Below are 47,384 nucleotides of genomic sequence, written 5' to 3' on the forward strand. Positions count from 1 at the left end.
GCCGAGTTTATTTTGTCCATTCGACATTCTAGACGCGGAATAGTCCGATAGGCATTGAGGATTAAAAGAAAACCCCGGACCGCTTCGGGGTTTTTTTATTATTAGAGGTTGTAAAAAATGCAAGTAACGTCTGCAGCGCGTTATGTGTTGGTTGCTGGTGAGGCTTCGGGAGATATTCTTGGGGCAAATTTAATTGCGCATTTAAAATTGTTACAGCCAGATGCGATTTTTGAAGGCATTGGCGGTCCATTGATGGAAGCACAGGGCTTCAAGAGTATTGTGCCGATGGACCGTTTGTCTGTGATGGGCTTGGTTGAGGTGCTGGGACGCCTAAAAGAGCTTTTGGGAATTCGTAAACGGTTATTTAAGGCTTGTATCAATAACCCACCTACGGCATTCATCGGTATTGATTCGCCCGACTTTAATATGCCTCTGGCCCGAAAACTGAAGCAGGCTGGCATTCCAACCGTACACTATGTCAGTCCGTCTGTTTGGGCGTGGCGACAAAAACGCATTTTTAACATTAAAAAATCCGTTGACCTTATGTTAGCGCTTTTTCCGTTTGAACTGCCTATTTATCATGAGCACAATATTCCAGTTGTGTGTGTTGGTCATACATTGGCCGATGATATTCCGTTAGAAAGTAAGGTGACGGAAGCTCGTGAAGATTTAGGACTTATGGACATTTCTGGTCCAGTATTTGGCATTTTACCTGGCTCTCGTGAGGGCGAGGTGTCTCGTTTAGCGCCGCTTTTTATAGAAACGATGAAACGCATTAAACAGCATCAACCAAACGCGACATTTTTGATCCCCGCGGCAAATAAAGAGCGACGGGTTCAAATTGAAACGATATTGCATGAGGTGAATGCAGAAGCTGTTTTGATTGATGGTCGGTCCCGAACGGTTATGGCAGCCTCCGACGCGATTTTGTTGGCCTCCGGAACAGCGGCATTAGAAGCCATGCTGGTAAAGCGACCAATGGTGGTGTCTTACCGAGTGAATAAGCTGACCTATGCCATCATGTCGAGAATGATTAAGGTGCCATATGTGTCTTTGCCTAATTTGCTGGCAAACGAGACATTGGTGCCAGAGTTATTGCAAGACGAAGCCACTCCTGACAATTTGGCTGTTCGTTTGGTGCAAACATGGCAGTCTTTTACGAACGACAAGTCCATTCAGGACAAATACCTCAATTTGCACAAAATGTTACGAAAAAATGCCGGAGAGAAAGCCGCAAAGGCAATTGTTTCTATGCTAGAAGGGAAAAAGACGTAATGGAGCCTTTTGTTAGTCAGGTATATTTCGGCGATTTACTCGCAGGTACTGATGAAGCGGGAAGAGGTCCTTTGGCGGGCGAGGTGGTGGCCGCCGCGGTTATTTTGGACCCTAAGCGACCGATTCTAGGGTTGGCAGACTCTAAAAAATTGACCGAAAAAAAGCGCGAAGCGTTATTTCTAGAAATTCAAGAAAAGGCATTATCGTTCGGCATTGCCAGTGCCACGATAGAAGAAATTGATGACATCAATATTCTTCATGCCAGTATGTTAGCCATGTCGCGAGCAGTTGCATTACTTGCCATTCAACCTGAGCATGTATTAGTGGACGGGAACCGTATCCCGCCTAATTTGCCCTGTGGTGCTGAAGCGGTGGTTAAAGGGGATGCCAGACAGGCCGCCATTTCTGCTGCTTCTATCTTGGCCAAAGTAACCCGAGATAGAGACATTGTTAAAGCTGCGCAACAGTACCCAGAATATGGTTTTGAAAAACACAAAGGTTACCCAACCGCACAGCATCTTGAGGCCATTCGTTTACATGGTGTTACGCCAATACATCGGCGTAGTTTTGGACCTGTTAAAAAGATTTTAGAGGGATAAGCATTGTCCACGTCATTTATACATCTACGAGTACATACTGAGTTTTCATTGGTAGATGGCCTAGTCAAAATCAAAGGCCTGCTCGGTACAACCGAATTTATGTCCATGCCAGCGGTAGCGATCACCGATGAGAATAACTTGTGTGGCTTTGTACGCTTTTACAAAGGGGCGATGGAAAAAGGCATTAAGCCCATTTGCGGTGCTGATGTTGTGGTAGATGAAGATGAGAATGTGGACTCTCGTTATCGATTTACCTTATTGGCTACGTCGAATAAGGGCTATAAAAACATCATCGCCATTATTTCAAAAGGTTACCAGTTAGGTCAGGTGGAAGGGCGTCCTATTGTCCAACGCAAATGGATAGAAGAATACAGCGAAGATGTTATCGCGTTGTCGGGAGCGGGCTTTGGCGATATCGGTTATTTGCTGCAAAAAGGTCGAAATGAAGACGCTAGAAAACGCATGGCTCATTGGATGTCTGTGTTTCCTGACCGTTTTTATGTGGAGTTGCAGCGAACGAGCCGTTCTGGCGAAGAAAGTTATATTCATGCGGTTGTGCCGTTAGCGGCGGAGCTGGATTGCCCCGTGGTTGCAACCAATGACGTACGCTTTTTAAAGCGTGAAAATTTTGAAGCCCATGAAGCGCGCGTTTGTATACACGATGGTGTTACCTTGGATGATCCGCGCCGTAAGCGTCGTTACTCTGAAGAGCAGTATTTTAAAACGCCTGAAGAAATGGCTGAGCTGTTCCAAGACATTCCAGAAGCGCTCGAAAATACCGTAGAAATAGCTAAGCGTTGCAGTGTTGATGTGTTGCTGGGGGAATATTTCTTGCCGGATTATCCAGTGCCAGAAGGCATGACGATGGAAGAGTTCTTTAGCAAGCTCTCCTATGATGGCTTGATTGAGCGCTTTAATTTTCTGACCAAAAAATACGGCGAGCGTATTGAAAAACGTCGCCAAGAATATTGGGATCGTTTGGATTTTGAATTAACCATTATCAATCAAATGGGGTTCCCTGGGTATTTCTTGATCGTAATGGACTTTATTCAGTGGGCCAAAGACAACGATATTCCCGTAGGGCCGGGGCGTGGTTCTGGTGCGGGCTCCTTGGTGGCTTATGCCCTAAAAATCACCGATCTTGATCCACTGGAATACGATCTACTTTTCGAACGATTCTTGAACCCAGAGCGGGTATCCATGCCTGACTTCGATATCGATTTCTGTATGGATAACCGAGATCGAGTTATCGATTATGTGTCACGTACCTATGGTCGTGATGCGGTGTCTCAGATCATTACCTTTGGGGCGATGGCGGCAAAAGCCGTGGTTCGAGATGTCGCGAGGGTACAAGGCAAACCCTACAGTTTGGGTGATAAGCTCTCGAAGCTGATTCCTTTTGAAATCGGCATGACGCTTAAAAAAGCCTTGGAAGAAGAGCCTGCTTTGCCAGAATTTTTGGCGGGGGATGAAGACGCCGCCGAAGTCATGGAGATGGCGATTTCCCTAGAAGGGGTGGTTCGTAACTTTGGTAAGCACGCCGGTGGTGTGGTTATCGCTCCGACTAAGTTGATTGATTTTGCCCCGCTTTATTGTGAGGAAGACGGTTCTGGTCTGGTTACCCAATACGACAAAAATGACGTAGAAGAAGCGGGCTTAGTAAAGTTCGACTTCTTGGGTCTGAAAACACTGACGGTTGTCGATTGGGCGGTAAAAAACATCGATGCTATTAACGAGCTGGAAGGTAAGCCACCGCTCGATATTTCCTTGATCGACCTTGAGGACAAATCCACTTACGATCTACTAAAGCGAGCAGAAACCACCGCGGTATTCCAGCTGGAATCCCGTGGTATGAAAGAGTTGATTAAAAAGCTTTTGCCGTCGCGCTTTGAAGATATTATCGCCTTGGTGGCTTTGTATCGTCCGGGGCCTTTGGGGTCTGGCATGGTGGACGACTTTATCAACCGTAAGCACGGTCGTGCCGAGCTGGCTTTCCCTCATCCAGATTATCAACATCAAGACTTGATTCCCGTTTTGGAACCGACTTACGGCATTATCTTGTATCAAGAGCAGGTAATGCAGATTGCTCAGGTACTGGCTAAGTTCTCGCTTGGTGGTGCCGATTTGCTGCGTCGTGCTATGGGTAAGAAAAAAGCCGAAGTTATGGCCGAGCAGCGCTTAATCTTTATGGAAGGCGCGCTTAAAAACAACGTAGATAAAGACTTGTCGGGTAACATCTTTGACCTGATGGAAAAATTCGCTGGGTATGGTTTTAACAAATCTCACTCAGCAGCCTACGCTTTGGTTTCTTATCAAACTGCTTGGTTGAAAAATCATTATCCAGCACCATTTATGGCGGCAGTGTTGTCTGCGGATATGCAGAACACTGATAAGATCGTAATCTTCATTGAAGAATGCCGTTCAATGGCGCTGGCCCTAGAGCTGCCAAATGTGAATGAGTCGGTCTATAAGTTTACCGTCAATCCGAAAGGCGCCATTGTATATGGTCTTGGTGCGATTAAAGGGGTGGGTGAAGGCCCAATCGAAGCGATTGTTGAGGCCAGAAAAGAAGGACCTTTTGAGCATATATTCGATTTTTGCCAACGCGTTGGTAAAAAGGTTAATAAGCGAGTCATGGAAGCCTTAGTCCGCTCCGGCGCGTTTGACACTATAGGTCCGAATCGGGCAACCTTGTTCGCTTGTATTGATGAAGCGCTCAAACGCGCGGTACAAGATGCTAAGAACCAAGACGCTGGGATGATGGATTTATTTGGTATCGCGGTCGATGAGAGTACTGAAGATGCCTATAAAGAAATTGGTATTCAGCATGAATGGCCGCCTCGTCAGCGTCTGGATGGGGAAAAAGACACTCTTGGTTTGTATGTGACAGGTCACCCAATCGATGAATATGAGAAAGAGATTCGTCGCTTTGTTCGTTCAAAGATTGTTGATCTGCAGCCTAAGCGTGGTGACACCCAAATCATGGCTGGTTTGATTGTAGACTTGCGCATTACCAAGAGTAAAAAAGGTGGTAACATCGCCTTCGTCACGCTGGATGATCGCTCCGCTCGTATTGAAGTGACGGTATTTCCAGATAACTACGACACTTTTAAGGACGTTATTGTCAAAGATGAAGTGGTGGTTGTGGAAGGTGAAATCAGTGTTGATGAATTCAGGGGAGGGCAAAAAGTCATTGCCCGCAATATCCTTGATATTGCTCAGGCGCGAGTTCGTTATGTTGAGGCATTGCGCATTACTTGGACGTCTGAGACAGTCACACCAACAGAAATACAAGCATTAGCAAACTATATGGAATCTTATCGCGGTGACGGTTGTGATGTCGTTATTGGTTTTGATACACCGCAAGCGTGTGGTGATATTCGTTTAGGATCTGGGTGGAAAGTTCGTCCTGATGATGAATTAATTCACCAACTTCAGAAACAATACGGTAAACAAAATGTTCAGTTAGTGTATACTTAGAATCATTTAATAGTTTTGTAATGGAACGAAGCGTCGCGACACGCTAATAGAGCTATAGGACAAAGGATTTTTCCTTTTTGTCTTTGAATTTGATGGCAACCAAACAGTAGTGTAATTAAACATGAATTTAAATTATCTCCCTTTTGAGCAGCCGATTGCTGAGCTCGAACAAAAAATTGAAGAGTTGCGTTTAGTCGGAAACGATAATGAACTCAACATCAGCGATGAAATCAGTCGCTTAGAAGACAAAAAAGTAGCGTTAACCAAGAGCCTATTTAGTAATTTAGGGGCATGGGAAGTATCTCAATTAGCGCGTCACCCAAAGCGCCCATATACTCTTGATTATATTAAGCACGCTTTTACCGATTTTGAAGAAATGCACGGTGATCGTCACTATGCCGATGATCGTGCCATTGTTGGTGGTATTGCTCGTTTAGACGGTCGTCCAGTGATGGTTATTGGCCATCAGAAAGGCCGTGAAGTAAAAGAAAAAGTACTTCGCAACTTTGGCATGCCTCGTCCAGAAGGTTATCGTAAAGCGTTGCGTTTAATGGAGACGGCTGAACGTTTTCAAATGCCGATCGTCACTCTTATTGACACACCTGGGGCATACCCTGGTATCGGCGCGGAAGAGCGTGGTCAAAGTGAAGCGATTGCTTTTAACTTGGCTGTCATGTCTCGCCTTAAAACGCCTATCATTTCTACCGTGATTGGTGAAGGTGGTTCGGGTGGTGCGCTGGCGATTGGTGTGTGTGACGAGTTAATGATGCTGCAATACGGCACATACTCTGTTATCTCTCCTGAAGGTTGTGCGTCTATTCTTTGGAAAAGCGCTGACCGTGCGTCAGATGCCGCTAAAGCAATGGGAATCACAGCTCAACGTTTACAGGAGTTGGGTTTCGTTGACACGATTATTCAAGAACCGCTTGGTGGTGCGCATATCTCTCATGAGCAAATTGCACACAGTTTGAAGCAAAACGTGCTAGCGGCCTTGGATCGAATGGAAGCATTGACGACTGAAGAGCTTTTGGCGCGTCGTTACAATCGATTGATGTCTTACGGTCTATAAGTTTTCGTTTCTAAAAAGAGCCTCCTTATTTAGGGGGCTTTTTTGTTTGTTTGGTTTGAGATTTTTTCGTTGCAGACTTTATGGTGAAGCTTTCCGTGTCTACATGCCCTACTTTTCTCTCGCCACTGAGATTTAATCCTGAGTGGCTTGATGCTGTATTTTCTGCCGCAAGCAAGGTGTGGGTTGGTTTTAGTGGTGGTGTGGACTCGCATGTGTTGCTCCATGCTCTGGTAGATCAAGCTTCAGACCAGCAGAAGCTGAAATTGGCGGCGCTTCATGTTCATCACGGCCTAAGCGCTAATGCGGATGATTGGTTGCTTCATTGTGAGTCTGTTTGCATGGCATTAGAGGTTACTTATGTTGCAAAACGTGTGACATTAGAAGCTCAAGCATCTATAGAAGATGCGGCTCGTAATGCGCGTTATCAGGCTTTTCAAAACGTGGTTGGTGAGGACGATGTGGTGTTGTTGGCACATCACGCCGGTGACCAGATGGAAACCGTGTTGTTTCGTTTGTTACGTGGAACAGGTGGAAAAGGCTTGTCTGGTATTCCTATTGAAAGACGGCTTGGTGTTAGCAACACTCGTATAATTCGACCATTATTGTCCGTACCAAAAAACGCGATTGAAGACTACGCTCAACGTCATCAGTTGGTGTGGATTCAGGACGAATCGAATTTGGATGAGCGCTTTACTCGAAACTTTCTTCGCCAACGGGTTATTCCCATTCTGCAAGAACGTTTTCCCAAAATGGAACAAAGTATTGTTTCTAGTTCACAGCGAATTGCTACCGACTATGCCATGCTTTCCCAATTTGCTGAGCAGCAATTAGTGGCATGGTGTAATGCGTTCGGCGGTTTAGATTTATCGTATCTCATAAGCAAATCAACGGATGAGCGCCTATTTTGGTGGCGATATTTTCTACTTGGCAAAGGCGTTTCGTTGCCACAAGCACAATTAGACAATGTGGATGCGATGTTTTTTAGTCATGAGGACAAGCAGCCAGCGTTCATTTTTCCATTTGGTCGTCTTATGCGTCATCAAAATGTCGTGTATTTGTTGCCAGAAGAAGAAGAGGTGACAGTGTCACCGCTACTCTCAGGTGTGCCACTATTGCGACCATTTGATGAAGTTTGCGTGATTGGAAGTGATGATTGTGTTTTGAAAGCGCGTCCTAATGGCGAGAGTTTAAGGATGCCAAGTGGCAACACACGTAAGCTGAAAAAATGGCTTAACGATCATTCTATTCCAAGCTGGTGGCGAGATCACCTTCCGTACTTATACCATGGTGACAGGCTTGTGGCTGTTGGGGATCTGTGGCGTCATCCTGATTATGTGCATTTGACTGTTCGCTGGAAAAGAAACCCTCGCTTACCATTTCCTATGGTTGAGCATGATTAACTCTTGTCGTCATATTGTGTTTTTATTTGGCTGTTAGCTGCATATTTTTTGGGTTTTCTCTCGATATAATTCTACGCTTAATCCTGTCAGTTCTTTTGAGCTGCTCTAATTGGGGGCTCGAAGCCTTTCATTCTTTTCAATCGGATGTTCATGATGCTGCAAACCGTGGTTTTTAGTGGGCTGGAATTTAGCCCTTTGGTTGTTTATTTTCCGATAGCTTTCGCTTTGTCTGCTTTGACTCGTTATGTGCTTCATCGTTTGGATTGGCATGATCGAATTTGGAAAGTGGCCTGGTTTGAAGTGTCTTTGTTTGTTTGTTATCTGGCATTAACTGTTTTTTTACTGAGTGGACGATAAATCAATGGCGAAATCTCTACGTATAACGGTGACCGTATTGGTTGTCTTGGCAGCGATATGGGCTGGAAGGTGGGTATGGAATGATTACATGCATTCACCTTGGACAAGAGACGGCCGAATCCGTGCAGACATTGTAACGGTTGCACCGGATGTGTCTGGTTGGGTTACGACATTAAACATAGCTAATGATCAGCCTGTTAAAAAAGGCGATCTACTGTTTAGTGTCGACCAACAACGTTACCAGGCGGCGCTCAATCAAAGTAAGGCGAACACAGAGAATGCCTTGTATTCGTGGCAGTTGGCAAAACATAAGTATGAACGACGTACGGCTTTGCTCAGTCAAAAAGCCATCAGCGCTGAAGACTTAGAAGAATCGCGAATCAGCACCGAAATAGCGAAAGCCAATTACGATTTAGCGGTCGCGCAGCAAGCGGCCGCGCAGCTTAATTTGGATCGTACACACGTTTTTGCGCCGGTATCGGGTCATATTATTAATCTAAATCTGCGTCAGGGAAATTATGTAGGGCAAGGCGCTTCTGTTTTTGCCATTGTTCAATCGGGTTCGTTTTATGTGACGGGGTACTTTGAGGAAACCAAAATTCCGCTTGTGCGCCTCGGTCAGCAAGCGAAGGTGACATTGCTCAGTGGTGGTAAACCGTTATCTGGACGAGTCGTGAGCGTTGGTAAAGCCATTGCAAACACCAATACTCAAAGTGATGGTCAGCTCTTACCACAAATTCAGCAAACATTTAATTGGGTGCGTTTATCGCAACGTATTCCGGTCGATATCAAGTTAGACCCAATACGCGATGATGTGCAACTGAGTGCTGGCATGACCGCCACGATTCATCTTACTCAATAATAGGGAGACGGTTGTGGGGATTGTGCTCCGTAATCTGTTTTTACCAGAAAAACAGGCGATTATTTTTGCCTTAAAAGGCGTGATTGCGATGGCAATGGCGTTAACGATTGCGCTTTCCTTAAATCTTGATCGACCATATTGGGCATTGGTGTCGGCGGTTTTTTTGCAAATGCGACCGGAAAGCGGATTGGTAGTCGAAAAAGCCCTTTGCCAAATTATTGGCACCGTTGTTGGTGGCATATTTGGGATTGTTCTATTGACCCAGTTCGTTGCATACCCTTATGTGGCTTTGGGTATTTTAGCGCTCTGGCTGGGCTTGAATGCAGCGTTGTCGGCGATGGTGCGTCAGGCGAATTTTATTTATGCGTTCGCCATGGCAGCGGTCACTTCTGAGATCGTGGTGTTAATGGTGATGGCCAGTCCATCAACCGCAGACAGTCAGGCGGTATTCAGTATTGCGCAAGCCCGTGTCAGTGAAATCGTTATTGGTTCGATTTGCGCCGCTGTGGTAAGTCATGCCTTCTGGTCAGTCAAAGTGAAAGACAGTTTGCAGCGACAAGCGCGTTCCGTTATCAATCAAACTCTTCAGTATTTAGCGACCGAATTGGACAAATCAGGTACGCATGAAGCTCGTCATAAGCAAATTGATCAGATCATGGCGACATTGGGGATGGTTAGTGAAGATTCCAGCGCAGTAAGTTACGAAGGACCAAAAGGTCCAGGCCGAACCAGAGCAGCCAATCAATTGGCGCAGAAAGTGCTGTCTTTACTGGCGTTGGTACAAATATTTGGACGTTTACAGCGTCGGCATGCAGAGCTAATGACGCCAGCTTTAACTGAGCTTCTCGATCGATTAAGGCTGGCATTTGATGGTATCGCAGAGTCCAATGATTTGGCTTATTGCCAAGAGCAAGTGAAGGTGTTGCGCAGTGACCTGGCTGAGTATAAGGCAGCGCAGGCTGCTGATATGCCTTTTGAATCGCATATGGTGAACGTGGCTGCTGAAATCGCTTCAGAATTGACGGTGTTGTTGCGGGCTTATCGGGCATTGGAGGAACGTGATAGCACGTTGCTCAATGCGCCAAGTATATTGAGCTACCGTGATCCGTTGGCAGGCATGATTATTGGCGTTCGTACGGCGGCAGTATTTCTGATCGGAGCATGTATTTGGGTCAGTACGGGTTCTACGGCTGCGTTGATGATCATGATATTGCCGGTCATCTTCTCCATCATGTTGGCCCGATTGCCCTTAATGATTCTTAGGGTGGTTTTAAAAAGATTATTAATTGGCGTGGTCTTTGCCGTACTTGTGGCGGTGTTTTATGCGCTTAATTTGCTGTCGCAAAGTTCTGGGCAATTGGAGATTTTATTGTTGGTTTTGGCCGCGCCTTACTTTATCGGTTTGCTGCTTTTGGCGGATCGGCAAACGTTGCCATATGGTTTGGGTTTTTGTATTCCTTTTTCCATTTTGGTGAGTCCTGGTAGGGACATGAGTCGCGCATTTTCGATTGATTATACGTTAAGTTCTGCTTTGGCTATCGTTGCTGGTGTGAGTATTTTATTTTGGGTTTTTCATCTTATTACTGGTCCAAGTGTTCAACTGCTGGTACATCGAATTTTTAAAACTACGCATCAAGATTTACTGGAAATTAGTCAGCATTCCAGCCCAGAGGCTTGGTATAACCGACGTATGGCGGACAGGTTGTTGCGTTTAACAAACTACGATCAAGCTTCTAAGACGCGAGTGGTCACGGATTTAGCGCTGACCGCTTTAAATTTAGGGCATGTGTCTATCCGACTGCGTTCGATTTGTGAGAATCTGGCTGGTAAATCGTTGCCCTCTTTACAGCATTGGCAGACGGCGTTGGCGAATGCTTTTTTATTGGCAAGCAAAGGGCAAGTTGATGCAGGTTTTGAGTCAGCAAGCCGTGCTTTGTATGATGAGCTTGTGGGGTTGGTTGGTGAGTCGAATCAAGTGGAAACGATTCAAGGGATGTTTATGCGTATTAATTTAACGTTTGAACGAAGTGCGCAAGCCATTGCTGAACAGAAAAAATAACAGAGCCTAGAACCTAGACTCTTAATAACCAATTTGCTTGATTTTTGTAGCTGGCGACCAACTCAGCATTCAATCCATCACTTTGCTGGATCCTTTCCATCGCTTGTTCATGGCTGAAGCCCCATGCTTGCATATGACGTTTTGCTAAACGTTCGATCGCATCGTCAACAGGAACATCTAAAAACCAATGCTCATCAAATAGGGCTTTTGACGCTTGCCAGCCATCTTGCTGATGAAGTAAGTACAAGCCTTCAATTAAGACCACTTTGGTGTCTTGTTTGATGATTAGGTCGTCTTCGATGGGGTCGCCAACAGTATGATCAAAGCTCGGCCATAAAATATCGCTGTGTTGATAGCTTTGCTGTATCTGTTTGACACGCTTTACAAAGGCTTCGCTATCAAATGTCCAGGGCGCTCCGCGTCTTGCAAAGGCGTCTGCAGCGTTTGGTAGAGCATTAAGTTGAGCTTTAGAAAGGTGGAAACCGTCCATAGAAAGGCAAATCAAGGACGCGCATTCTTGCTGCGAAAAATGCTCGGCTAAATAATTTGCCAGTGTGCTTTTACCAGAGCCTGGGCCGCCGGTTAGACCGATTAAGGTGCGGTGTGAAGCGTTCATTCGTGTTTGAATGTTATCGATGGCGGCTTTGACATCCGCCGATTCTCTGTAGCTGCTGAGCATAGTAAAGGCCTTAGTTGTTCCTATTGTTTTTAGGTGTTTTTGCACTTTAGCACGAACGGTCGAGGGGGATTTGCTATTTTATGTGAACTGAGTGGGGAACGGCTGCGTATCTAAAGAAACACTCATAAGGATCGCATCATGCTAGTCAGCGAGCTTAAAAAAATCACACATTTTGATAAAGTGAATTTGCACTCTTTGGAGTCTAATTTGTACCAGCTGTCTGTGATTATCGATGGAAAAGAAGATTACATCGAAACGGACAATGGGCGCTTTTTGACAAGCCATAATAAGTTGGCACTGCAGGCCTTGTTTAAGGGTAAAACAGTTGGTGTTATGGTGCTTTGTCATCAAAGTGCGTATGACGAAATGGTTGGACAGCCGATTGGCACAAGCAATGTTTTAGAGGTGCCACTTGGCAATACCGATCTGTCTTAAGTGCTGGCACTGACATTGTTTAAAATGTGTATTTTTTCGCCGCTTTCTTCCATTTGAGAAAATGTTTTAGCGTAGCCGTGGGTGGCATTGGCGTGTTCTCGCATGATGGCTTCTGCTCGGCTGCCTTGCCCATTTTGAATGGCGTCAAACACCGCATGATGTTGCATGTGTGCAAAATTAAAGCGTCGATATTCTTTGGCTAGGTTGTTTTGGTCGAACGCTAAGGCATTCACCGAAGCAAAGGGCAGATGTTCGTTGCGACTTAGCGCCTCCGCAATCGCTGAGTTTAAACTGGCTTCTATAATAATCTGATGAAATCGCTGATTCATGTCGTGGTAAATTGCGAGATCTTGCTCATTAATGTGGCCTTTTTCAAACAGGCTGTCGCCTTGTTTTAGCAGCCGTAGTAACTCATCGGTTTGTTCTGCCGATAATGTATTTTCAGCGGCTTGTCTTGCCGCTAATCCTTCCAGAACACCGCGCACCTCAATGGAGCCACTTATTTCTGCCTGTGTTACTTGGCGGACAATGTAGCCTCGACCTGTCAATTTGGTCAGCAGTCCTTCTTGTTCCAATGTGCGAAAAGCAATTCGTACCGGAGTGCGTGAAACACCTAATTGTTCGGCCGTGGGGATTTCTGCGAGTCGCTGTCCAGAAGCCAATTCCCCCGACAAAATCATTTGCCTTAGCCGGCTGATTACTTGTTGTCCCGGTTTACTCATTGGATCGTGTCCATTGGAAGGTGATCATGGTTTTGCCTCTACTTTGTGCGTGAAAAAGATCATAACGTAAACCCCGCTGAAAAAGTATGCATTGGATCCAATGGGGAATATTTTATTTTTCAAACAGTTAGCGTTTTTGTGGTTATTCATTCTGTCTTTATTGGATCCAATTAATGCATAAATATATTGTTTTAGGAATTATTTTGTCTATATTGGATCCAATAAATAAAAATAAAAGCAGGAGAATTCCAATGAGTCAACCAACCTTTCCAAAAAATTCGTGGTATGTCGCTGCAATGTCTGACGAGGTTGCGGGCAGCAAACCTCTCGGTCGTAAAATCTGTGGTGAGAGCATTGCCTTTTACCGTTCCCATCAAAATGAGATCGCCGCGGTATTGGATTTTTGTCCACATCGAGGGGCTGCTTTGTCTTTGGGTTATGTGGAAGACGGGTTGCTTGTGTGCGGATACCATGGTTTAAAAATGGGGGTAGACGGCAAAACCAAAGAAATGCCATTGCAACGTGTGAAGGGGTTTCCTTGCATGAAATCCTATGCGGTAGAAGAACGTTATGGCTTTATTTGGGTATGGCCCGGCGATCAAGCGCAAGCCGATAAGAGTCTGATTCCACATTTAGAGTGGGCAGTGAATCCAGAGTGGGCTTATGGCGGCGGTTTGTATCACATCAATTGCGATTATCGTTTGATGGTTGATAATCTGATGGATTTGACTCATGAAACTTATGTGCATGCCAGCAGCATAGGCCAAAAAGAAATTGATGAATCCCCTGTGTCTACTCAGGTAGAAGGCGATAAAGTCATTACCAGTCGTTTTATGGAAAACATCATGGCGCCGCCATTTTGGCAAGCGGCTTTGCGCGGTAATGGCTTAGCCGATGATGTGCTGGTGGATCGTTGGCAGATTTGCCGATTCTCTCCGCCTTCTCATGTGATGATCGACGTGGGTGTGGCCCATGCTGGGCATGGAGGATTTGACGCTCCAGCAGACAAAAAAGCCAGCAGTACGGTAGTGGACTTTATTACACCGGAAACGGAAACGTCGATTTGGTATTTTTGGGGAATGGCGCGTAATTTCAAACCAGAAGATCAAGCATTAACCGATACGATTCGTGAAGGTCAAGGTAAGATCTTTGCTGAAGATTTAGAGGTGCTGGAACGGCAGCAGGAAAATTTATTGGCGTTTCCTGACTATAATTTATTGAAATTAGACATTGATGCGGGTGGTGTGCAATCCCGACGAGTGATCGACAGGATCATTGCGAAAGAGCAGGTCAAGTCATCGACTATTCAGACCGACGCACCGCTGCAAACGGTTTCATTTTAAATAAATAATACGTTAGGAGTGCCTGATGATTCCTGTAGTGGTTAGAAATGTTGTCACCGAAGTGCTGGGTGTGGTTCGAATTGTATTGGGTTCTGAAGATGGCTCCGCGTTACCTGATTTTGACGCAGGTGCGCATATTGACCTTCATTTACCCAGTGGCTTGATTCGCCAATATTCATTGTGTCGTTTGCAAGCAGAGCCGCAATATTATGAAATTGCCGTTTTGAAAGATCCGCAATCAAGAGGCGGATCTGCCGAGGTACACCGATTGTCTGTCGGAGATTCGTTGACAATAAGCGAGCCTAAAAACCATTTTCCTTTGATGCGGGGAGATCGTCATAGTGTCTTGATTGCTGGCGGCATCGGCGTTACGCCTTTACTGCCCATGGCGCAAACGTTGCAAAAGACAGAAAGGTCTTTTGAATTTCACTATTGCGCTAAATCCCCAGAAACGGCCGCTTTCTCGTCCGCATTAGAGAAGTCATCTTTTGCCGATAAAATGCATTTTCACTTTAGCCAAGTGGCAGGGTCTGGGCGAATGGATGTGGTTCATGTGTTGTCCTGCCATTCGAATGATTCTGAATTGTACGTGTGTGGACCAGCAAATTTCATTAATGATATTTTGATGCAAGCTAAGATGTTGGGTTGGCCTGAAGAGCGAGTGCACAGGGAGTTTTTTGCGGCGCCAGATTTGGCGGTTGCTGCCATTGAAAACTCTGCTTTTAAAGTGAAAATCCACAGTACCGGTGAGGTTTTTGAGGTTGGCTCTGATCAAAGTATATTCGAAGTCTTAGAGGACAATGGTGTGTTTCTTGCCGTGTCTTGTGAGTCGGGTGTGTGCGGTACCTGTCAAACAGGCGTCATATCAGGGGTTCCTGATCATCGTGACGTCTTTTTGACAGACAAAGAGCACGCCCAAGGCAAGTTTGTGATGCCGTGTTGTTCTCGCTCCAAATCGGCGATTTTGGAGTTGGATTTGTAGTTTCGTCTTTTTCGGTGGATCTTGCTCTTTTCCGAATCTTTCACTCATTGCAAAACAACTGTGTTTTACATTGAGTGAAAGTCCTTGCGATGCTATTATTTCCCCCCGTCCTGAAGGTACATTGTCATGTGCTTTCAAATCTCATTTTTTCATATTTGTAAGGCGGGTTAAACACTCATGGCGACACGATATATTTTCGTTACAGGCGGTGTAGTTTCATCTCTTGGTAAAGGTTTGGCAGCAGCATCCTTGGCCGCTATCCTTGAATCTCGTGGTCTAAAAGTCACCATGCTAAAGCTAGATCCATACATCAACGTGGATCCGGGCACCATGAGTCCTTTCCAGCACGGTGAAGTGTACGTTACAGAAGACGGCGCTGAAACCGATCTAGATCTTGGTCATTACGAGCGTTTTATTTCCACTAAAATGGGCAAACGCAACAACTTCACCAGTGGTCGTGTTTATCAACATGTTCTTAAAAAAGAGCGTCGTGGTGAATACCTTGGTGGAACGGTTCAGGTTATCCCTCACATCACAGACGAAATCAAACGCCGTGTTATTTCTGGTGCTGAAGGCGCGGATGTTGCCTTGGTAGAAATCGGTGGTACGGTTGGTGATATCGAATCTCAACCTTTCTTAGAAGCCGTTCGTCAGCTGAAAGTCGAACTGGGCTCTCGTCGTGCCTTGTTTATGCATTTGACTCTGGTTCCTTACATTCGCACGGCGGGTGAAACCAAAACTAAGCCTACTCAGCATTCTGTGAAAGAGCTTCGTTCTATTGGTATTCAGCCAGACATTCTAGTATGCCGTTCTGAAGTGACGATTGAAGCGCCAGAGCGTAAGAAAATTGCGTTGTTCACCAGTGTTGAAGAACGTGCGGTTATTTCTCTTCCAGATGCCGATACCATTTATCGCATCCCTCAGATGTTGAACGATCAAGGCTTGGACAGCTTAATTGTCGAGCACTTCAATTTAGATTGTAATATGCCAGATCTTGAGATTTGGAATAAAGTGACTCAGGCGAAGTTGAACCCTGAGAAACAAATCAATATCGCCATGGTTGGTAAATACATGGAGCTATTGGATGCTTACAAGTCTTTGATCGAAGCAATGGATCACGCAGGCATTCATGCGCGCACAAAAGTAAAACTTCATTATATCGATTCTGAAAGTATTGAAGAAAAAGGCACTGAAGTGCTGAAAGGAATGGACGCGATTCTTGTTCCTGGTGGCTTTGGTGAGCGTGGTGTGGAAGGTAAAATTTTAACGGCTCAGTATGCTCGTGAAAACAAAGTGCCTTACTTAGGTATTTGTTTGGGCATGCAAGTAGCGGTAATCGAATTTGCTCGTAATGTGGCAAATTTAGCCGGTGCGCACAGTACCGAGTTTAATTTAAAAGCAGAGAACCCAGTTGTTGGTCTGATTACTGAATGGACTAATGCAGAGGGTTCCAAAGAAATCCGGTCAGAGGAATCCGATCTTGGTGGCACAATGCGTCTTGGCGCGCAGAACTGTAATCTTACGGAAGGCACTAAAGCTTTCGAAGCCTACGGCGAAGCGGTAATCAAAGAGCGTCATCGTCATCGTTATGAAGTGAACAACTTTTATGTTGAAGCGTTGGAGAAAGCAGGTCTGACGATATCGGGTCGTTCAGAAGACAACTCCTTGGTTGAGATGGTAGAAATTGCCGATCACCCTTGGTTTGTTGCTTGTCAGTTCCACCCAGAATTCACTTCTACTCCAAGATATGGACACGGCCTGTTCAGTGCCTTTGTACATGCGGCATTGAAATATGCAGGAAAAGAAAAATAAGTAGAGCAAACAGGCAGTTTGTGATTTTTCATTTATTTTAAGAGGTTTGTTATGAGTCAAATCGTTGATATCAAAGCCAGAGAAGTTCTAGATTCTCGTGGTAACCCTACCGTTGAAGCCGATGTTATTTTGGCGGATGGTTCTGTAGGTTCAGCGTGCGCACCTTCTGGTGCCTCTACCGGTTCTCGTGAAGCTTTGGAATTGCGCGATGGCGACAAAAGTCGCTATTTAGGCAAAGGTGTTTTGAAAGCCGTTGCGGCGGTTAACGGTCCTATCCGTGATGCACTGATCGGCAAAGATGCCCTTGCGCAAGCTGAATTAGATCACATTATGATCGATCTTGATGGCACTGAAAACAAATCTACTTTTGGTGCGAACGCTATTTTGGCGGTTTCTTTGGCGGCAGCGAAAGCGGCAGCGATTTCTAAGAAAGTACCACTATACGCTCACATTGCGGATGTAAACGGTACGCCAGGTGTTTATTCAATGCCAGTGCCTATGATGAACATCATCAATGGTGGTGAGCACGCTGACAACAACGTTGATATCCAAGAGTTTATGATTCAGCCTGTTGGCGCGCCTAACTTCCGCGAAGCGTTGCGTTACGGTGCAGAAATTTTTCATGCGTTGAAGAAGGTTCTGAGCGATCGTGGACTGAACACTGCGGTGGGTGATGAAGGTGGTTTCGCGCCAAACCTTGCTTCTAACGCTGAAGCGCTCGCGGTTATTAAAGAAGCGGTTGCGGCGGCTGGCTATGAGCTAGGCAAAGACATTACTTTGGCAATGGACTGTGCAGCGTCTGAATTCTACGAAGAGGGTAACTACAACCTGAAAGGAGAAGGCAAAGTCTTCACTTCAGAAGGTTTCTCTGATTACCTTGCTGAACTTTGCGATCAGTACCCAATCGTTTCGATTGAAGATGGCCTGAATGAGTCTGACTGGGAAGGTTTTGCTTACCAAACTAAGATTCTTGGCGACAAAATTCAGTTAGTGGGTGACGATCTTTTCGTGACCAATACGAAAATTTTGAAACGCGGCATCGACGAAGGCATTGCTAACTCTATCTTAATCAAATTTAACCAAATTGGTTCTTTGACAGAGACACTAGAAGCCATCAAAATGGCAAAAGCGGCCGGTTACACAGCGGTTATTTCTCATCGTTCTGGTGAAACGGAAGATGCGACGATTGCTGATCTTGCTGTGGGTACAGCGGCTGGTCAGATCAAAACTGGCTCTCTATGTCGTTCTGACCGTGTTGCTAAGTACAACCAATTGCTACGTATTGAAGAGCAATTAGGTGGTAAAGCACCTTACAAAGGTCGTTCTGAGATCAAAGGTCAGGCGTAATATTGTTTTGATTTAAAAAGTGCCTTGATCTAAAAAGGGAGAACCAAGTTCTCCCTTTTTTTATTTTTTGCTTTAATTCCTTTGCCTTTAATTTTATGGTGGTGGGAATATTTTTTTAGCGTTCTGAGGGTGTTATGGCTCGTCTGTTTATTGTCTTTTTTGTTTGCGCCATTGGCTATCAATCTTACCATTTGTATTTTGGTGAACAGGGTGTGAAAAGACAGGAGGAGTTAGCAAAACAGATTGCTTATCAAGAGCGTATCAATTTGCGTTTAAAACATCGTAATCAAGCACTGAGGGGGCAAGTCCATGACTTACGCCTTGGTGAAGAAGCGGTGGAAGAACATGTCCGCAGTGAACTTCAGTACATAAAAGACGGTGAAGTGTTTTATCGTATGGTGAATAAAAAATGACATCCTCATTGTGGGTTATCATTCCCGCGGCTGGCGTAGGTCAGCGCATGCAATCTCATTGTCCAAAGCAGTATTTATCACTTGCTGGACAAACTATTTTAGACCGTACCATCGACATTTTTATTTCACATGTTTCCGTTGCGGGTGTATTAGTGGGCGTGGGTGAACACGATGCGTATTGGCCAGATTCTAAGTGGTATCAGCATGATAGAGTCCATCGTTTTACTGGTGGAAAAGAACGCTGTGATACCGTTCAGAAGGGGCTAGAGTATTTATTAAGTGGTTTCGGTGTCACTCAGCAAGATGTGTTGGTGCACGATGCGGCTCGGCCGTTGTTAAGTCCAACGGCGTTAAAGCGAATAATAGATCACCGTTCTGATCAGGGAGCCATTTTAGCCATGCCTGTAAAAGAGACCGTGAAGCGTCAAGTGGCAGAGCAAAATGCCGTGGATATCACACTTGATCGGAGCACGATTTGGCTGGCTCAGACGCCACAAAAGTTCCCTGCACAGGCTCTACTGACGGCGTTGCAAACAGCACAAACGCAAGGCATTACAGTGACGGATGAATGTTCCGCTATGGAGTTTGTGGGTTGGCATCCGGATCTTGTTATCGGTGAGAGCAGTAATATTAAGATTACGTTGCCCGAAGATTTGCTGATCGCCGAAGCGCTTTTTTCTTTTCTTTCCTCATCGGGCGTCCTGAGTCCATCGTCGTTTAATTTAAATAATGAGTGCGTTTCATAGCACAGGAGTATTTATCATGATGCCGTTTCGTATTGGCTATGGTTTTGATGTTCATAAGTTTGGTGAAGGTAATCATGTGGTTTTAGGCGGAGTCTCTATCCCGTATTCACATGGTTTGGTTGCACATTCCGATGGTGATGTGGCTTTGCATGCCTTGACTGATGCTTTGTTGGGTGCGGCTGCGCTTGGGGATATAGGGAAACACTTTCCGGATACGGATGCCGCGTTCGAGGGTGCGGATAGCCGCACTTTGTTGAAGCGAGCGTATCAAGAAATTCAGGCGCTTGGTTTTAGTGTGGGAAATGTGGATGTCACCATTATTGCCGAAGCGCCAAAAATGCGTCCTTACATTGATACGATGCGAGCCAATATTGCTGAAGATTTAACGATCGATATTAGCGCGGTCAATGTAAAAGCGACGACCACGGAGAAGCTTGGTTTCACTGGGCGCAAAGAAGGTATCGCAGTCGAAGCGGTTGCCCTTATTTTTAAACAGGCCCAATTACAGCAAGCTTCACTTGATAAAGGTAATGTATGAATACCGAATGGCGATACGCTTGGTCTAAGCCAGCAGTGACAGGAAACCTGAAAACTTACGCTCAGGATTTTTATGTGGAAGAGCAGTTGGGTTTTGAACCTGATGGTAAGGGCGAGTTTTGCTTTGTCTTTGTTGAGAAGGAAGGGGTAAACACGGATTTTTTGGCGAAGCGCTTGGCCCAGATTGCTGGTATTGCTCCGAATAAAGTGACTTACAGTGGTGTTAAAGACCGCCATGCTTGTACGCGCCAGTGGTTTTGTTTGCATGTTTTGAATCAAGAACCGGATTTATCTACGATTCAGGAGGCATTCCGAGAGCCAGAAAGTGTGCGAGTGATTGCGCAGCTACGTCATTCCAAAAAGCTTCGAACTGGGACGCATTCAGCCAATCGTTTTGTGATTCGTCTTCGCGATATTCAAGGGGATCTTGATGATTTAGAAGGTCGTTTAAACCTCATAAAACAAGCCGGTGTGCCTAATTATTATGGACCACAGCGTTTCGGTATAAACGGTAATAATTTGCATCATGGCAAAGACTTTGTTTTAAAAGGGCGGCAAAGTCGCCGCAAATTGACTAAAACGGAATCTTTTTGGTTGTCGGCCATTCGTTCTTGGTGTTTCAACGAAGCGTTAAGTGATCAAGTGGAAAATGGTATGTGGATGCGCTTATGCGATGGTGATATCGCGCAGTTTCAGCATAAAGATGAGCAGTTTCGGGTGAAGGAAGTGAGCGCTTTAATGCACTTGAGCGTCCTGCGTGGTGGTATTAGCCCCGTTTTACCTATGATCAGCGAAGGCTGGGAAGCGGGGACGGGGGCTCAGCGCGAGCAGGTGATGAAAGCGTCCTTGTCTGACAGTACCGATTTGGTGGATGCTTTGATTGCATTTGACCTTTCGAGAGACAGTCGTTTAGCGCGACTTGTTCCTATGAATATGGCGTGGGAATTGCTTAATGATAGCGAAGGGAATACACAGCTGATTGTTGAATTTTCTTTAACAAAAGGGTGTTTTGCGACCAGTATATTGCGCGAAATGATTGATTTTACGGATAAGTCGGCTGAGAAGTTCCATGAGAATATTGATCGCGAATGATGACGGTATTGATGCGGTTGGAATTCAAACACTGGCGCAGCAGTTAGAGCAATATTATGACGTATTGGTTGTCGCCCCTGACCGTAATCGCAGTGGTGCGAGCAACTCGTTGACCTTGTCACGACCTTTGCAGCCTATCAAGGTGAAGGAAAGCCAGTATCGTGTCGATGGCACGCCGACGGATTGCGTCAATCTTGCATTGTCTGGTGTGATTGATGGTGACGTTGATGTGGTGGTGTCTGGAATTAATCACGGTGCCAATTTGGGCGATGATGTGATTTATTCTGGTACTGTTGCCGCCGCGATGGAGGCGCGACATTTAGGGCGTCCAGCCTTAGCGGTTTCGCTAGTTGGTAGTGTGCATTTTGAGACCGCGGCCAATGTCATCATGCAACTTTTAAAAGACGCACACACGCTGACTTTGCCCATTGGAATATTGTTAAATATCAATGTGCCTGATATTCCTTATTCTGAGCTAAAGGGAATCAAAGTAACGCGCTTAGGATACCGTCACAAAGCTCAAGCACCGGTTTCAGCTCAACACCCAAGAGGTTTACCAAGTTTTTGGATTGGCGCCTTGTCAGAGCCGCATGACATGTCAGAGGGAACCGACTTTCATGCTGTTGAACATGGTTATGTTTCTATCACTCCCATTCATACAGATATGACCTGTTATGAAGCAAAGTCTCCCCTTGAAACATGGACTGATACTATTACGTTATGAGCCTGAGAGATCTCAATTGGTTGGTGTCACACACTGAGCCCAAAGCCTCTAAAATGATTGATCAACTTAGAGGTCATGGCATTGCGCACGAAGAATTATTGGCTTTAATGGGCACCATACCCCGTCATGAGTTTGTGGAACCTGCGTTTTCTCATTTGGCTTATTCTGCTACGCCACTTCCTATCGGTCGTAATCAAACCATTAGTCAGCCTTTGACTGTTGCAAGAATGACGGAGTGGCTGCTGAGCTATTCTCGGCTTGGTCGAGTGTTAGAAATCGGGACGGGATCAGGGTATCAGACTCGAATTTTGGCGCATTTTTACAACAAGGTTCACACGGTTGAGCGTCAGGAGCCCCTTTATCATCAAGCTAAGCGTCGTTTGTCATCAATGGGGGTGAATAATGTGGAGTATCTGTTTGGTGACGGTCAGGCCGGTTGGCCTAACCAAGTTGAAATGGATGCGGTGATTATTACCGCAATGGCGAGTAAAGTCCCGCTGGCGCTGACTCATTGTTTGAAGCAGCAAGGTATTTTAATTATGCCAATTGATCATCCTAACCCGCAAATTGGATGCTGGAGAAAAGAAGGGGATCGTTGGAAATGTTTAGAAACAGAGTCCGCGTACTTTGTGCCTTTATTGGAAGGAATGGAATATGCCTAAATGGCTGAAACTGTATTTGAGTGGTGTACTAATGGGGGCGGCGGATGTCGTTCCTGGTGTTTCTGGCGGGACTATTGCCTTTATATTGGGGGTTTATGATCGACTGATAAATGCCTTGAGTGGTGTCAATATAAGCAGTTTAACCATGCTGTTAAAAGGCGATATTAAAGCGCTTTGGGGGCATTTTGATGGTGCATTTTTGTTGCCGTTAGGGGCCGGGATTTTAACCAGTATTTTTCTGATCGCCGGAGTGATTACGCATCTTTTGGCTGTCTACCCGAGCTATTTATGGAGTTTTTTCTTTGGGCTCATTTTGGCGTCTGCTTATTTTTTGATTAGACAAATACGTCGTTTTTCCTGGCGGCATTTTAGTATTCTTAGTCTGGGGATTTTGCTGGGTGCCAGTTTGTCTTTGTTAGTTCCAACGCAATTAGATACTTCGCTTATTATGGTTTTTGTGTCTGGTATGGTGGCCATTTGTGCCATGATTTTGCCTGGCATATCAGGCAGCTTTTTGCTGCTGATGATGGGGATGTATGGCTTTATACTGTCCGCGGTGAAGGGCCTAGATGTTGTCATTATTATAGTATTTGCGGCCGGTGCATTAATTGGCTTGCTGAGTTTTTCTAAAATTCTGCGTTATTTGCTTAATCATGTGAGAGCCATGACTCTGTCATTTCTGACGGGTGTTATGCTAGGCGCTTTAGTAAAAGTTTGGCCTTGGAAAGTAACGGATCAATGGAGTGTGATCGGTGATAAGAAGTATCCAGTACAAGAACACTTGGTTTTACCATGGAAATTACTCGATTTTAGTTTGACGGCGGATCTATTGATCCCTGTTATGTTTATTTTTATGGGGTTTTTGAGTGTAATTCTCATTTCTTACATATTTTTACAAAAAAATGCAGTTGATAATAATTAATCTAAATCGTTCATTAAGGTGACGCGTTATTTTTGGCAGTGCAGTGATTAGACAGACAATTTTTTTATCGACTCGGTGGTTGGCTTGGTCGGCTTTTTGCTGTCTTTTTTTGTCAGGATGTTCTTATGAATTGTTGCATTATTCGGCCAAAAGTAATCGCACTTATGCGTCTAATAATGCCAGTGTTTCGTCTATACCGGCCTCTGGAATTCATCGTGTTCAAAGTGGTGAAACCTTGTTTTCTATTGCTTTTCGCTACGGTTTAGATTACCGCGAACTGGCCAAGTCAAATCGCATTGATGCGCCTTATATTATTTATCCGAAGCAAAAGATTCGTCTGAATAATGTGGTAAAAGCGACGTCTAATGTGGCTGAAAATAGTTCGCCTTCTACGCCTTTAATTGTGAAAAATACCAAAGCGACCACGACAAAAACAGTTGCCCCGACAGTGAAAAAAACCACGTCAGTGTTACCTAAGAGTGACGTAAAGGACGAAAAAATGTCGAGTGAATGGCATTGGCCTGTTGATGGAGAAGTCAAAAGGGGGTTTTCAAATGCTGGCGTTAGTAGTAAAGGTATAGATATTAAAGCTGGACAAGGAGCATTGGTAAAAGCGGCCGCTGATGGAACGGTCGTGTATGCAGGCAGCGGTCTCATTGGATACGGAAATCTTGTAATTGTTAAACACAACGATGTGTATCTTAGTGCCTACGCCTACAACGAAAGGATTCTAGTAAAAGAGAAGCAAAATGTTCGTGCTGGTGACTCTCTTGCTGTCATTGGAGGTAAGGGAGACGACAGACCGCTTCTTCACTTTGAAGTGCGTCGAGATGGTCAGCCGATCGATCCGCTAGATGTTTTACCCAAATAAATTAAGCGAATTACCGTTTTAAGGAGGGGGCATGAAGTTGGCAAATATGGATAAAGACGCAGTTAAGGTATCGGATACAGGGGATTTTGATTTTGAGGCAGTGGATGACTTCGCTGAAAATGAAGACCTTGTTGATGAAGAATTTGAATCGGCAGTTAATGCTCGATATGCGGACGCTGATTCGAGTCGTAACCTAGATGTTACGCAGTTGTATTTGAGTGAGATCGGTTTTTCTCCCCTGCTGACAGCAGAGGAAGAAGTGTACTTCGCTCGCCTATCTCTTAAAGGTGACGAAAAAGCCCGCAAGCGCATGATAGAAAGCAATTTACGTTTAGTGGTGAAAATTTCGCGGCGTTATCTAAATCGAGGTTTGTCTTTATTGGATTTGATTGAAGAAGGCAATCTTGGATTAATCCGCGCGGTTGAAAAATTTGACCCTGAGCGCGGCTTTCGCTTTTCTACCTACGCCACTTGGTGGATAAGACAAACTATTGAACGTGCGATAATGAACCAAACGAGAACCATACGTTTGCCAATCCACGTTGTGAAAGAGCTGAATGTATACCTACGAGCGGCTCGTGAGTTAACGCAAAAGTTGGATCATGAGCCCAGCGCAGAAGAAATTGCTGACATGTTGGACTGTCCCGTTGAAGACGTGCAGAAAATGCTCGGTTTAAATGAAAAGGTCAGCTCCATTGATGCCACGTTTGGTGGCGATAATAACGATAAGAGTTTGGTTGAGATACTGGCGGATACGCTGCATCAAGGTCCAGAGGCTGATCGTCAAGATGGCGACGTACTTCACAGTATTGAGCTGTGGCTTAATGAGTTAAGCGAGAAGCAATGTGAAGTGATTACTCGTCGTTTTGGTCTACGTGGCCATGAGGCAAGTACATTAGAGCACGTTGGTGCTGAAATCGGTTTAACGCGTGAGCGTGTTCGTCAAATTCAAGTGGAAGCATTGCGCAAATTGCGCATGATTATGGATAAAGAAGGGCTTGCCTTGGACGATGTTATTCGTATGGAGGATTAGGCCGATTATCTGTAAAGAGCAGATTGTCTGCACACTTGTACTTGTTTGCATCGGTAAGAAGGCCCGCTTTGTGCGGGTTTTCTTGTCTCTAGATACGGTATTTTCTCGTTTAGGGTATGTCTTTTTGTTGTTCTGGATCCGCGATGTGCTTAATGTACTGCTGGATCTGTTGTTTGTATTTACCAGACAGCCCTTTTACTTCGTACGCTAAAATTTCGTTTCCATCATCCTCGATAATCTCAGGAAGACCTGTGAATACTCGGTTTTGAATCTGCGATAGGGTGAAAATATCGTCGCTGATGACCAGTTTGTTTCTACTTTCAGATTGACTCAATTGAAGGATGTGGTGCAGTAGGTCTGGTATTTTTTCTGGTTCAAAGAGGTTCTCGTTCACCATATTGGTGATGTGTTGATTGCCTTGATGTAGCCCCAAGTGGACATTGAGTTTAGGGATATTGGCATAAAGTTCATTCTCAAAGAGCTTATCAATTAAGCCCAGAAAGAGTTGTGCTGTGCTGGCAGCATTAATATAGAGATTATCTTCACAATGTTGAGCGCTAAATAAAACAATGGCTGAGTCATTTTTGTATTGGTGAACTTGCCCAAGATACACTTCGCTGGCTTGAAACATCGCTCTGTATATGGGAGTAAGTAAGTTAGCGACTTGCAGCGGTGTCATTTCTTCGCGCCATTCTTCTAAGTTCAAAATATCAAAATACAGCACGCAGCTGCGCTGTCTTGATTCTTCAAAGATGGCGTCGAAATTGATCTCAAATTGAGGTTTGGCAACGACTTCTGGGTGATCGTCTTTGGTGTCTACCTCAGTCTCGGTTAAGGTTTGTGGTGGTTCTATCGTTTGAATGGTCTCGACCGCGTTGATGAGATCTCTTGCTTCTTTGTAAAAAGGAGACGAAAGAGGCATATGCTTTTTTCTTTTGCTGTAAGCAATTAAGGCGGATTTTGCTTCATTGATTGGCGCATAAAGCCATTTTGTGACCAATAAGATAAGCAGCAAAGAAATGGTGCAAGTGAAAATGGCGACGCCAATTAAAAGATTGTTTAAATGTTGGAGTGTTGCTTGTGCTGGTGTTTTGTCCAGAGTGATTAGAACATGTCCAACAATCTCATCCCGAAATTTGATACTGGAGCTATACACTCTGCGTTTTTCACTTGGACGAAAGTCTTGTTCGGAAGACGCCCCTGAATTTCCACTGTCGGCTTCGGCAAGCAGTTCATCTTTTTTGTTATAAACTCGCGCGCTCAGTATGTTGTCATCAACCACTAAACGATTTAATAAAACATTTAGACTGAGTAGATCGTTAGTTAAAATAGACTGCGTCGCATTAAACGCCGCCTGTGTTGCCAAGCTGCTGCCTAATACTTCGGTTTGTTGCGATAAATAGTTACCCAGCGCATGGGTCATCGTATACCAAAAAATACAGACGGTAAGAACCATTAATGAAATAAAGGTGGCAATGGTGACGACAGATGCGCTGAGTTTTTTGCGTATAAAAGCACGAATCGCATTGGTTTTTGGTTGGGTGTCCATTCACTTCCTTTGGGTAACTCGTAGAACAATGGGTAAAGTATACACATCATAACGGCCGTTTTCTGAATTCTTTAAAGTAGAACAGGTGCTTAGCGAAAAGAAAACGATTTGCTATAGTAGGCGTCTTATTGAATTAGGAGCGTTTATGTCTGCCAGTATCACTCTCATCGGTTCTTTTAGTTCGGAATATCTAGATCAATTCACCGCCTGGTTAGAAAAACGTGGCCTAGAAGGGTCGCTTCGTATGCTAACAAACGACGGAGAAAAAACGTCCGTTGTAGAGTTTCTGTTAACTGAGCACCAGGTAGATAGTACTGAGTTGCGTGCTGAACTGTTAATTTTAGCCAATCAAACGGGCATCGATCATATTTATCAGTCAAGTAGGATTGATATTCGCGCACCTGGGGTGGCGGTGTTTGATATGGACTCCACCTTGATCAAAGCGGAAGTCATGGATGAGTTGGCGGTTGAAGCTGGCATAGGCGAGCAAATCTCTGCGGTGACGGCAAGCGCAATGCGTGGCGAGATAGATTTTGTTGAAAGCTTTGTTCAGCGTTTGGCCTTGTTGAAGGGCTTGAGTAGCGACGTTATGGACAGTGTCTACCAGCGTATTCAGCCTATGGACGGTATTTCAACTTTGATGACCGTTTTGCATCATTATGGTTGGCATACTGCAATACTGTCCGGCGGTTTTACGTATTTCGCTGACCGTGTAAAAGCCGATTACGGTATGTCTGAAGTTCATGCCAATGTTCTAGAAATCCAAGACAACGCCCTTACCGGTAAACACCTTGGTGAGATTGTGGATGGCGAGCGTAAAAAACACTTATTGACGAATATCGTTAACACTCAAAGCGTGCCTTGGGAACAAACCATTGCCTGTGGTGATGGCGCCAATGATTTATTGATGCTAAATCATGCTGCGCTTGGTGTCGCCTTACATGCTAAGCCATTAGTAAGAGAAAAAGCGCCGTGTCCGATGAATAATCATGGTCTGGATGGCATATTGTATTTGCTGGGCATGACCTCGTCTGAAATTAGACAGTTAGTTGCTTAGTTAATACCGTTGTTTGGCTTGCGATGTGGTTTATGGGTCAATGGCTTTTTGCTGATTTGTTGGGCATTTCGTAAAGAAGGCTATTGACCTGTTTAAAAGCTTGTTATGATTCTGAGTTATAATGATAACGAGCTTAATGAGGTGTGGTTTTGTCAGAAGTAAAATTGTCTGATGTGGATTTGAATTTGCTTTACGTGTTGCAAGTTTTGATCGAAGAACTAAATGTCACAAAAGCCGCTACACGATTAAATGTTTCTCAGCCCGCTGTGAGTCGTTCATTGTCCCGTTTACGAGACATGTTTGATGACCCTTTGTTTATTCGTACTTCCCATGGGCTTTCCGCCACGTCAAAAACAGAAAATTTAGCACCGTTGTTAGCTGACATGTTGAAAGGGCTTGAGCATCTGATTCAGCCCAGTGAATTTGATCCCATAACCAGTAAACGTCGTTTTGTTTTGTCCACTACCGATTTTGGTACCCTTACTGTGCTGCCTAAAATTCTGGACTTGTTTCGTCAACAAGCCCCGAACGCAATATTAGACGTCAAGTCTTGGAACGAAGATAGTGTGTCAGAGCTTGACCAAACGAACATCGATATTGCCGTGGCAGTTTTGTCGAAAGAACCGCCTTCAAGTATTCGAGCGATGCGCTTAAAAAGCGATCGTTTGGTGTGTTTGGCTCGAAAAAACCACCCTAATATCGTGCAAGAGCTGACATTAGATGGCTACTTAAAAGCCAGTCATATTCAAGTCGTTTTGGGACGCCGAGAATACTTTGCGGTGGACCGAGAACTAGACAAGATGGGCTATAAACGACATGTCGCTGTGCATCTGCCGAACTTTGTGCCTGCCGCGAGAGTGGTTATGGACAGTGACTTGTTATTAACGGTTCCAAGGTTATTTGCAGAAGACATGATAGAAACGGTTACAGGGATGGAGTTGTATGAATTGCCATTTACGACACGTGAGTTTGATTATTCTATGATGTGGCATGAACGCTTTCAACGTGACGCAGCCCATGTTTGGTTTCGAGGCTTATTAAGGCAAGCCTTTCTTGAAGCAACCGTATAGTGCTTTTAGATTTGCGCTTATCAAGTAAGGCTTGATAAGCGGGTAATCCATTCTTTCGTTAGTATTTCGACTAGCCCATATCGTCTTAAGGTCATGGCCTCTTCTAGGTAGCCAAAGTTTTCGTCTAGGTAGTCGTGCAGTATTTTATCTCTTAAGATAATAAGTGCTCGTATTTGCTCCGCCTGTTCGTAAGTAACGTCTTTATTTGCAACCAGCGCATTAAGTACTTCTTTGCGTGACGGGACTTCTGTTTTGTAATGATGTTCTAAAACGTATCGAGCTAAATCCAACATAGAAGCCACCAACAGCTGAAAAGAGTGCTCGATTACCATGATTTCGTCTTTGGAGTATTCTGTTGCTGCCGGTCTTTTCCTAAAGGTATCAAGGCGCTTTATCATCGCGTGTTGATGGTCATATAGGGAGTTTTCCCATTCTGAGTCTCTCATTGTGTTTTCGCCTTTGTGATCAAAAAGTAGCGTACTGGTTATGTCGTTCGCTACTTCTTAGTTTAGGTGAGATATTTAAAAAGGGAAAAGTTAGAAGGCAGAGAAGGGATAAAAAGCATATGAGCAACCGTATTCCACTTGGGTATTGGCTTTGATGTGCAAATAGCCTTGGCTTTCACAGGCGGCTAATAAGGCGCCAGAGCTTTGTTGAGAGTGAGCGTAGGCCAATCCATCGTCGCCGATTGAAACGCGGATAAATTCATCACGCTGGATCACTTTATGGCGATTAAATCCCGCATCGACAAGATAAGATGCTGGTCTATTGACTTTCTTTCCTGCACAAACGGAGAGTAATAAACGAGCAAACCAATGGTAAGTCACTAAAGTGGAACTTGGATTACCTGGCAAGCCTAGAAAAGGTACCCCATCCAGCGTGGCGTGGACTAATGGTTTTCCGGGCTTTATGGCAATTTTCCACAAGTGCACAGATCCCATTTTTTCTAGAACACCCTTTACATGATCTTCTTCACCTACTGAGACGCCGCCAGACGATAAGATAACATCTGAGCAAGCGATTAGATCTTTGAGTGCTGCTTCTGTTGCTTCTGGGGTGTCTAATGCGTGAATGCATCGGCTGACTTGATGGCCAGATTGAGCGACAAGTGCGCTTAACATTGGGCCGTTCGAGTTATAAATTTGTCCGACTTTCAGCGGTTGTCCGGCAGGAATCAGTTCATCACCGGTTGTCAGAAGTCCAACTCGCAATGGCAAGTAAACACAAACTTCAGTCAAGCCAAGACTCGATAAAAGACCAATGTGCATGGGCGTGAATGTGTCGCCAGCGAACATGACAGCCTGACCTTGGTGCATATCTTGTCCGCTTGGACGGACGTTATCACCTAAGGTTGGGGCGCATTTAAAGACAACCTGTTCACCGACTTGTTCTACCTCTTCCTGCATTACCACTGTGTCAGCGCCATCGGGCATGTTTGCACCGGTAAAAATACGAGCGCAGGTACCTGTCAGTAATGGCTGTGGAGGCTGTCCTGCCGCAATGCGTTGGCTGACCGTAAAGGCTTTGCCGGCTTGCCAATCCGCATAAGCAAAGGCATAACCGTCCATCGCACTGTTGTGGTGTGGTGGAACGTTCATCGGGGCATGAATGTCTTCCGCCAAAATGTGACCAACAGCGTCTGATAGTGAAATAGTGTGGTGTGTCACACGACGATTGGCGCTTCGTTCGATTTCCTTCAAAGCGCTGTCAAAGGCAAGCAGGGTGGACATGAGGTTTAGCTCTCTTGCTGAGGAGTGATATACGGACCAATCAACATGCTGACAAAATTGCAGGGTCTGTGAGACGCATTCAACTGTTCTGCCAAAATGCCATTCCATGCGGTTTTACAGGCGCCGGTGGAACCCGGTAAACAAAAAATAAGGGTTTGGTTTGCTAGGCCAGCAATCGCACGTGATTGAATGGTTGAAGTGCCTATTTCGGTGTAAGAGATTTGTCTAAATAGTTCACCAAAGCCTTCAATGGTTTTATCGAACAGTGGTGTCATGGCTTCCGGTGTGCTGTCTCGAGAATAAAAACCGGTTCCCCCTGTGATTAACACAACGTGGGTTTCTTCACTTGCAATCCAATGAGAGACCACCGCTCGCATTTGATACACATCGTCTTTTACTAAGCGTCTTTCTGTTAAGGTATGCCCAGCTTGGGTTAATAGTTCGATCAGCGCATCGCCAGAAGTGTCTTCGGCTAGAGTGCGAGTGTCTGAAACAGTCAGGACGCTGATGTTGAGTGGACGAAAAGGGGTGGGTGTTTTAGCCATGGTGCTTTTTATTAGCCTCCTGTTGCGCTCATGAAGCGTAAGATTTGTGGCGCTTCATCAAGGTTGAAATGGTGTTGCTGAGGTTTTAGGGCAAGCGCATCAATGATGGCGCTTTCTAATGTTGCTGAGTGCGGATTAGTGTTTCGAATAATGCTTTTTAAGTCTTTTGAATGTTCGTTTCCGAGGCAAAGTAATAAGCGGCCTTCGGCAGTCAATCTGACGCGATTACAGGTGTCGCAAAAATTATGACTGTGAGGAGAGATAACCCCAATTCTATTCTCGTAGCCTGCCACGTGATAATACCGAGTCGGGCCGCTGGTGATCATTTGACTGGTGGAAAGCTGATAATGTTGGCTAAGCGTTTCGATCACGTCATCACTGGATAAATAGGTTGCAGCGCGATTATGGTCAGAGATGATACCAAGAGGCATTTCCTCTATAAAACTAATGTCCATTTTGCGGTCTAAGGCAAATTGCGCAAGGTCAAAAAGCTCATCGTCATTATGGTTTTTCAGCATGACACTGTTTAATTTAATGCGCTTGAAAGGACGTTGTGTCACGGCGTCTATGCCGTCGATTACTTGTTGGAATTTGTCTCTGCGAGTAAGCGCATAAAAGCGATCTGGTTTCAGGGTATCCAGACTGATGTTGATACGTGACACGCCGACATTAAGTAAGTTTTGCGCCATTTTATAGAGCTGAGAACCGTTCGTTGTGATGGTCAGTTCTTCTAGACCTTCTGTATTGGCGATTTGCTCCATAGCCCACAGGATATTTTTACGCACTAAAGGCTCGCCACCGGTGATTCGAATCCGTTTGGTGCCCAAAGCAATAAAGGTTTTCGCAACGCGAACAATTTCTTCTAAAGATAAAATATGATCTCTTGGTAAAAATGTGACTTCTTCGTCCATGCAATAGGTGCAGCGAAAATCACATCGATCCGTGACGGAAATGCGTAAGTAATCTATCTTTCGACCAAATGGATCAATTAATGCTGACGTTGCCAAGAAACACATCCTATAAGTTAGACCTCCATCAAAGCAAAAAAATGCCACTTTGGCAAAGCTCGAGGACGGTTTCAGACGGAATCTTGGGGTTATTTCCAGTATATCGGCATTTGTGGTTCAGGCAGAGATGAAAAAAGCGGCATAATATTGTTAACACACAATGTAGGAGCATGACGGTGAATCAAGTTGTTAACCATCTAATTGGTTTATTGAAGTTAGAGCGGGTGTCGGCGACTCAATTTATTGGTCGTAGTCAGGACATAGGTTTCCCCAAGTTATTTGGTGGACAGGTAATTGGTCAAGGGTTGAGTGCCGCGACGCAAACCGTTGAAGGGCGTTTTCCACATTCTCTGCATTGTTATTTCTTAAGGCCCGGCGACTCGGCGCATCCGATTGACTATGATGTGGAGGTGGTTCGTGATGGGGGCAGCTTCAGTGTACGGCGTGTGATTGCTTCGCAATTTGGTAAGAGTATTCTGGCGATGACGGTCTCTTTTCATATTACAGAAGAAGGCTTGGATCATCAGGATGCCATGCCAAATGTTCCAGGGCCGGAATCCTTTAAGTCCGAATTGTCGCTGTATCGAGCGCATGCGGATGAAATTCCGAGCAAAGTGCGGGATTTATTTACTGCGGATCGGCCGATCGAATATCGTATTGTGGAAAACCAGAATCCATTTCGCCCGCGACCAGGTATTGCCAAGCGTCACATGTGGATTCGCAGTGTTGCGGCGCTACCCGATGACCCTTTGGTTCATCAGTCGATGTTGGCTTACACAACGGATTACGGTTTTATTGAAACGGCTCTGATGCCTCATGGGATTTCAATTGGTAACCCATACCTAAACCTTGCTAGTTTGGATCACGCTATTTGGTTTCACCGACCTTTTCGCTTGGATGAGTGGCTACTTTATGTGGCAGACTCGCCTTCTTCAAGCGCGTCAAGAGGGTTTGTCCGAGGACAAATTTTCAATCAAAAAGGCGAGTTAGTGGCTTCGACTGCCCAAGAAGGTTTGCTGCGTTATTCCCGCTAGTGCTGGCCGGTTATTCTTCTGACTGGGGGTTATGTTGTTGTAATGCCCAGACAATGTGTTCTTTGACCAGCTCAGAAGAATGAGGAAGTGCATCTTCTAGGGTCTTAATCGTCTCTGAGTTGGTGGGAGCATTGCCTAAAGCGACGGCAATGTTTCGGCGCCAGTTTTCAAATCCGGTACGTCGAATAGGCGAGCCTTCGGTGTTTTTCAAAAAAGTTTCTTCGTTCCATTCGAATAATTCAACCAGATCAGCGGAATCCAGATTATGCCTGGGTTGAAAGTCATCTTCTTTGGTGTGTTTGGCGAACTTTGTCCAAGGGCAAACGAGTTGACAGTCGTCGCACCCAAAAATTCTATTGCCCATTTTGCTGCGCAACGCTTCCGGAATTGGACCTTTGTGTTCAATGGTTAAATAAGAAATGCACTTTCCGGCATCCAAAACCCATGGTTCAACAAAGGCATCGGTAGGGCATTGTGTTAGACAAGCTGTGCAGCTGCCACAATGTCGTGTTGCGGTTGGTTTGTCGACGGGAAGAGGTAGGTTAGTAAATATTTCACCCAGTAAAAACCAGCTGCCTGCTTTTGGTGTGAGGAGCAATGTGTTTTTACCAATCCACCCCATTCCTGCTTGCTCAGCAATTTGCCTTTCCAGAATAGGCGCGCTGTCGACGAATGCGCGATAGCCATGGTCGCCAACTTTTTGCTCTACTTTTTTTGCGAGTTGCGTTAGCCGTTTACGGATTAATTTATGGTAATCACGCCCTAGAGCATAGCGTGCGATATACGCTTTATCTTTGGTTTTTAGCCTTTCGACGGTTTCGACGGATTGCGGGAGATAATGCATACGAAGGGAAATGACACGGCGCGTTCCCGGGTGAAGTTGTTCGGGGTAAAAGCGCATGTCGCCATGGTTGGCGAGGTAGTCCATGCCAGCGTGGTATTGATTCGCCAGCCATTCGTTAAACTCGTCTTTGTATTGCGCTAAATCAGGCTCAACGATGCGTGCATCGGCGAACCCCAATTCAGTTGCCCATGATTTGATGTCATCAGCAAGTTGGCGTAATTCTTCTGGGCTGGCTAAAAACGAAGGAAGCAAGTAAACACCGATATATTGAACGCTAGGCCAGAGATAAGCCTAGCGAGAAGAACAAAAATTAGTATAGCTGAGAGTCGCCTTTTACAACGTCCATCAATAATTTGATGAATCGACGATCGGCTTCGGTGTGCTCTTCTTGAATCTTAATGGTGGTTTGGTTAGATACTTCTTCTGCAATGCGTTGGTAAGCATTTGGCTCATTGATGTTTTCTTTGGCGATGCGGACTAACTCTCCAGCCAATTCTGGGTCCATCAACATTTTACGAAAACAGCGTAAAAATTCGTCAATAATACGTTGTTGGTTGAGCTCATTTGCCATGGTAAAACTCCTAATCAAATTATGTCGCTATGACACCATGAAGCTGCTATTAGAGCAAGTTTTTATACGCATATCACGTGCTTTAGTGTTGACAAAATAAGGCCGTGCCGACAAAATGAAGCGCTATATAATTCGACGACACCCTGTCGATGACTCCTTTTTATGGGCCACTAGCTCATCTCAATCAGATTCGTTCTGATAAGCACAAGCATAACGTGACGCAATATTGTCATTTTATGCTTCTCCTCGCGAAAAGACGCGGGCAGTGTAAAAACTGCGATTTCTTGCGTTTGAGTGTTTCTGACTTTTATCGAAATGTTTTATTTTTAAAAGTTACCTCAGTTAGTTTAGCAAACTTCGTTCTATCAACTTTAATCTGTTTGTCTTATGCGGTTACAATAGCCGCACTAATATTAAAAGAAAGATGAATACTATAGAGGGTAACAAGGTGGAGTTATTATCTGGTGGTGAAATGATCGCCCGCTTCCTCAAAGATGAGGGAGTTGAGTATATCTATGGTTATCCAGGCGGTGCCGCACTTCATATTTACGATGCATTGCATCGTCAGTCTGACGTAAAGCACATACTGGTTAGGCATGAACAAGCGGCAACGCACATGGCTGATGGCTACGCTCGTGCAACGGGCAAAGCAGGTACGGTTCTTGTAACATCAGGCCCAGGTGCCACCAATACTGTTACAGGTATTGCGACGGCGTATATGGACTCCATTCCGATGGTCATTATTTGCGGACAGGTAATGAGTTACCTGATCGGCGAAGATGCCTTTCAAGAAACGGATATGATTGGTGTATCACGCCCAATCGTAAAACATAGCTTTACTGTAAAGCACCCTTCTGAAATTCCAATGATCATGAAGAAGGCATACCACATCGCAAGCTCTGGTCGTCCGGGCCCAGTTGTGATTGATGTACCAAAAGACATGACCATGCCGGGTGACAAGTACGAATACAAATACCCAGAATCTGTCTCTATTCGTTCATACACACCGCCAACGAAAGGGCACAGTGGGCAGATCAAAAAAGCCGTTGAGCTTTTGCTTGCCGCTAAGCGTCCAATCATTTATTCCGGTGGTGGCGTTATCATGGGTGGTGCGTCCGATTTGCTGGTTAAATTGGCGAAGTCTTTGAACGTTCCTGTTACCAATACCTTGATGGGGTTGGGTGGTTATCCAGGTACGGATAAGCAGTTTGTTGGTATGTTGGGTATGCATGGCGCATACGAAGCGAACATGACGATGCATCACAGTGATGTGATTCTTGCCGTAGGTGCTCGCTTTGATGACCGCGTTACGAACGATCCTGATAAATTCTGTCCTGGTGCGAAAATCATTCATATTGATATCGATCCGGCGGCTATTTCTAAAACCATTCGTTCTGATGTGCCAATTGTTGGTCCTGTTAGTCAGGTTTTGGAAGAGATGTTGTCTTTGATTGAAGGTCAAAGCTCAAACACCGAAGCGCTTGTTGGTTGGTGGAAGCAAATCAATGAATGGCGTTTAGTGCATGGTGGTCGTTATGACACTAGCAGTGAAAAGATCAAGCCTCAAGCTGCGATTGAAGCGTGCTGGCGCGCCACTAAAGGTGATGCGTTTGTTGCGTCTGACGTAGGTCAACATCAAATGTTTGCCGCTCAGTATTATAAGTTTGATAAACCAAATCGTTGGGTTAACTCTGGCGGTTTAGGCACAATGGGTTTTGGTCTTCCAGCTGCGATGGGCGTGAAGATGAATTTCCCTAACGAAACCGTTGTGTGCGTAACGGGTGAAGGCAGTATTCAAATGAATATTCAGGAGCTTTCTACCTGCTTGCAATACGGTTTGCCAGTTAAAATCTTGTGTTTGAATAATGGCTATTTGGGCATGGTTCGCCAGTGGCAAGATATGAACTATGAAGGTCGCTATTCAAATTCCTACATGGATTCATTACCTGATTTCAAGGTCTTGATGGATGCTTACCGTCATAAATACGTTGAGATTCGAACCAAAGACGAACTCGATGCCAAGATGGAAGAAGCGTTTGCAATGACAGATCAGTTGGTCTTCATTAACTGTTACGTGGACCCAGAAGAGCATGTGTATCCAATGCAAGTGCCACGTGGTGCGATGCGAGATATGTTCTTGAGCAAGACGGAGCGAACCTAATATGCGACACATTATTTCTGTATTGATGGAAAACGAGCCTGGTGCTTTGTCGCGAGTAGTTGGTTTGTTCTCTCAACGTAATTTTAACATCGAATCATTAAACGTAGCGGCGACAGACGATCCGACTTTGTCTCGTCTTACGTTGACGACATTTGGCTCTGATCAAGTGGTAGAGCAAATCACTAAGCAGCTTAATAAGTTGATTGATGTGGTGAAGCTGGTGGACTTGACCGAAGGTCAGCACATTGAGCGTGAGTTGATGTTAGTGAAAGTTCGTGCCACTGGCGCTCAGCGCGCTGAAGTGAAGCGCACTGTTGATATCTTCCGTGGCAACATTGTGGATATGACACCGTCTATTTACACGATTCAAATCGTTGGCGAATCTGATAAGCTGGATGGCTTCTTACAGGCACTGGGCGGTGCTCATTTGCTTGAAGTAGTTCGAACTGGTGTTTCTGGTATTGCTCGTGGTGAAAAGACTCTGTCTTTATAATCGTGCGCTATGTTTGACACTGTCATATGAGTAGTTTGAAAAAGCCGCGTTTGTTCGCGGCTTTTTTATGCCTGCATGAAGAATGTGAGGTGAGAGTTAAATGGACAAAACGAATTGGAAATTGATCAAATTATTAGAGCAAAATGGACGCTTAACCTATGCCGAACTGGGTAAGCTGGTTCACCTTACGGCACCAGCCGTCGCTGAGCGTGTAAAAAAATTAGAAGAGTCTGGGGTGATCACGGGCTACGGTGCAAAAATCAACCTTGAAAAGGTAGGGATCCCAATCACGGCGTTGGTGGAGTGCCAAGTTTACCGAACCAAAGAGCGTGAGTTTAAGGCGTTGGTGCTTAGCCTAGATGAAGTGATCTCATGTCACAATGTCACCGGCCCTTATGCTTTTGTATTGCGTGTGGCGGTTCGTTCAATGTCCTTGTTGGATTAGTTGTTAGAGCGCTTAATTGACCTTAGTGATACTAATACCATGATGGTACTCTCAACCCCAGTTTCTCGCGAAATGCCCACGAATATTGAAAAAGGGATTGAGTCAGAAATGAGTTAAGGTTGTTGAGCAAGCTCTATTGCGGGCTTAGTCTGGCGTGGCCATTGACTAATAATCATCCCTGTCATGATGAAGCCGCAGCCAACTAAAGCACGAGTGGACAGCGTTTCCTCCATAAATAACCAGCCGCCTAATACGGCAAACACCGCTTCAGAAGAAAGAATAAGAGCGCTGACACTTGGTGACACGTTTTTTTGTCCAAGCGTTTGCAATGTGAAAGCAATGCCTGACGACGCAACCCCTGCATATACCAATGGCCACCATGCCATTTTGATGCCTTCTATCGTGGGCGATTCTAATGCGAAAGCCGTCACTGTCGCCAATAGGGTCGCTACGAAAAACTGCACAATTGAAAGCGGCAAAGCGGATACATATCGGGACAAATAACCAATAAGCAATACGTGCCCAGTCCAAAATAAAGTGCCAAGTAATTCAATCGCATCGCCTTTATTGATGGCCAAATTGGGCCCAACAGTCAGGCTGTACAGTCCGACCAATGCAAGAGCAACGCCAACCCATGTGTGCTTTTCTGTTTTATGCCCCAGCAAAAGTCCTAGTATGGGAACAAAAACGATGTACATGCTGGTGATAAAACCCGCATTTCCTGCGGTTGTGTATTGCAACCCTATTTGCTGACAAGTAAATCCAAGAAATAAGCAGCTACCAGCAGCCATACCTCCAACCCAAAGCTTTTTCTTCTCCTGCGCTTTGTTGGATTTGAATAAATACAAAAGGGGCAACAATGATAGTGTCGCGAGTAAAAACCGAACGGCATTAAAACTGTGAGGCCCCAAACTTTCCATGCCAACACTTTGGGCGACAAATGCGAATCCCCAAATAGCAGCGGTTGTCCATAATAAAAGGTGAGCGATTGACATAGTTACCCTCTGGGCTGTGTTGTTGAAGCCGTTATTTTAAAGGGTAGTGTCGAGAGCCCACAGCGTGAATAAAAGGGCTTTTTATGCCTTTGCTTTGTTTAAAAAGGCAAATCTATGAATTTTCTTCTGTATCAAAGGTCAGTAAATGATGGATTTTTATACACCTTATTTTATTCACTTTTTGAACAATAAAAAGCCCAAGCAATGGGCTGACATTTTGTGAATTTGTCGGTAAAGTGGCGCTCCATTTTTGACCAAATCGAGTCAAGATTAACAAACCTAAAACGGTATAGACAAAAATGACATTCAGTGTGTGGTTAGCAACAGCCCCTTTATTAATGTTGCTTTCATTAGGGCCTGGCCCCAATAATTTTACCGCGATGCACAACGGTATTCAGGTAGGCGCTACAAAAGCTGTGATTGCCGTCGTTGGTCGAAACCTTGCATTTAGTATCTTGATGCTGGTTTCTGCTTTAGGTTTGGGCGCTATTATTGTGTCTTCTACCTTTTGGTTTAGCGTGATCAAGTGGTTTGGTGTCGCTTACTTGTTTTATGTTGGCATTAAAACGTGGCGCAGTGCGGCCGTTGTGCTTGAAGAACACGAAAGTGAAGTAGGAACTAAGGCAAAGCGTGGAAATTTGGCCAGAATGCGCCAAGAATTTTTGGTTGCCATTGGCAATCCTAAGGCCGTTTTGTTGTTTACGGCTATTTTTCCGCAGCTGCTGGATCTTAGCCAACCCGTACCAATGCAGTTTTTCTGGATGGGACTGACTTTTTGTTTGACTGAGTTTATTGCTGCTTACGTGTATGCCATGAGTGGTAAGCAAATTCGTCGCTTAATTCGCAGCCCTAAAGGCATGAAAAACTTAAATCGCGGTATGGGCAGTGTGTTTGTTTTGGCGAGCGCATTTTTAGCAACGGCTACCCGAGCTTAAAACGTACATTATTTTAAGCAGAAATAAAAAAGGTGGCGTATTGGCCACCTTTTTTTGTTCAAACTCAGTACAAATGCTTAGCTGTGTTCTTTTAGGAACTCTTCGCTAAGGTACAGTTCTTCATTGCTGTTTACTTTTACATCACGATCTAGAATCATTTTTGCGATCTCTTGCGCTTCTTCTAGGGAATGCATTTCGTAAGTGCCGCACTGGTATTCGTTTAGTTCTGGAATATCAGATTTGGCTTTAACTTTTAATACATCTTCCATAGCGGCTTTCCAAGATGCCGCCACGGTGTCTTCTGACGGTGTACCAATTAGGCTCATGTAAAAACCGGTACGGCAACCCATTGGTGAAATATCGATAATTTCAACGCTGTCACTGTTTAGGTGCTCACGCATGAAGCCCGCAAATAAATGTTCTAGGGTGTGAATGCCTTTCTCTGAAAGGATTTCTTCGTTTGGAACGCAGAAGCGTAAATCAAATACAGTAATGTCATCGCCTTTGGGCGTGGACATGGATTTGGCTACACGTACTGCAGGTGCGTCCATGCGCGTGTGGTCGACACGAAAGCTGTCTAATAATGGCATAAAATCTCTCCTATTGAACTCAACGAACTTATCGTTGTTTATAAATGGTGATATTAATTGCTGTTATTGTACATGAAGTTTCGAGCCTTTGATCGGGCTTTTTGGTGATCTCAAGTGTTCATAGCTGAGTGCCAAACAAAAAGCGACAACGGCGAACAACATGCTCTTACCAATAAACAGAACCATGACGCCACAGCTTATTAGTGCGACAGCAGCCAACCATTGAGCCATGCGATTCACCAGCTTAAATGCCGCAATGCAGGTGAGCGTGTAAATAAGTAAAAAGCTGCCATTTGTCATTTCAATAAACCACGACATTTTCCAGCCCGATAGTTCTGAGAATACGATGGAAAGTAAGGTCACAACACCCACTAATAATACCGCTTTTGCTGGAGAGCCATTCTTATTGAGTTCGATAAACGTTCTCGGTAGCGCCCCTTGTTGTGCCATGGATTGAATCATGCGTGAAAAGCCTAAAATGTAGATGGCAACATTCGCGAACGCGATGATGTAAGCACCTAATGCGAAGAGTCTGCTGCTTGTTTCACCCACTAGCTTACTTACAAGCAATGCCAATGACTGGCTGTTAGTGATTTCGTCGCCATAGGTCTGGTGCCAAGCGATGAGCAGCACTAAACTCAAATAAGCAAGAATGACGATGATAATGCCGCCTAGCAAGGCAATAGGGAAGTCTCTGGTTGGGTTTTTAAATTCGGCCCCCATGTGGGCCATGACTTCAATCCCCAAAAAGCACCAAAATATTACGCCTGTGGCATACAGGGTTTGTTGCCATTCTGGTGCAGTGGTAGGCGCCGCTATCACTTGACGGCTATCAATGACATTGCCAATGGTGCAAAGCCATAAAATGGTTCCAATCATAATGATGACAATGCAGGTTTGAAAGCGAGCCGATGTTTGCATGCCGACAATAGCAAACAAAAGCATCCCCGCTAGAGTTAGCAGGCTAAACGCTAAAATCCACTGGTCTGAGGTTTTAAATATGATGGTCAGATAGGCTGCCGCGACTTTGATGGCCACAGCAGGCCCCACTAAGAGGATACTTAAAAACAACCAGCCTACGGCTTTTTCATAGCGGCCACCAAATGCTCGCCCAATGTAATGAGAGGCACCGCCAGCGGAAGGGTATTTCGAGCCCAACAGAGCAAAGATAAAGGCAATAGGGATGACCAATGCTGCGGTGATTAACCAGGCATAAAAGGCAAAAGATCCAGCCTGTGAAACGGACATTGCTGGTAATATCATCAGGCCTGTGCCGATGAAGGTGGTTACTGTCATTGCGATGCCCTGTAATGGGCCCAGCGTTTTTTTGTATTGGGTCATGAGTTTGCCTTTATTAAGCTGTTTTTTATCGTCGCTAAGGATAAAATACGCGCGGTAGAAATACGCTATACAAGTTGACCTTTTTAGGGCGCACTTTGTCGGAATAACCGTCAAGTTGAATGACAAATAATAAAAGAGGATTTTGAAGTGGCGGATCATTACGATCAAAAGATATTGGCGTTATTGGTGAGTGATGCCCGGCTTTCAGTATCTGATATTAGCCGTCAGGTAAATTTATCCCGTTCTGCCGTCACTGAGCGTATTAAGCGAATGGAAGATAACCGCACTATTACGGGATACCATGCTCATATCTCCGTATCCAAAGAGGAAGGGGTTACTGCGTATTTGGCTCTAACATTCCGTCCTTTGTCTTGTGATCTTGTGCAGCCTTACATTGAAAGTATTCCAGAAATAAAAATGGCGCATTCAATCAGTGGTGATTTGGACTTAATGTTATTGGTTCAAACGCATTCTATGTCTCGGTTAAATGCCATTCGCAGTGAAATGGACAGCTGGCCAAATCTTGATAAAGTTGTGACTCACATGTGTTTGGCAAATCGCGTGGATCGCTGGTAAGTAGCGAACGGTAAGCAAAGAAGTAAAAGTATTTTTGTTCTGTGCATTGTGGCTTTGTTTTATAACTGATTGAATGGTTAATCAATGTTATAGACATGACTAAGTGGGGTTGCGATCTGAAAGGGTTCAAGTTCAAAGAGCGCTGGTCTAACAACGCAAAATCATACGATGATCTGCTGATTTTGGCTGTGCTTGGCACGGTATGTGGTTTGTTTAGCGGGTTGTTGATGGCGTTTTTTTACGCGGTTATCTATGTGCCTGTGCGCTATATTATGGCGTCTGACTTTGATGCTTTCGAATCGCTTCCTGTTGAATGGCGTGTGGGCCTGTCCGTTTTTTCTTGTGCTGTTCTTGCTATTGTCTTTTTGCTTTTGCCATCTCGACTCCATAAAGTCGGCGTGCCTTATGTGGTGGAGCGACTGAATTACCATCATGGGAACCTGCCTATTGGCAATGCTGTGGTGCAGTTTTTTTCAGCGGCGATAGGGTTGGCGGGTGGACTTTCGATCGGGAAAGAAGGGCCAGCGGTTCATATTGGTGCTACTTTAGGCAGCTATTTGGCTGAAAAGGCTAAGTTGCCACAGTACGGTGTTGAAACGCTTTTGGCTTGTGGTGTTGCTGGGGCAATTTCGGCTATATTTCAAACGCCATTAGCGGGTGTGCTGTTTGCTTTTGAAGTGATTTTTTTCGAATACCGCCAACGTTATGTTCTCCCCGTTTTGTTATCCTCGGTTATTGCCACTTTGGTCAGTCACAATATTATTGGTCCTCTGCACATTTTTAGCATTGACGCCATTACGTCTCTGTCGCTTTCTTTAGATTTGTTTTTTGCGTGCTTTGTCTTGGTCGTATTTATTGTGTTTTTATCTGCGGTTTTTTTGCAGACACAGAAAAACTTATGGCGTTTAAGTTCGCTACCTGTGTGGTTGCGGTTTGCTTTGGTGGCGGTGGCTACGTCACTGGCGGCAGTCTATTTGCCCGAAGCTTTAGGGAGTGGCTACTTGTCGCTTAGTCGCTTATTAACAGGGGAGTTGGTGGTATATTCTCTGCTTTTATTGATTTTTGTGAAAACAGTATTAACGGCTTTAACAATCGGTCTGGGCATTCCTGGTGGTATGATCGGACCTACTTTTATTATTGGTGGTTTGACGGGGGGGTATGTTGCCCTCATGTTCGACAGCACTGTGATAGATATTGCGTGGTTTGCCTTGATAGGGATGGCGGCCATGATGGCGGCGTGTTTTCAGGCGCCATTAACGGCGTTGGTCGCGATTATTGAAATGACGCATTCTTCGCAAGTGATTGTGCCGGCTTTGTTTGTGATTGTATTGGCTTGTTTATTCATGCGAGTTTTCTTTCATCAGGAGTCTGTTTTTGTCGAGCGTTTGCGCTTTATGGGAGTGTCCTCGAATATTAGCGCCTTTCAACGCTATCTTAGACATCATACGATCAAGCCTGTGGCGGAAGAGGTGGTGTTACTTCCCATGATTGTGCCCATTGAGAGAGTAAAAGATTTAGCGTCAAGTATGGTAGACTATGTCGTTTTTAAAAACGAAGATGAATGGCGTTTAGTGCGTCGAATTGCCGTTCTTGATGTCGTACAAACATTAGATATGGGGCCACAAAAATGGCTTGTTGTGTCGAACGATAAGGTGTCGATGAGTTTGGATAAGGCGCTAATATCCTCTGATATTACTGTTATCGAGGAACCGTCGTCTTTGGAAACCGTGTTAAGTTGGTTTCAAAAAACAGGTCAATCCGATGTATTGGTGTCTTTACCTGGCTCTTCTTTTTGTTTGGTTTCTCGACATCGTCTTGATCAGTTTTTATTGGAAAATGACGAAGAATAATGCTTTTACACTGACGTAGTTCGTTGAGTATTGACGTTTTTATGAGAGTGGACCTTTTGATTATTAAAGGTCACTTGCTTTTTACATGATTAGTTACGGGATTTGAAAAATATGAGTCGTTCTGAAGATCTATACACACGCGCCCAACACCGAATTCCTGGAGGAGTAAACTCCCCAGTGCGAGCTTTTAATGGTGTTGGTGGAACGCCTATTTTCTTCCAGCGTGGGGAAGGGGCTTATGTATACGATGAAGATAAGAAACGTTATATCGACTACGTTGGCTCATGGGGGCCGATGATTCTAGGTCATTCTCATCCAGATGTTTTGGATGCGGTAAGGCAGCAGCTTGACTTTGGTTTGAGTTTTGGGGCTCCAACAGAGGTTGAGATCACCATGGCTGAAAAAGTATGCGAACTGGTTCCCTCTATGGATATGGTGCGCATGGTGAACTCTGGAACAGAGGCGACGATGAGCGCCATTCGTTTGGCTCGAGGTTATACCGGACGCGATAAAATCGTAAAATTTGAAGGTTGTTATCATGGACATTCTGATTCATTGCTCGTAAAAGCAGGCTCTGGTGCATTGACGCTTGGCGTGCCTAATTCTCCAGGTGTTCCTGCTGATTTGGCTAAACATACAATTACATTGCAATACAATGATATTGACGAAGTGACTCGCTGTTTTGCCGAAATTGGGGATCAGATTGCTTGTATTATTGTTGAGCCAGTTGCTGGGAATATGAATTGTATTTTGCCGGTAGAGGGTTTCTTGGAAACGTTACGCAAAGTCTGTGACGAGTCTGGCGCGGTGTTGATTTTTGATGAGGTTATGACTGGCTTTCGTGTGGCACTCGGTGGGGCGCAAGAGCATTTTGGTATCGTTCCTGATCTTACAACACTTGGTAAAGTTATTGGTGCAGGTATGCCGGTTGGTGCTTTTGGTGGTAAACGCGCCATCATGGAGTGTATTTCTCCATTAGGTCCGGTATATCAAGCAGGTACATTGTCAGGAAATCCTGTGGCTATGGTGGCGGGTCTGGCGGTTTTGAACAAAATTACGGAAGAAGGCTTTCATCAAACCTTGGGAGCTAAAGCCAGTCGATTGGTCTCGGGTCTTAAAAAAGCCGCGGATGAGGCTGGTGTCCCTTTTTGTGTTGTTAGTGTTGGGGGGATGTTTGGCTTTTTCTTTACTGAGGCGGAAGCGGTTAAAGGCTTTGCTGATGTACAGAAGTGTGATCTAGGGAAGTTCAAAGCCTTCTTTCACTACATGCTTGAGGAAGGTGTGTACTTTGCTCCAGCGGCGTTTGAAGCCGGGTTTATTTCTCAGGCTCATACTGAGGAAGATATCGATTACACAATAGAAGCCGCTAAGCGTTCTTTTGCTAAGCTGGTATAAATGATTTGTGAATGGGAAGGTTAATGGTATGTCGACAGACGATATGAAAAAGTCACCGGTTGATGAGATAGAAGATATTGACGTGGGCGATGATAAAAAACAACCTCATAAAGGTGTATATCTACTGCCTAATTTATTTACAACGGCAGCACTTTTTTCAGGTTTTTATTCCATTATTGCAGCAATGAATGAAAACTATGCGAATGCCGCTGTGGCGATTTTTATATCCATGTTGTTTGATGCGTTAGATGGGCGAGTTGCTCGTCTAACACATACACAAAGTGCGTTCGGAGCAGAATACGACTCGCTAGCCGATATGGTTTCCTTTGGTATTGCACCGGCGTTAGTGGTATTTACTTGGTCATTGGCGCCGTTGGGTAAAGTGGGTTGGATCGCTGCGTTTATTTATGCTGTTGGTGCGGCGCTTCGTTTGGCTCGATTTAATACGATGCTCGGCGTTGAAGAGAAGCGTTACTTTACCGGCCTACCCAGTCCGGCCGCTGCGGCGATTGTGGCTGGGATTATTTGGGCCGCGAATGATAAAGGTGTATCTGGCGAGACTCTGGCAACGATGATGGCGTTGATTGTGCCATTGACCGGTTTGTTGATGGTGAGTAACGTAAAATATCGCAGTTTTAAGGACTTAAACCTGAAAGGTAGAGTGCCATTTGTTGTTCTGTTGATTGCCGTTTTGGTTCTTGTGTTGATTGCGCTTGAGCCGGCATTGTCCTTAATGTGTGTTTTTTGTTTGTATGGTTTGTGGGGACCACTTGGGATTGTTTTCAAACGATTGCGTTAATGCTTAGGTGTTGCCTTTGCAATTTTAGGAAATGATTTTGAACTAGCAGCGTGTGTCCTTGTCAATATTTCTACTATTAGAAAGGGGACACGCTATGCTAATTTTCACTCGAAAAGCCTCTGATTGCTCCGAATCAGAGGTCACAGATAAATCTGTGTATTTGAATCGTCGTCAATTCATGAAGACCACTGGTGGTATTGCATTAAGTGTTGGGGGAATTGGCCACGTTAGTGCCGCGCTTCAAGACAGTAGCCCCCTTTCTCCACCTTCATCTCTGCAATCTTCTTTCAATAATATTGCCGAAACTTCATTCGGGAAGGAAGATAAATTATCTCCTTATGATGTTGCCACTTCATACAATAATTTTTATGAATTCGGGTATGGAAAAAGTGATCCTAAAGATAGAGCTAGTCAGTTCAAAACGACACCCTGGACGATCACGGTCGAAGGTGAGGTGGGGAAGACGGGTACTTTCGATATTGAGGACATTATTAAAGAGTCCATGTTAGAAGAGCGAATTTATCGCCTTCGTTGTGTGGAGGCGTGGTCAATGGTGATTCCTTGGGTTGGTATTCCTCTTGCAACCGTTCTAAAAAAATTTGAACCGACCTCAAAAGCAAAATATGTTTATTTCGAGACTTTGTATGACCCTAAGCAAATGCCAGGTCAGCGAGGTGGTGGCCTAGATTGGCCGTATCGAGAAGGGTTGCGCATTGATGAGGCGATGAATCCTTTGGCTTTGCTTGCTGTTGGTATGTATGGAAGTATATTGCCAAATCAAAATGGTGCGCCAGTGAGACTGGTTTTACCATGGAAGTATGGGTTTAAAAGCATTAAATCTATTGTGAAGATTCGCTTTGTTGAAACCATGCCTGAAACGACATGGAGTATGTTGGCTCCTAATGAATATGGCTTTTATGCGAATGTGAATCCGAATGTCGATCATCCTCGCTGGTCTCAGAAACAAGAACGTCGT

At 44.9% G+C, this 47,384-nt stretch carries 47 protein-coding genes (2 of these 47 cut by a window edge); 35 read left to right on the plus strand and 12 right to left on the minus strand.

Annotated elements, in window-relative coordinates:
• From lpxA to AABA11_RS04495, 9 genes are all read left to right on the plus strand, one after another.
• On the plus strand, positions 1-51 hold the 3' end of the coding sequence (gene lpxA / locus AABA11_RS04455; protein ID WP_338265746.1) for an acyl-ACP--UDP-N-acetylglucosamine O-acyltransferase. The gene continues 726 nt to the left of window position 1, outside the view; 51 of the gene's 777 nt are visible here — the last part of the coding sequence; its start codon lies off the left edge, out of view; it ends in the stop codon at positions 49-51.
• 66 nt (positions 52-117) lie between these two features.
• Positions 118-1,275: a lipid-A-disaccharide synthase gene (lpxB, locus tag AABA11_RS04460; RefSeq protein WP_338265748.1), complete on the plus strand. Its 1,158-nt coding sequence runs from the start codon at positions 118-120 to the stop codon at positions 1,273-1,275.
• Positions 1,275-1,874: a ribonuclease HII gene (gene rnhB / locus AABA11_RS04465; RefSeq protein ID WP_338265750.1), complete on the plus strand. Its 600-nt coding sequence runs from the start codon at positions 1,275-1,277 to the stop codon at positions 1,872-1,874. Before lpxB ends, rnhB begins: the two co-directional genes overlap by 1 nt.
• A 3-nt stretch (positions 1,875-1,877) precedes the next feature.
• Positions 1,878-5,354, plus strand: coding sequence for a DNA polymerase III subunit alpha (gene dnaE, locus AABA11_RS04470; RefSeq protein ID WP_338265752.1), 3,477 nt, complete (start codon positions 1,878-1,880; stop codon positions 5,352-5,354).
• A 121-nt stretch (positions 5,355-5,475) separates the two neighbouring features.
• Complete coding sequence (accA, locus tag AABA11_RS04475) at positions 5,476-6,423, plus strand: acetyl-CoA carboxylase carboxyl transferase subunit alpha (RefSeq protein WP_265728493.1); 948 nt, start codon at positions 5,476-5,478, stop codon at positions 6,421-6,423.
• A gap of 80 nt (positions 6,424-6,503) precedes the next feature.
• Positions 6,504-7,823 (plus strand): tRNA lysidine(34) synthetase TilS, encoded by a 1,320-nt coding sequence (tilS, locus tag AABA11_RS04480; RefSeq protein WP_338265755.1) that lies wholly within the window; start codon positions 6,504-6,506, stop codon positions 7,821-7,823.
• A gap of 150 nt (positions 7,824-7,973) precedes the next feature.
• Positions 7,974-8,180 (plus strand): DUF1656 domain-containing protein, encoded by a 207-nt coding sequence (locus tag AABA11_RS04485; RefSeq protein WP_265728491.1) that lies wholly within the window; start codon positions 7,974-7,976, stop codon positions 8,178-8,180.
• Between the two features lie 4 nt (positions 8,181-8,184).
• Positions 8,185-9,042, plus strand: coding sequence for an efflux RND transporter periplasmic adaptor subunit (locus AABA11_RS04490; protein ID WP_338265758.1), 858 nt, complete (start codon positions 8,185-8,187; stop codon positions 9,040-9,042).
• A 13-nt stretch (positions 9,043-9,055) separates the two neighbouring features.
• Positions 9,056-11,101, plus strand: a complete 2,046-nt coding sequence (locus AABA11_RS04495) for an FUSC family protein (RefSeq protein ID WP_338265760.1) — start codon at positions 9,056-9,058, stop codon at positions 11,099-11,101.
• A 13-nt stretch (positions 11,102-11,114) separates the two neighbouring features.
• Here AABA11_RS04495 and AABA11_RS04500 read toward each other — a convergent pair whose 3' ends face one another.
• Positions 11,115-11,780: a nucleoside/nucleotide kinase family protein gene (locus AABA11_RS04500; protein ID WP_338265761.1), complete on the minus strand. Its 666-nt coding sequence runs from the start codon at positions 11,778-11,780 to the stop codon at positions 11,115-11,117.
• A gap of 138 nt (positions 11,781-11,918) precedes the next feature.
• Here AABA11_RS04500 and AABA11_RS04505 point away from each other — a divergent pair, with 138 nt between their 5' ends.
• Positions 11,919-12,215, plus strand: coding sequence for a DUF6482 family protein (locus AABA11_RS04505; protein ID WP_338265763.1), 297 nt, complete (start codon positions 11,919-11,921; stop codon positions 12,213-12,215).
• On the opposite strand, the gene AABA11_RS04510 is transcribed toward AABA11_RS04505, so the two are convergent.
• A complete protein-coding gene (locus tag AABA11_RS04510; RefSeq protein WP_338265765.1) occupies positions 12,212-12,937 on the minus strand; it encodes a GntR family transcriptional regulator in 726 nt (241 codons plus the stop codon). The genes AABA11_RS04505 and AABA11_RS04510 overlap by 4 nt on opposite strands.
• 251 nt (positions 12,938-13,188) lie before the next feature.
• Between AABA11_RS04510 and AABA11_RS04515 the strand changes: the two genes are divergently transcribed.
• From AABA11_RS04515 to rpoS, 13 genes are all read left to right on the plus strand, one after another.
• Positions 13,189-14,280, plus strand: coding sequence for an aromatic ring-hydroxylating dioxygenase subunit alpha (locus AABA11_RS04515; RefSeq protein WP_338265767.1), 1,092 nt, complete (start codon positions 13,189-13,191; stop codon positions 14,278-14,280).
• A gap of 25 nt (positions 14,281-14,305) precedes the next feature.
• Positions 14,306-15,262, plus strand: a complete 957-nt coding sequence (locus AABA11_RS04520; RefSeq protein WP_338265769.1) for a PDR/VanB family oxidoreductase — start codon at positions 14,306-14,308, stop codon at positions 15,260-15,262.
• Between the two features lie 177 nt (positions 15,263-15,439).
• On the plus strand, positions 15,440-17,074 hold the full coding sequence (locus AABA11_RS04525; RefSeq protein ID WP_265728482.1) for a CTP synthase: 1,635 nt from the start codon (positions 15,440-15,442) through the stop codon (positions 17,072-17,074).
• 51 nt (positions 17,075-17,125) lie between these two features.
• A complete protein-coding gene (eno, locus tag AABA11_RS04530; RefSeq protein WP_265728481.1) occupies positions 17,126-18,421 on the plus strand; it encodes a phosphopyruvate hydratase in 1,296 nt (431 codons plus the stop codon).
• Positions 18,422-18,555: 134 nt separating this feature from the next.
• Positions 18,556-18,834, plus strand: coding sequence for a septum formation initiator family protein (locus AABA11_RS04535; protein ID WP_338265773.1), 279 nt, complete (start codon positions 18,556-18,558; stop codon positions 18,832-18,834).
• On the plus strand, positions 18,831-19,580 hold the full coding sequence (gene ispD / locus AABA11_RS04540) for a 2-C-methyl-D-erythritol 4-phosphate cytidylyltransferase (RefSeq protein ID WP_338265775.1): 750 nt from the start codon (positions 18,831-18,833) through the stop codon (positions 19,578-19,580). Before AABA11_RS04535 ends, ispD begins: the two co-directional genes overlap by 4 nt.
• Positions 19,581-19,596: 16 nt before the next feature.
• Positions 19,597-20,118: a 2-C-methyl-D-erythritol 2,4-cyclodiphosphate synthase gene (ispF, locus tag AABA11_RS04545; protein ID WP_338265778.1), complete on the plus strand. Its 522-nt coding sequence runs from the start codon at positions 19,597-19,599 to the stop codon at positions 20,116-20,118.
• Positions 20,115-21,209, plus strand: coding sequence for a tRNA pseudouridine(13) synthase TruD (gene truD / locus AABA11_RS04550; RefSeq protein WP_338265780.1), 1,095 nt, complete (start codon positions 20,115-20,117; stop codon positions 21,207-21,209). Before ispF ends, truD begins: the two co-directional genes overlap by 4 nt.
• Positions 21,187-21,933, plus strand: a complete 747-nt coding sequence (gene surE / locus AABA11_RS04555) for a 5'/3'-nucleotidase SurE (RefSeq protein WP_338265781.1) — start codon at positions 21,187-21,189, stop codon at positions 21,931-21,933. Before truD ends, surE begins: the two co-directional genes overlap by 23 nt.
• Positions 21,930-22,595, plus strand: coding sequence for a protein-L-isoaspartate(D-aspartate) O-methyltransferase (locus tag AABA11_RS04560; RefSeq protein ID WP_338265783.1), 666 nt, complete (start codon positions 21,930-21,932; stop codon positions 22,593-22,595). Before surE ends, AABA11_RS04560 begins: the two co-directional genes overlap by 4 nt.
• The gene (locus AABA11_RS04565) at positions 22,588-23,517 is read left to right on the plus strand and encodes a DUF368 domain-containing protein (RefSeq protein ID WP_338265787.1); all 930 of its coding nucleotides are present in this window, start codon (positions 22,588-22,590) and stop codon (positions 23,515-23,517) included. The genes AABA11_RS04560 and AABA11_RS04565 overlap by 8 nt, the downstream gene beginning before the upstream one ends.
• A gap of 130 nt (positions 23,518-23,647) precedes the next feature.
• Positions 23,648-24,388 (plus strand): peptidoglycan DD-metalloendopeptidase family protein, encoded by a 741-nt coding sequence (locus AABA11_RS04570; protein WP_338265788.1) that lies wholly within the window; start codon positions 23,648-23,650, stop codon positions 24,386-24,388.
• A 31-nt stretch (positions 24,389-24,419) separates the two neighbouring features.
• Complete coding sequence (rpoS, locus tag AABA11_RS04575; protein ID WP_338265790.1) at positions 24,420-25,421, plus strand: RNA polymerase sigma factor RpoS; 1,002 nt, start codon at positions 24,420-24,422, stop codon at positions 25,419-25,421.
• A 109-nt stretch (positions 25,422-25,530) separates the two neighbouring features.
• Here the strand turns inward: rpoS and AABA11_RS04580 are convergent, their stop codons facing one another.
• Complete coding sequence (locus AABA11_RS04580) at positions 25,531-26,970, minus strand: YtjB family periplasmic protein (RefSeq protein ID WP_338265792.1); 1,440 nt, start codon at positions 26,968-26,970, stop codon at positions 25,531-25,533.
• A 145-nt stretch (positions 26,971-27,115) separates the two neighbouring features.
• On the opposite strand from AABA11_RS04580, the gene serB reads away from it, so the two are divergent.
• Complete coding sequence (serB, locus tag AABA11_RS04585; RefSeq protein WP_338265794.1) at positions 27,116-28,027, plus strand: phosphoserine phosphatase SerB; 912 nt, start codon at positions 27,116-27,118, stop codon at positions 28,025-28,027.
• 149 nt (positions 28,028-28,176) lie between these two features.
• On the plus strand, positions 28,177-29,097 hold the full coding sequence (locus AABA11_RS04590; protein WP_265728468.1) for a LysR family transcriptional regulator: 921 nt from the start codon (positions 28,177-28,179) through the stop codon (positions 29,095-29,097).
• Between the two features lie 20 nt (positions 29,098-29,117).
• On the opposite strand, the gene AABA11_RS04595 is transcribed toward AABA11_RS04590, so the two are convergent.
• The 4 genes from AABA11_RS04595 to moaA all read right to left on the minus strand — a co-directional run bounded on the left by AABA11_RS04595 (position 29,118) and on the right by moaA (position 32,379).
• Positions 29,118-29,543 (minus strand): HepT-like ribonuclease domain-containing protein, encoded by a 426-nt coding sequence (locus tag AABA11_RS04595; RefSeq protein ID WP_338265797.1) that lies wholly within the window; start codon positions 29,541-29,543, stop codon positions 29,118-29,120.
• A gap of 90 nt (positions 29,544-29,633) precedes the next feature.
• On the minus strand, positions 29,634-30,827 hold the full coding sequence (locus AABA11_RS04600) for a molybdopterin molybdotransferase MoeA (protein ID WP_338265800.1): 1,194 nt from the start codon (positions 30,825-30,827) through the stop codon (positions 29,634-29,636).
• Positions 30,828-30,832: 5 nt separating this feature from the next.
• Entirely contained in the window at positions 30,833-31,372 is a 540-nt protein-coding gene (gene moaB, locus AABA11_RS04605; RefSeq protein ID WP_338265802.1) for a molybdenum cofactor biosynthesis protein B, read from the minus strand.
• Positions 31,373-31,383: 11 nt separating this feature from the next.
• On the minus strand, positions 31,384-32,379 hold the full coding sequence (gene moaA / locus AABA11_RS04610) for a GTP 3',8-cyclase MoaA (RefSeq protein WP_338265804.1): 996 nt from the start codon (positions 32,377-32,379) through the stop codon (positions 31,384-31,386).
• A gap of 176 nt (positions 32,380-32,555) precedes the next feature.
• Here moaA and AABA11_RS04615 point away from each other — a divergent pair, with 176 nt between their 5' ends.
• On the plus strand, positions 32,556-33,413 hold the full coding sequence (locus tag AABA11_RS04615) for an acyl-CoA thioesterase (RefSeq protein ID WP_338265807.1): 858 nt from the start codon (positions 32,556-32,558) through the stop codon (positions 33,411-33,413).
• Positions 33,414-33,423: 10 nt separating this feature from the next.
• Here AABA11_RS04615 and queG read toward each other — a convergent pair whose 3' ends face one another.
• Positions 33,424-34,509: a tRNA epoxyqueuosine(34) reductase QueG gene (queG, locus tag AABA11_RS04620; RefSeq protein ID WP_338265809.1), complete on the minus strand. Its 1,086-nt coding sequence runs from the start codon at positions 34,507-34,509 to the stop codon at positions 33,424-33,426.
• Positions 34,510-34,567: 58 nt separating this feature from the next.
• A complete protein-coding gene (locus AABA11_RS04625; protein ID WP_265728463.1) occupies positions 34,568-34,828 on the minus strand; it encodes a hypothetical protein in 261 nt (86 codons plus the stop codon).
• Positions 34,829-35,276: 448 nt separating this feature from the next.
• On the opposite strand from AABA11_RS04625, the gene AABA11_RS04630 reads away from it, so the two are divergent.
• The 3 genes from AABA11_RS04630 (at position 35,277) to AABA11_RS04640 (ending at position 37,927) form a co-directional block, all read left to right on the plus strand.
• A complete protein-coding gene (locus AABA11_RS04630; RefSeq protein WP_338265812.1) occupies positions 35,277-36,989 on the plus strand; it encodes an acetolactate synthase 3 large subunit in 1,713 nt (570 codons plus the stop codon).
• 1 nt (position 36,990) lies between these two features.
• Entirely contained in the window at positions 36,991-37,482 is a 492-nt protein-coding gene (ilvN, locus tag AABA11_RS04635) for an acetolactate synthase small subunit (RefSeq protein ID WP_012069034.1), read from the plus strand.
• Between the two features lie 100 nt (positions 37,483-37,582).
• Positions 37,583-37,927: an Lrp/AsnC family transcriptional regulator gene (locus tag AABA11_RS04640; protein ID WP_338265815.1), complete on the plus strand. Its 345-nt coding sequence runs from the start codon at positions 37,583-37,585 to the stop codon at positions 37,925-37,927.
• 113 nt (positions 37,928-38,040) lie between these two features.
• On the opposite strand, the gene AABA11_RS04645 is transcribed toward AABA11_RS04640, so the two are convergent.
• Complete coding sequence (locus AABA11_RS04645) at positions 38,041-38,922, minus strand: DMT family transporter (RefSeq protein ID WP_338265818.1); 882 nt, start codon at positions 38,920-38,922, stop codon at positions 38,041-38,043.
• Between the two features lie 299 nt (positions 38,923-39,221).
• Between AABA11_RS04645 and AABA11_RS04650 the strand changes: the two genes are divergently transcribed.
• Positions 39,222-39,857, plus strand: a complete 636-nt coding sequence (locus AABA11_RS04650) for a LysE family translocator (RefSeq protein WP_265728460.1) — start codon at positions 39,222-39,224, stop codon at positions 39,855-39,857.
• A gap of 77 nt (positions 39,858-39,934) precedes the next feature.
• On the opposite strand, the gene luxS is transcribed toward AABA11_RS04650, so the two are convergent.
• Positions 39,935-40,447, minus strand: coding sequence for an S-ribosylhomocysteine lyase (gene luxS, locus AABA11_RS04655; RefSeq protein ID WP_265728459.1), 513 nt, complete (start codon positions 40,445-40,447; stop codon positions 39,935-39,937).
• Positions 40,448-40,510: 63 nt separating this feature from the next.
• On the minus strand, positions 40,511-41,788 hold the full coding sequence (gene yjeH, locus AABA11_RS04660; RefSeq protein ID WP_265728458.1) for an L-methionine/branched-chain amino acid transporter: 1,278 nt from the start codon (positions 41,786-41,788) through the stop codon (positions 40,511-40,513).
• A 147-nt stretch (positions 41,789-41,935) separates the two neighbouring features.
• Here yjeH and AABA11_RS04665 point away from each other — a divergent pair, with 147 nt between their 5' ends.
• The 5 genes from AABA11_RS04665 to msrP form a co-directional block, all read left to right on the plus strand.
• Positions 41,936-42,364, plus strand: a complete 429-nt coding sequence (locus tag AABA11_RS04665; protein WP_338265822.1) for an Lrp/AsnC family transcriptional regulator — start codon at positions 41,936-41,938, stop codon at positions 42,362-42,364.
• A 95-nt stretch (positions 42,365-42,459) separates the two neighbouring features.
• Positions 42,460-44,214, plus strand: coding sequence for a chloride channel protein (locus AABA11_RS04670; RefSeq protein ID WP_338265825.1), 1,755 nt, complete (start codon positions 42,460-42,462; stop codon positions 44,212-44,214).
• 111 nt (positions 44,215-44,325) lie between these two features.
• Entirely contained in the window at positions 44,326-45,609 is a 1,284-nt protein-coding gene (gene hemL / locus AABA11_RS04675) for a glutamate-1-semialdehyde 2,1-aminomutase (RefSeq protein WP_338265827.1), read from the plus strand.
• Positions 45,610-45,637: 28 nt separating this feature from the next.
• Positions 45,638-46,408: a CDP-diacylglycerol--serine O-phosphatidyltransferase gene (gene pssA, locus AABA11_RS04680; protein WP_265728454.1), complete on the plus strand. Its 771-nt coding sequence runs from the start codon at positions 45,638-45,640 to the stop codon at positions 46,406-46,408.
• Between the two features lie 94 nt (positions 46,409-46,502).
• Positions 46,503-47,384: the 5' portion of a protein-methionine-sulfoxide reductase catalytic subunit MsrP gene (gene msrP, locus AABA11_RS04685; protein WP_338265831.1), read on the plus strand. The gene runs 111 nt beyond the window's last position; the window shows 882 of its 993 coding nt (coding positions 1-882); its start codon is at positions 46,503-46,505; its stop codon lies beyond the right edge, outside the window.

Origin of the sequence: Marinomonas pontica (genome assembly GCF_036322735.1) — a bacterium.
Lineage (GTDB): Bacteria > Pseudomonadota > Gammaproteobacteria > Pseudomonadales > Marinomonadaceae > Marinomonas > Marinomonas pontica.

Coding starts and splice junctions, on each gene's coding strand:
- moaB (WP_338265802.1), bottom strand. CDS start 31,372: ATGGCTAAAACACCCACCCCTTTTCGTCCACTCAACATCAGCGTCCTG.
- AABA11_RS04640 (WP_338265815.1), top strand. CDS start 37,583: ATGGACAAAACGAATTGGAAATTGATCAAATTATTAGAGCAAAATGGA.
- AABA11_RS04670 (WP_338265825.1), top strand. CDS start 42,460: ATGACTAAGTGGGGTTGCGATCTGAAAGGGTTCAAGTTCAAAGAGCGC.
- accA (WP_265728493.1), top strand. CDS start 5,476: ATGAATTTAAATTATCTCCCTTTTGAGCAGCCGATTGCTGAGCTCGAA.
- truD (WP_338265780.1), top strand. CDS start 20,115: ATGAATACCGAATGGCGATACGCTTGGTCTAAGCCAGCAGTGACAGGA.
- AABA11_RS04580 (WP_338265792.1), bottom strand. CDS start 26,970: ATGGACACCCAACCAAAAACCAATGCGATTCGTGCTTTTATACGCAAA.
- AABA11_RS04520 (WP_338265769.1), top strand. CDS start 14,306: ATGATTCCTGTAGTGGTTAGAAATGTTGTCACCGAAGTGCTGGGTGTG.
- ilvN (WP_012069034.1), top strand. CDS start 36,991: ATGCGACACATTATTTCTGTATTGATGGAAAACGAGCCTGGTGCTTTG.
- AABA11_RS04490 (WP_338265758.1), top strand. CDS start 8,185: ATGGCGAAATCTCTACGTATAACGGTGACCGTATTGGTTGTCTTGGCA.
- AABA11_RS04510 (WP_338265765.1), bottom strand. CDS start 12,937: ATGAGTAAACCGGGACAACAAGTAATCAGCCGGCTAAGGCAAATGATT.
- AABA11_RS04645 (WP_338265818.1), bottom strand. CDS start 38,922: ATGTCAATCGCTCACCTTTTATTATGGACAACCGCTGCTATTTGGGGA.
- ispD (WP_338265775.1), top strand. CDS start 18,831: ATGACATCCTCATTGTGGGTTATCATTCCCGCGGCTGGCGTAGGTCAG.
- AABA11_RS04500 (WP_338265761.1), bottom strand. CDS start 11,780: ATGCTCAGCAGCTACAGAGAATCGGCGGATGTCAAAGCCGCCATCGAT.
- tilS (WP_338265755.1), top strand. CDS start 6,504: ATGGTGAAGCTTTCCGTGTCTACATGCCCTACTTTTCTCTCGCCACTG.
- ispF (WP_338265778.1), top strand. CDS start 19,597: ATGATGCCGTTTCGTATTGGCTATGGTTTTGATGTTCATAAGTTTGGT.
- AABA11_RS04595 (WP_338265797.1), bottom strand. CDS start 29,543: ATGAGAGACTCAGAATGGGAAAACTCCCTATATGACCATCAACACGCG.
- AABA11_RS04515 (WP_338265767.1), top strand. CDS start 13,189: ATGAGTCAACCAACCTTTCCAAAAAATTCGTGGTATGTCGCTGCAATG.
- pssA (WP_265728454.1), top strand. CDS start 45,638: ATGTCGACAGACGATATGAAAAAGTCACCGGTTGATGAGATAGAAGAT.
- AABA11_RS04565 (WP_338265787.1), top strand. CDS start 22,588: ATGCCTAAATGGCTGAAACTGTATTTGAGTGGTGTACTAATGGGGGCG.
- surE (WP_338265781.1), top strand. CDS start 21,187: ATGAGAATATTGATCGCGAATGATGACGGTATTGATGCGGTTGGAATT.
- rpoS (WP_338265790.1), top strand. CDS start 24,420: ATGAAGTTGGCAAATATGGATAAAGACGCAGTTAAGGTATCGGATACA.
- serB (WP_338265794.1), top strand. CDS start 27,116: ATGTCTGCCAGTATCACTCTCATCGGTTCTTTTAGTTCGGAATATCTA.
- yjeH (WP_265728458.1), bottom strand. CDS start 41,788: ATGACCCAATACAAAAAAACGCTGGGCCCATTACAGGGCATCGCAATG.
- AABA11_RS04535 (WP_338265773.1), top strand. CDS start 18,556: ATGGCTCGTCTGTTTATTGTCTTTTTTGTTTGCGCCATTGGCTATCAA.
- hemL (WP_338265827.1), top strand. CDS start 44,326: ATGAGTCGTTCTGAAGATCTATACACACGCGCCCAACACCGAATTCCT.
- rnhB (WP_338265750.1), top strand. CDS start 1,275: ATGGAGCCTTTTGTTAGTCAGGTATATTTCGGCGATTTACTCGCAGGT.
- AABA11_RS04525 (WP_265728482.1), top strand. CDS start 15,440: ATGGCGACACGATATATTTTCGTTACAGGCGGTGTAGTTTCATCTCTT.
- luxS (WP_265728459.1), bottom strand. CDS start 40,447: ATGCCATTATTAGACAGCTTTCGTGTCGACCACACGCGCATGGACGCA.
- AABA11_RS04560 (WP_338265783.1), top strand. CDS start 21,930: ATGAGCCTGAGAGATCTCAATTGGTTGGTGTCACACACTGAGCCCAAA.
- AABA11_RS04505 (WP_338265763.1), top strand. CDS start 11,919: ATGCTAGTCAGCGAGCTTAAAAAAATCACACATTTTGATAAAGTGAAT.
- AABA11_RS04650 (WP_265728460.1), top strand. CDS start 39,222: ATGACATTCAGTGTGTGGTTAGCAACAGCCCCTTTATTAATGTTGCTT.
- lpxB (WP_338265748.1), top strand. CDS start 118: ATGCAAGTAACGTCTGCAGCGCGTTATGTGTTGGTTGCTGGTGAGGCT.
- AABA11_RS04600 (WP_338265800.1), bottom strand. CDS start 30,827: ATGTCCACCCTGCTTGCCTTTGACAGCGCTTTGAAGGAAATCGAACGA.
- AABA11_RS04625 (WP_265728463.1), bottom strand. CDS start 34,828: ATGGCAAATGAGCTCAACCAACAACGTATTATTGACGAATTTTTACGC.
- AABA11_RS04485 (WP_265728491.1), top strand. CDS start 7,974: ATGATGCTGCAAACCGTGGTTTTTAGTGGGCTGGAATTTAGCCCTTTG.
- eno (WP_265728481.1), top strand. CDS start 17,126: ATGAGTCAAATCGTTGATATCAAAGCCAGAGAAGTTCTAGATTCTCGT.